Here is a 57,671-nt window from a genome sequence, read left to right as displayed (position 1 = left end):
CTCAAGGATATACAGCAATTTTTGTATGACCACGCCGCCGACTCGGACCAACCCCAAACCTGCGGTTGATCTCTGCCAACGTTATGGCCTAAGACAATGGTAGAGAGCTCCCCTGCAACTGCTCACTAACACATTGAATTAAAAGTTAAAACCCAATTCGAGAAAAATGGGGAACACACCTCAGGGACTCCTATTGGGTAAATTTGGCGAAATGCACTTAGCGCAATCATGCCAACAGAACAACTCTGGGAGAAACCTTATGCGTACTCTTATCTCAATCCTCGTTGCCAATGCCTTGTTTATGTCAGGCCAATCTTTTGCTACACCTAATGATGTGCAACAGGAAAATCAAAAAATTACCGAGTTAAAACAGAAACTTGCCGATATTACCGAGCAATTGGATGATCTCAATAATCGCGTCGACAAAACCGAGCGGCACACATCGTTAGACCGCCTTGAAATTACAGGTGATTTCCGCACTAAAGCTCATTCACTACATTACCGCGATGTTGTCTGGAATCCGGCCATCAAAGTCAATTTTAACGACTTTGGTGCCAAAGCCATGTCCGGCGCTTTCGGTATGCCCAACGATCTCAACTCCCCACTAGGGAAAATGATGCAAGCTAATCCAGACCTTGCTGCAGCCTTCCAAAATGGCATGTTACAAGGTGTTATGCCCTATGTGCTCGCGCCCAAAAGTGTACAGAACATAGATAACGATATTTTTTACACCACTCGCCTGCGGTTAAATCTGAAAGCTAAGGTATGGGATAACGTCAGTTTTGCTGGCCGCCTCAGTATGTATAAAAACTGGGGTGATTCTACCGGAGTTCAAGTATTTGATTCTTGGCGGTCTTTCACTATGGATGGTACCAGTAGCGGCAATACCAGTGGTGACTGGCTGCGGGTTGAACGCGCCTATTTCGATTGGAAAAACATTAATGGATCAGAGTTTTATCTCTCCATAGGTCGTCGCCCTTCCACCTACGGTCCACCCAGTCACTACCGCGAGAATGAAATGCGTGGCGGCACACCTTCAGGACATTTAGTCAACTTCAACTTCGATGGCGCCACCTTAGGCTACAACCTAGGTGAAATCACAGGTATCGAAGGCCAAGTCGTCCGTTTCTGTTACGGCCAAGGCTTTGAATCACAATGGGGAAATGGCGAAATGTTTGGTGATATTGTCACCAAGGATACTCACCTCGGCGGCTTTAATATCGATGCGATCAACGATGGCACTAACTTCCTGCAATTTACCCTGTTTGGTGCCAAAGACGTGAACGACGGCTTTAAAGGCACCATGGCCTTCCCTACCCAACTGGCAGGGATTTTTGCCCCCACCATGTACCAAGATATGCAAAAGTTCGACAACTTTAACTTTGTCACCCGAGTGCAACCTAGCGGCGTAATTGGTGATATGTACCTCGGCGGTATTGGCTTTGCGCGTGAAGAAGCTAACGATATCAAATGGTTTGCCTCACTAGGCTGGACACGCGCCGAGCCTAATGGCAATGCTGGCATGTTTGGCGGCATGTTATCCGATGCCATATTTGAAGCCGAGCTAAACAGCACCGGCACTGAGATTATTATGGTGCCTAAAACCAGTGACGATACCGAAACCAAAGACGGTTATGGTATTTATGTCGGCGTACAAATTCCTGCTCCCTACGGCAAATTGGGTCTGGAATATAACTATGGCTCCGAATATTGGACGCCTTTTACCCAGGCACAGGATGACCCTATTGGTAGTAAGTTAGCTACCCGAGGACATGTAGCAGAAGCCTATTACATCTTTGATATTAACCCCAAAATGTTTATCAAACTTGCTGGCCTCTATTACGACTACGAGTACACAGGCAGCGGTACACCTGTGGGTGCTCCACAAAAAATCGACGATGTGCTAGCTGGCTCTGCTTATTCCATGTTGCCAGTGGTTGATACCGCGTTTGATGTCAACGCCTCACTCACCATCAACTTCTAATCCGTCATTGATAACAACTATCAGCCCTCGGTTACATCGAGGGCGGGAGTACAAAATGAATAAGCTCATCCTCATTGCCTTAGCGGGCATGACATTAAATGCCTACGCCGCTAATCCCCATAAAGAGGCACTTAAAGGCCCGTTTACCACAGGCTCACAGGTGACCACACAATGTTTAGTCTGCCATGAAAATCAAGCGACTGACGTGATGAAAACCTCCCATTGGACTTGGGAGTTAGAACAAAAACTTCCCGATAGGACAGTCGTAAGAGGTAAGAAAAACAGCATTAATAACTTCTGCGTTGCCATTTCCAGCAATGAACCCCGCTGTACCAGTTGTCACGCGGGTTATGGTTGGAAAGACAGTAACTTTGACTTTAAAGATAAAACCAAAGTCGACTGCCTAGTTTGTCACGACACCACAGGAACTTATGTTAAAGATCCCGCTGGCGCAGGTGAACCTATGGCAAAACTCGATCTGACTAAAATAGCTCAAAACGTTGGCGAACCTGTACGGGATAACTGCGGTAGTTGCCACTTCTATGGTGGCGGTGGTGACGCGGTAAAACATGGGGACTTAGACTCATCCATGTCTTATCCAGACAAAGCGACGGATGTGCATATGGATAGCGACGGTAATGACTTTCAATGTCAGAACTGCCACACCACTGAGAAACACATGATCTCAGGTAATGCTATGGGGGTTTCACCCGGTGGTGTAGACCATATTGGCTGTGAAAACTGCCACGAATCAGCGCCGCACGCGAACAAAAAACTCAATACTCATACAGCGGCAGTTGCCTGTCAAACCTGTCATATTCCGTATTTTGCTAAAAACGAACCGACAAAAATGCGCTGGGACTGGTCAACGGCTGGAGATGATAAAAAAGAAGCACTCGACCAATACGGTAAGCATACCTACCAAAAGAAAAAAGGAGATTTTGTTTGGGAAAAAATGGTCAAACCCCAATACGCTTGGTACAACGGCACAGCCAATGCTTATATGGCAGGAGATAAAATGGATCCGAGTACAGTCACTAAATTGACCTATCCCATTGGGGATATAAATGATGCCAAAGCAAAAATCTATCCTTTCAAGGTGCACACGGGTAAACAGATTTACGATAAAAAACTCAATATTTTTATCACACCGAAAACCTATGGCAATGGGGGATTCTGGAGCGAGTTTGATTGGAACTTAGCGGCAAAACTAGGAATGGAAGCGAACACGACTATGCTTGAGAAAGGTATCAAATATAGTGGTGAATATGACTTTGCAGCCACTGAAATGTGGTGGCGGATAAACCATATGGTGTCACCAAAGGAGCAAGCATTAAATTGTAACGACTGCCATAACAAAGGCACAAGACTCGATTGGCAAGCCCTAGGTTATCAAGGTGACCCGATGAAAAATAAACAAGGGCCAAAACACAAACAGCCTTGATTGAATCGTTCACTGATTTGAGCATCACAGATATCTTACTTTTAGTAAGGCATCGAAGTGAACACAACTGATGAACCAAATCGAGTTCCCGGTAATACCCTTTGAGATCTTAGTTTTTACTAAGATCTCTTTTTTTATTATCTTGTTACTCTCACCCAAAAAGACAATTAGACTCAGCCATTCTTCGGCCTTGCCCCAGTTTGTCTCATTGAGTGACTCAATACGGTAGTTTGACTCTGTTTACCCCCCAAATCATCTGATTTTTATGGCATTTATTTTGCGTAGTCATAGCGTGTTCAATTACGGCAATCAGTATGACCTCGGGCAAAATTTCCCAAACAGTATCCAATCCTTCATTCAACCGTTTACTCGGTGAAACCAGTGGCGCTTTTGCCGACTTAGGCACTTTTTTACCTTTAGTGCTAGGGCTAATTGCCCTCAATCAATTTTCGCCCCAAGGGATATTTTTGGGGTTTGGTCTATTCGCTATTCTCAGCGCGCTGTTTTACCGTCGTCCAATTCCGGTACAGCCGATGAAAGTCATCGCTGCACTGGTGATTGCTCAGGGCTTAACCCCAGGCATGTTGCAGGCAAGCGCCATGTTAATGGGCATTATCCTGTTAATTCTCGCCTTTAGCGGCGCCATCACTTGGTTAGCCAAACAGTTATCCCAAGCTGTGAGTGTTGGCATTCAACTCGCCATAGGTCTGCAACTGATGTGGATGGGCACTAAGATGATGAGTGAATTTTGGCTGGTTGGCGTGGGGGCATTTGTACTGTTATTTATCAGTAAATTTTTGCCGCTGCGCTACCTTGCCATGCCCTTAGTCATAGCAGCGGGGATGATTTGGCAAGCAAGTACACAAACTAATTTAGCCACTAACTTTGATATTCAAGCAATGACAGCGCCATTTCAATTAGCGTGGCCGACATCAGTTGAATGGACCTCTGCCGCCCTTTTGTTGGTTTTGCCACAACTGGCATTAACCTTAACCAATGCAGTGATTGCTACATCTGTAATGGCACAGGAGAAATTCCCTGAAGATGCCGCCAAACTCACGCCCAAAAACTTCGCCATTAGCTCAGGTCTTGCCAACTTATTGCTCGCGCCCTTTGGTGCCTCGGCCATGTGCCACGGTGCGGGCGGACTTGCGGTGCAATACCATTTTGGTGCTCGCACTTATCTGGCGCCGTTAATTTTTGGCAGTACGTGCTTAATGATAGCCCTGTGCTGGGGTAGCAATATCGCTTGGCTATTAAGCCTTATTCCTATGGCAATCCTCGGCAGTTTACTGACCACTGCGGGGCTGCAACTGGCGTGGTCGAAACGCTTAATCGATGGTAAGCCCTTCTGTATCTTTGTGATTTTATCAACCGCGGTGACTTGCCTCGCTATCAACGCCGCTGCGGGACTTGCCGTGGGGATAATTCTGGAGCAAGGTCGCCGAACTTGGGCCATGTTGGCCATGCGTTAATCGCTTCCGACTCGCAGTAATAAGGGTTCCCAAAAACAAAAAGCGCGTTATACAACGCGCTTTTTGTTAACCATTCAAACCTCTTCTAACAAAGCTACAGCAGGCTAAAATGTTCTTGCAGGATTGGTCGGTGTGTCCTTTTGCGCCAGCGCCCATTTAGCAATGGCATCTTTACGCATAAAGCCTACGTTAGTGTGACCTTTAGCGTACTGAATAAACTTATCTAAAGCGGTCACAAGTCCAGGAGCACCACCTATACGGTCGTGCACACTGATCGACATCATCCGTCGCTGCGTCGAACCTTCTTGATAGAGCATATCGAACTCATCCTTTAGTTCCTGCAAAAAGGCCGTGGCCGTCATAGCAGTGTTGCCACCAAAACGTCCGATATCATTGTTACGTAAAGTGTAAGGCACAACCGCAAAAGGCTTATTTCCTACTGGGATAATTGAAGGTTCGTCCCGCGATAGGTCATCAATGTGATAAATAAAACCTAAGTCCTGCAAAATATTGAGGGTTTGAGTGCTGTGGCGCATCCAAAAGGCATTAAAACCTAAGGGGCGCTGACCTGTGATCCTTTGCAGCGTCTCAATACTCGCCACATAGGAGGCGCGTTCCTCTGCTGGCGACATGCTGTATTGTGGCGTCCACGTTTGTCCGTGACCCGAAATCTCATGCCCCTCATCTGCAACTTGTTTGGCAAGTTGAGGATGTAGCTCGGCGGCGCGCCCAACCATGTGAGAAGTCACCTTGATATTGTGCTTACGCCACAAGCGCAGCAGCCTTGGAATGCCTTCGTTCATACCGTAATCGTACCAAGTCGGGGTGATGGTATCTGGGTAGCCCTTTTCCATCGGCGGAAACGGCCCTTCGGCATTTTTATCTTGAGCACCTGCTTCAAACTGCATTGAGATTGAAATCACTAACTGCTCACCACTTGGCCAAAATATTTTGTTCATCCCACTGCCACCTGAACTTTTGGAGTCATTTTCTAAGGTATCTAATGATGGTAAACCAATAGCAAGCGCCGTTTGGCTTAGGCCGAACCCAGCAGCGATGGCGCCACCTGCCATTAAAAATCGTCGACGTTGATTCATGATTGAGTCCCTGCAGCTAATTGAGAAAATAGCGTTTGATAATCTTCGAGGTGCCAGTTATCTGTGATGAAACCATCCCGTACTCGATACATGTCAACAGCACGAAAATCGATTTTCTGCCCTTGGCCTTTTTGCTCACCAAAGACACCAGTAAAGCGGCCATTAAAACGCAGACGTACCACTGCACGATCGCCAACTATTAGCAAATGCTCAACTGAAACAGAGAGATCGGGGACCGCTGCCCTAAATGCCTTTGAGGCTTCGAGTGGCCCCGTGATTCCCTGTGCGCGGCCAGCGGGCAGAGTACGGTCGATAAAACCAGTCGCCAATGCGCCGTGGGCAAAACTTGCATCGCCCGTGTGCCAAAAACTGGCATATAACAAAGCGGCGCGGGCGATAGCTTGTGCCTGCGGTGATTGATCAGAAATCGTTTCCATTGCCGCTACTTTTGGCACTAACGCCGCTCGCACTTTAGCACTATCCTGTGTTGTTGCCCCTTGAGCGGCTAACGCATCCATGCTCAGACTTGCTAAGCTAAAACCCACAATAGCGATACCTATAAAGCCTGAAAACCATAGACTTAAGCTGAGCCAAGCGGGTAAGCGTTGAACATACAAAGTGTTAACCCGATCCATTATGCCACCTCATCGTCAGCGGATCGGATGACGGCTCTCAATGCTTCGTTGTGTGTAGGATAATCGGTATAACCCGCCGCACTACCGCCAAACAAGGGCCCTTTGTCGAATGCAGATAAAGGCAATTGATGCATTAAACGGTAAGGCAAATCAGGATTCGCAATAAAAGGTCGACCGAAGGCAACTAAGTCAGCATAACCGTTATCAATCACTTCATTGGCACGCGCCACATCATAGCGACCCGCAACAATAATGCTGCCCTTAAAGACTTTGCGCAGCTCGACTCTAAAGGACTCTGGCACCTGCGGCGCATCATCCCAATCCGCCTCTGAAAGATGTAAATATGCCACGCCCAATGCCGATAAATGCTTAGCCGCTAACAGAATAGTGTCTACAATTTCAGGACACGCCATATCTTTAAACGTCACGTAAGGGGCGAGGCGAACCCCGACTTTATCGGCACCAATTTTCGCACTCACGGCTTGGACAATTTCGAGTAAAAAACGAATGCGATTTTCCTGAGAACCGCCGTAGGCATCAGTTCTGTGGTTTGAATTGGTGCGTAAAAACTGGTCAATCAGATAACCATTGCCGCCGTGAATTTCGATGCCATCAAAACCTGCCGCAACCGCATTCACTCCCGCCTGTGCAAAATCGGCCACAACGCGGTCGATATCGGCTTGCACCATAGCCCTAGGTTCTGGGCAATCCACCATTTGCCCTTCAGGATGCGCTTCATCCACAATCCATACTTTAGTGCCAACGGGCGCAATAGCTGATGGCGCAATCGGGGCATTACCCTGCTGAAAAATCGGGTGCGATACACGGCCAACATGCCAAATTTGATTGAAGATTTTACCACCAGCCTGATGCACTGCCGCTGTGACTTTTTTCCAGCCCTCAATTTGCTCAGCGGTATACACGCCCGGCGTAAATGAATAGCCTTGACTGTCATCGGAGATTTGTGTCGCTTCTGTGATGATTAACCCCGCCGAGGCGCGCTGGGCATAATATTGCGCCATCAGATCATTAGGAATATTACCTGGCTGCCTAGTACGCGCCCGAGTCATAGGGGCCATCACGATGCGATTATTTAATGCCAGTGACGCTAATTTGTAAGACATGAATAGACTCATACACACTCCGAACCAGAAATTAAGATGAAACATCAGTGGTGCAATTGTGCATTAGTTAATCTATATTGATAATCAGGCTATTATTAAAATCATTTTCAAAAATAATTTGATATGTATCATTTAAACGATCTGCAATTAGCGCTGCGTATCGCAGCCTTAGAGAGTCTCTCGGCAGCCAGTAAAGAAATAGGCATGACGCCGGCAGCGGCAAGTGCCGCGCTGCAAAGATTAGAGAAAAAGCTAGGATGTCAGCTATTTGCTCGCTCGACGCGGCGCTTACAGCTCACAGAAGAAGGGCGGATTTTTCTCGATTCGGCGAAACCCGCACTGGCGATTCTCGAAACCGCCAGCGCCAATTTAGCCGAACACAGGGGTGAGCTTAAGGGCGAAGTACGCCTCGCGTTACCTTCGGATATTGGTCGCAGCCAGATCCGTGCTTGGCTCGATGAATTGATGGACAGCGCCCCAGAACTGACAGTGCAGCTGTATTTTGGCGATCATATGACAGACTTAATCGACCAAAATATCCATTTGGCTTTGCGCTATGGCCAGCTTGACGACTCAAACCTTAAAAGGCGTCAGCTCGCCATGACGCCAAGGGTACTGGTCGCCTCACCCGCTTATCTGGCACAACACGGCACACCAAGCACGCTAAATGAACTGAGCCAACACGCAGTACTGATCTTAAATCGCGGCGGTGAGCCGTGGCAGAAATGGAAGTTAAGTCATAACGGCGCCCCCGTTGAAATCGAAGTCAGGGGCCAACGTTTCTGTAACGATGGCGCAGTGATCCGCGACTGGGCACTCTCAGGTCGTGGAATTGCCTATAAGAGTTGGCTCGATGTGGCGCAAGATGTGACCGAAGGCAGACTCCACTTAGTGCTAGCCGATAAAATAGCCCCACCGATCCCACTGCAATTGGTATACCTACAAACCGATTATCCCAGCCATAAGATCCGTCGCACCATAGAGTTTTTAGTAGAAAAGCTCAGCCAGTTCTCCCAAAACTATCCACAGCCCTAAATTGCAAACGTCCAAAGTATCCGAATAGAAAACCACGATAAACAAGTGGTCATATGAAGAAAATAACCACCATCAAGTCGTTGCTAGATGATAGAAAACTAAAAGTAAATATGCCTTATAGGTTTAATGTCGTTGAGATGATGTAGTACCTGTGTCAACCAAAATGTAAGGCCAGAATACTCGAAATCAACGTCACTAATAATGCAAACGTAATGATAAAGCTAAAACGATATCAAGCAATTACCACCAAAGTTGTATAAAAACCACTACCCTGTCAAAACAAATTCCTATAGCATCATTCACACCAATTAACATCGTCGTAGCAGCCAAGTCGAACAACTGATTTATGTCGCGCAAACAACGCTACACATTAATACTCAGACGTTAAGTGAAAGCATTAATTCGAATATGGATAAGAAAGCGAAGAAAATATTATTCTCCACCTACTGGAAAAATGGATGGATAGACTCAAAAGATAGACTTTTATCTGATGGAGATTTTGAGTACGCAAAGTCACAAGGATTGATGTTTGATCCGATTTCGATTTCTCATGATGACTGCATAGATACCATTGCAAAAGTAGTAAAAACAATATCCAGAGCACAAATTGCTAAAGGTTTTTTAAGTAGCCTGACAACTCGCCGCTTAGACTTAAGATCTTCTTTATCATCCTATTCAATTGCCAAAAATATCCCAGAGCATAAATATACACCCGTTATATCCGGCACTTCATATTCCGACGGAAAACCAACTTCACACTCCTACACCTGCGGTGTATGCCGAGACAGCAAATACGGGATAAGGGGCAGTCACAACTATAACAACACAGATATAAACGTATTGAATTTCGAGCGTATCAAATGGGGTGGTGTCCGTCATGGCGATATTTTATATACATATTTTGACTTAAACCAATTTATAAATACGGATATCCCTGACCCAACTGATGAAGACTTAAATTGTTTCAAAGAAATATTAAGCACTATCGAAAGCTCGGAACCTACTGATTATCCCAGTGCCCTTGAAAAAAGATTGGCTAAGGTCGTAAAGTCCAGTAAAGCAGAAAGGCAGGTATTAATAGAAATTTTAGCCAGTATTGGAGTGTTACGACCAAGGAGCTACGATCGCCCTTCTAAAGGCAAAAATGACTGGGTGTTCGCTGAATATTGGCGAGGTGAAGATAAATACTGCCATAAAACTGTCGATGAATATTTTGGTAAATATCTACAGTTATGAATGAAGTGGATCAGAGATCAAGCGAAGGCTTTTCCATCCCAAAACTAACCGCAAATAAGGCGCGGGAATGACTAGCTGTATCACAAAAGGTGCGTAATGCGTTTAGAATTAACTCTCAAGAACATGTTGGATAAAATTGAATCTTTAGATTGGAAGTGGGATGTATATATACCTTCTAATAAAGAAATTAATGACTCGATATTATGTCTTGTACTTGACGATGACACAGAAGAAGATCGTGGTAGTGATGATGAACCAATTTACCCAACATCTATTGGCTATAAAAGCTTCTTAAGTGTGTCAGATTTGCAAAGTATTAAGAGTAATTTGCTGCAACAAAATTCTGAAGCTAGGCTAAATGAATTAATTAGTGCAGCAAAATATTATTATGAAAATGATGCTTTTATTAATATTAACCGCTAACCAATAAAAGCTGTCGGATGCTCCGCTAATGCGCACATTAAGGGTTACTCATAAGTGTATAACCCTATCCCTTGGGAAGCACGACTGTCACCACACAGCCCTGTTGCCAAGGCAGTAAAGCTTGCGTGGATTGCTGACAGTTTTCGATTTGAATGCTGCCGTGATGGCGGGTGACCACATCCTTACAGATGGCTAAGCCAAGCCCTAATCCCGCATCTTTGGTTGAGGCAAAAGATGCCATCAACTCACTCGCCTGCCCCTGTAGCCCTTCGCCATTATCAATAACTAACACTTTGATTTCATTTGGATGATAATAGATATCGATCCATAATTGACGCACACGATTATCGCCGCAGGTTTCTAACGCATCTAAGCTATTTTTTACTAAATTGACCCACATTTGGCTTAAACCAACGCTATCGCCCATCAGTTCAAAGGGCTCACCCTGCACTCGCACATTCACTTGCACATTGGCGCGGTCTAGCTCGCGCCGCAACAGAGCTAAAGCTTCTTTCACCACTGGCACTATATCTAAAGGTTCGGCCTTGGCCTGACGCCGCTTGAGTAAACCGCGAATACGATGCACAACCGCTCCAGCGCGAATCGACTGCGCATTAATTTTACCGAGTACATCATAGAGTTCCGGATTATCTTGCCCAAGCCTTTCCAATTGCAGCATGGCGCCTTCGCTGTATTGGGTAATCGCCGCTATGGGTTGATTGAGTTCGTGCGCAAGACCCGCGCCAATTTCCCCCAGAATTGCCGCACTTTGCAGCCGCTCAAGCTGCAATGCCTTGTCCTTTAATTGGCGCTCAGTGCTGACTAAAAACTCACTTTTCTGGCGAAATTTATATTCAAGCCACAGGTGATAAATGGTGGAAATAATAAAAATTAACAACAGTGCGCCGCCCCACTCTTTATTTTTTGCCATCCATTTATATACGGTTTGATAGAGTGGCGGCGATGCACCTTGCAGTTGCAACTCCTTAAATAACTCAATCACTTTCAACTGACTCACGGGTGCAGTCCAGCCCAAGGTATCGGCGGTAATTGCTGCAATATGATCGGCGGGTAAATCGAATAAGGCACGGGTAATCGCCATCGTCAACTTAGGAGAAACCGTATCCGCCGCAGCGAATGACCAGTTTGGGTATAACTGAGTGCTCACCTCGCAATCATATCCTGCAGGCGTGGCAGGATGGATAACACGATAATCACCCTGATTAACAAGACCCGTTGCGATCATTTCCTCTAAGGTACAAAAAGGCGCTATTGCGGCGTCGGCACTGCCATCTCTGACTTGATAGATAAGCGGTTCTAACGGGAACCCGAGGAAGCGCACTTGCCCAAAAAACTGTTCGGGTAAAAAACCCATTTTATGCAGTAACCCCATTGCCGCTTGATACCCCCCCAAGGCCTGCGGATCACTGGCGACCACATTGCGCCCGCGTAAATCCTGCAAGGTACGGATAGGGCTGTCGGCGCGGACAATAATGGTCGCACCTATGGTAAAAGTACTGCCTTGATGCTTCCGACTCTTCATTGTCGCAAGCCAAGACAGCGGGAAGTTGTTACTTAAATGCAGATATTGCCCAGGGTTAGTGACGATAAACTGCAAATCATGCTCAAGTAACTGACTACGCATGCCATTAAAATCCACAGGCACAACTTCAAAATGACTATTAGGCACTTGCTCACTGAGGTAATCCATCATAGGTTGCCAACGCTGCTTGGCCTGTAACACGCCATGGTTTGCCAGCACTCCGACTCTAAAATGGTTAACTTCTGTCGCTTCGTTGGCATAGGACGGATTAAGCCCAATGATACTCAGCAAGAATCCCATCAATATCGCTTTACACCAAGAGTCAATCGTCATCGCCTCTATTACCCACTCTTATATGCCATTGTCATTAAACGACTTTAGCTCGCAGATAAAAATCAAGCTGTGAAATGCCGCCAAACTCTGGTTTCTCCCCTAAGATAATCGGCTAATTTAGTGATGCACCTCCCAAGACCTAGGCTTAAAATTGAGCTAGACACAGACGCGGCTTAAGCTGATATAGCGATCCACACATGCCCACAAGGAAATCCATGTCTACAAAACTGCCGCTGTATTTAGTCGATGACGATGAAGCGATTCTGGATTCGCTGGGTTTTATGCTCGGACAATTTGGCTACCAAATACAAACCTTCAACAGCGGCCGCGACTTCCTTGAGCACTGTGCATTATTACAGGCGGGCTGCGTGATTTTAGATAGCCGAATGCCGGAAATCACCGGCCAAGAAGTGCAGCAAAAACGCTCGAAACCCACAGTCCGCTTGGCGTCATCTTTCTCACTGGCCACGGCGATTTACCTATGGCGTTAAGCGCCTTTCGTAAGGGGGCCTGCGATTTTTTTCAAAAACCAGTGTCCGGCAAGGCATTAGTACAAGCGATTGAAAAGGCGCAGCGTGAAAGCCAAGCGGCCTTCGAACAGCAAAGTCTGCAGCATAAGTTTGACCAACTGACTGAGCGCGAACAGCAAGTGTTAGCCCATGTGATCCAAGGCATGACTAACAAGCAAATATCGGAGGCGATGTTTTTATCCCTGCGCACGATTGAAGTACACCGCGCAAAAATCATGAAAAAGCTCGAAGTGAACAATATGGCAGAGCTAGTGCAGCACTTAGGCAATCTGAATTCTGTTTTATAAATAATGAACCAATATGCAGTGCGAAATAAATGGCATTCCAATGAGCGTATAAGTTTTAATCAAAGAACTTCTATCGCACTAGTTGATGAGAGTAAAATATTAATTGTACCTAAATTGGCTTAGATCTAATCGGCATTTAACAAAACTGGAATAAGGGAGTTTGATTTGTTACCTTTGTCCTAAATTACTGTAAATTTAACGAAATTACCGATGGACAACCTCATAATAAAACCCGGTTATGTCACTCAATTCCAATGTGTTGGACCAGAATGTGAAGACAGTTGCTGTTACGATTGGCGAATATCATTTGATAAAAAGAGCTATAAAAACACGATTAAACACCCACTGCTCGCTACAACGGCAAAGACTGCATTTATTGAAACAAAGAAAAGTACAAGCGATTGGGCCGACATTAGACTTGATGCGCAAGGTTCATGCCCATTTGTTAACGAACATAAGCTTTGTGACATCCATGCAAAAGCGGGTGAACAGGCCTTAAGTCATACATGTAAAACTTATCCAAGGATCCACAAGGTCATTGGCGGTAATAAATACGAAAGCCTCTATCTATCTTGCCCAGAAGTCGCTCGCTCAGTGTTATTTAATCCTAATGCTTTCCAATTTGATTCCAATATAAGTGGCATAAAACAGCCTTCAACGCCAAGTCCTACGTGGCTAGAAAAAACCCATGAATACAGTCTCGACCTATTATTGAATTTGGGAGGTGGTTGGCAACAAGCACTGCTGGCCATAGGGCTATTAATCAAGGTTAGTGACCAAGTCCGTCAAAATACCTTACCAATAGAAGAACTAGATAAGCGCTTACAACAACTAAAATTGTATGCACAGTCAGGCGCATTGGCAGAGCAATATAAGAACTTACCTTATTCCCCACTGCCGCAGACGCATGCCTTTATTACTGTTCATAATGAGTTGTGTAAAACTCATTCTAGAGGTGTACGCGCAAGATTTACGTCGTTAAATCAGGCTGTTGCTGCACTGTGTAATGAAGAAAATAGTTATCAAATTGATGCGTTGAATCAAGCATGGACTGAGCATGCAGTACCCGCATTGGTTAACTATACGGAACTTTTTGAACGATACATTTTATATTCAATTTACCACTACCATTTCCCCTTACTAGACTCACAGCAATTATCTTGGGAAGCATTCCGTTTACTCGTACTCGATTGTTTTATGATCCGCAGCTATTTATCTGCAATAGCCTTTAAAAATAAAGGACTATCTGAAAGTGATATTGTGATGTGCTTTCAGCTTTATCAAGTCGTTAGGCAGCATAAAATTGAATTTGTACAAAGCATGAGCAAAACATTAGAGGAATGCGGAATAGACAGTGTGCCAGCCGCAATTTGCCTTTTAAAAACAAATATCTAAACGTATAAACAGCATCGCGCTGTAGCAAGAAGAGAACATATAGCGAAGTGAAGCAATATCACAGGTGTGAAGCTTCACTTTGCAATATAGATTTACCCTGTAAGGTGGGCTTGCTGCATAAAAAATTAATCCTACCTGCGACAAGCTGTCGCAGTTTGTGCATTTGGCTTTGTTAAATATCGTATCAGCCCGCACAATCACACCATAGGTTCCTTCCTTTGTGCCCCGCGGGCGCTCAAGAAATCCACTGCTTTTTGAACCTCCACCCGAGGGTAACTATACCCTCGGGGATTTTTTTGCTTCCATCTGCGAATGCCTTCCTCCAAGATAACAACTAAAGTGGAAATGGAACGATCCAATTCTAGTTCCGTCTGCAAAGCAGTTATATACTTTCCAACCGTCTCAAATAATAAGAATCATGGAAGAGCGAATGTTCAAACCTTTAATATTACTCAGCTTTAGCACCTTAGTCTTGGCCAGTATGAGTGGCTGCGTTGGGCCACTTAATTCAAAATGTGATACAAATTCCCCCTACAGCAAACAAGAATGCAATGCAGCCGACGCCGCAGTTTATGTTGCGGCGGTTATATTGGAAGGCCCAGATAAAGGTCAAACGTGTAACGATATGTCGGGCAAAGCAAAACAAGACTGCCTCGCTCAACAACAAGCACTGAAAGAATCATTAGAGAAACACGCTCGAAAATAGCATTAAGGAAGATGAATGAAAGCCTCCGTTTTTATTGCCGCGACCCTCGACGGTTATATCGCAACGCCCGATGGGGATATCGACTTTTTAAATCAGCACCCCGGTACTAATCCCGATGAAGACTTTGGTTATCATGCCTTTATCGACACTATCGATGCGATTGTAATGGGACGAAAAAGCTTTGAAAAAGTCCTCTCCTTCGATTGTGATTGGCCCTATGTAAATATCCCAGTGTTTGTATTAAGTCGCAGCGGTGTAACAGTACCGTCGGCGTTAAGTGAGCACGTGCAAGTGCTAAATGGCGATGCAGCAAGCATTAGCGAGCAACTCAAAACCCGTGGCTTTAAGCATCTCTATATCGATGGCGGCCAAACAATCCAAGGCTTTTTAGCGGCAGGGCTAATTCAGGAACTCACGCTCACTCGCATCCCCACTTTACTGGGTAAAGGTATTCCACTCTTTGGCGACTTAGCTCAAGCGATTCAATTAATGCCCATCCACACACAGCAATACGACAATGGCTATGTACAAACCCGCTACCGCGTCATAGACAAAAGCACTCTATAAGTCGTTGAGATAGGCGATGACATATATGCCGAAGGTGAACCCTGCCATTTTTCGGCTTGCCATCTTACTGTAGAGCCATGTAACAACAATGTTAAACAACTAGATATTATCAATGACTTACTGATTGCAAATCAAAGTTCCGTTAGAATATTGTCCTCTAACAGATAGGTGAGCAATATGAGTCGTTTGCAGTCATCGAAGGGCTTTACATTAATTGAGCTGGTTGTGGTCATTATCATCCTTGGGATCTTGGCCGTCGTCGCAGCACCACGGTTTTTAAACCTAGGCCAAGATGCCCACGATGCCAGAGCCAAAACCGCATTTGCGGCCTTTGCCTCTGGTGTTAAGCTTTATCACAGTTGCTGGCTTGCGGGCGGTCACTCTGGTTATACCCAAGATCTCGCCTGTTATGGTGACGGAAAACTCGACTCGACCACCACAGGATTTCCACTGGGAATAGAGACTGCAACCGCTGATGCCGGTGCTAAATTGCAGGGCGATTATTGTGGTCAGTTATGGCAAGGTCTTTTGGCTAATAATGAATTTGTCATTGCCGATCAATACTCTTGGCGCACAGTTCCCAATGTCGACATTGTTTACTGGTATGGTGCCGTCGACATAAAAGATCCCAATGCTTACTGCATTTTCAACTATGTCTCGGACGATCGCAGCTTCGGCAGTGAAAACTGGGATCTTAAATACTATCCCTTCGATGGCCGCACTATTGTAGGTCGATCCACCCTTTCCCAGTAAGCGCTTATTTTTATTGCTAAAGGAGCGCGAAAGATCGCAAACTCCTTTGGCATTTGCCGCGATTACTTGAATTATTGTCATCCATCCCCATATATATCCCATCATCCACCGCAACTTTTGCTGCGGGCCAGAAGAGGATTCATTGTGACCACTATCGTATCAGTACGCCGTAATAATCAAGTTGTCATCGCCGGCGATGGCCAAGTCTCCCTAGGCAATACCGTTATGAAAGGTAACGCCAAAAAAGTGCGTCGCTTATATCACAACAAGGTACTGGCAGGTTTTGCAGGCGGCACCGCCGATGCTTTCACCCTATTCGAGCGTTTTGAGGCCAAACTTGAAATGCACCAAGGCCATTTATTGCGCTCGGCCGTTGAGCTCGCCAAAGATTGGCGTACCGACCGTATGCTGCGTAAACTCGAAGCCCTATTAGTCGTGGCCGATGCGGAAACCTCGCTTATCATCACAGGTAATGGTGATGTCGTTCAGCCAGAACACGACTTAGTCGCCATTGGTTCAGGCGGCAACTATGCCCAAGCGGCGGCCCTTGCACTATTGCAAAATACTGAGCTGTCAGCCTTAGAAATCGCCGAAAAATCCCTGACTATTGCTGCGGATATCTGCGTATTCACCAATCAATTCAAAACGATTGAAGAACTCAATTACTAAACAGCCCGTGAGGAATATTATGTCTGAAATGACCCCCCGTGAGATTGTCCACGAGCTGGATGCACACATTATTGGCCAACAAAAGGCCAAACGTTCTGTTGCTGTCGCCCTGCGCAACCGCTGGCGCCGGATGCAACTTGACGCGGATTTCCGTCAAGAAGTCACCCCAAAAAATATTCTGATGATTGGCCCAACAGGCGTTGGTAAAACTGAAATTGCCCGCCGTTTAGCCAAGCTGGCGAACGCGCCTTTTATCAAGGTCGAAGCGACTAAATACACAGAAGTGGGTTATGTCGGTAAGGAAGTCGAGCAAATCATCCGCGACTTGACCGATATCGCCATCAAGCTGACCCGTGAACAGCAAATGGGCAAATGTCGCCAACGCGCTGAAGAAAATGCCGAAGAGCGCATTCTCGATGCCCTGTTGCCTAAGCCGAAAAACGACTGGGAAAGCACTGAAACCGATTCCAACTCAAATACCCGTCAAGTCTTCCGCAAAAAGCTACGCGAAGGCCAATTAGACGATAAAGAAATCGATATCGATGTGGCCCAACCGCAAATTGGTGTCGAAATAATGTCGCCTCCAGGCATGGAAGAAATGACCAACCAGCTGCAAAGTCTGTTTAAAAACATGGGCCAAGCACCAGCAAAACGTCGCAAGATGAAGATCAAAGAAGCCTTTAAGCTATTGATCGAAGAAGAAGCAGCCAAACTGGTCAATCAAGAAGATTTAAAAGAACAAGCCATTGAAATGGTTGAGCAACACGGCATAGTGTTCCTCGACGAAATCGACAAAATCTGTAAGCGTGGTGAAACCTCCGGCCCAGACGTTTCCCGTGAAGGCGTACAACGTGACTTACTGCCGCTGATCGAAGGCTGCACAGTCACCACAAAACACGGCATGGTAAAAACCGACCACATACTATTTATCGCCTCTGGCGCATTCCAGATGTCTAAACCGTCGGATTTAATTCCTGAATTACAGGGTCGTTTACCGATCCGTGTCGAGCTAGATGCGCTATCAGCCAATGATTTTAAACGCATTCTAACCGAGCCACACGCCTCGCTCACCGAGCAATATATCGCGCTGATGGGCACAGAAGGCGTGAAAGTTGAATTCAGCGAATCGGGTATCGACAGCATTGCGAAAGCCGCATGGCAAGTGAACGAGCGCACCGAAAACATCGGCGCCCGTCGTTTACACACTGTGATGGAAAGGCTGATGGAAGATATCTCCTACGAGGCATCGGAAAAATCGGGCTCCGCCTTTGTTATCGACGCCGACTATGTCAGTGCCCACTTAGACAACTTAGTCCAAGACGAAGATCTCAGCCGCTTTATCCTCTAGTACTAAACTGTTCACCGCCAAGCCCAAACAACTTGGCGGTAAACGACGACTCAAATGCAAAAGTGTGACTCAAACGAAAAAGCCTGACCAAGGCTCTCGCTTACCCTTTGTATCCTTGGCCGCGAGTGGTTACATTAGTCAGGTGTTATTTTAATGAGTCGTTATCCTATCCTTAGCATTTTCTTGGTAGCCAACCTATGACCACAGCAACGCCCAATGTCACCGATCTTAAACTGAAACGTAAATCACGCATTCTAGAAATCAGTTTCGACAATGGTGAGCAATATCAGCTCAGCTGCGAGATGCTCAGAGTCTACTCGCCCTCGGCCGAAGTGCATGGTCACGGTAATCCAAAGCTGGTCACCCACAAGAAAAACGTCAACATCAGCGCCATAGAACCCGTCGGTAATTACGCAGTGAAAATCGTCTTCGATGACGGCCACGACACAGGCCTATTCTCGTGGAAAGTCCTCTACGATCTCGCCACCCACCAAGTGGATCTATGGGAAAAATACCTCGCCCGCCTACGCGCAGAAAAAGCCTCACGCGAACCGCTGATTGCGATGAATATAAAGTACAACTAGTACGTTAGGTAAAATTGTGGAATGTAAACTCTAGAAACAGAGAATTTAACAATGGGTAGCTTGTGAAGCTGTGAGTTCTCTTACTGACTTGAGTATCAAAGGAAAGACCATGTCGGAAAAAATCCCCTGCCAAGAATGTAACACCTTAATCCTTCCGAGTACCGCCGAGAAAAATGAGGGTTTATGCATGCCCTGCAAAAATGGCATACGTGCAAACCTCGAGCGTGCGAAGGAATACTACCAACAAGAGCGTGAACTCGATAAAACCTGTCCCTTTCGAGCCTTTTGGCGAGTTCTTGTTGTAAGGGTACATAACAAAGATCAAGGTTTTTATACGCTTAGACCAGAGGAACAAAACTACTATGCGGTGAACTGCTTATCTGGCGAAGTCTATAATGGTGGATTTATTCAGTATTTCGACAACTCTTCAGGTGAGCATTACGCCTTTGCTGAACGTGGACTTATCCAAATGGGAGCAAGCCACTCGTTAAACTTACTGCACCAAGCAAAACAGGCCGTGTTTGGCGAAAAGCCAGTACCAATCGACAGAGATCGTCGTTTAGCCGCAACCGATAACCAAGACCTGTACAGCGTACTCGATAAGCTCGATGACGAGTTTTATAAAGATCTAGATGATCTCGATGCCAAGCTTGAAAGCTACGCCCTTGATTACGGACTGGTAAATAAGACTTAACTGGCGATTGTCGGTAATCACTTACAGATAAAAGCTATCCTTGGCAGAAATAAGCATAATTGAGCCTATCTTGCTGACCCCATACCGCACTCCAGCCATTCACATCGCTCATATAAGCGAAATAAATGGACTGCGTTTTAAGACAAACATCTTGAAATGGCGCTTTATTCTTATTAATAAAATGCGCCGACCTAACCAGCACATCGGCACAAACGTCTTCATCCTCCACTAGCCAAATAAAATCATCACGCCATTCATCCAGTACTATCGCTGCCTCTGGGGAATAGAGTCTCAACTTATCTTGAGCGAGTACCATTTGCTCTGGAGTCACAGAACATGAAACCGCCAACTTATCGAATACACCTGAACCGCCAGCCCAAAAAGACAAATCAAATTCCAACCTATCCTCTAGCGGCGTAAAACCCAATAAATTTTCGATAATCATCAAACTTTTAGCTAAATCGGCATCTGGCCTTTGGTAACGCTTTTCAATCCCATCATATTCCCGCATACGAACTAAGCTCCTGCTGCGTTAAGTGACGCATTAAAATTGAGTAACATACTATAAAATAATAACTTTTTGATCAATGTACTCAACGATTAAGACTATTACGCCAGTGACTCGCCGACTTTGATGTAAAAATGAGTTATCCCTAAGCGCTCGATGGCGCCATTTGCAGCATAAGGAAGTGCGAACACCGCGAGCACATGGTCAAGGATAATGAAATGAAAATTATCAGGCCTACCATTTTAAATCAGCAACTTCATCAAGTAAGGCCTGTGATTTAAACCATCCCTCCTAAAAGCGGCCTGTACAGTTATTTTCTTGATTTTCTTGATTTGCTTGTCTTGCTATTAGCTCATTCAAACATCGCACTCTTTTGAAAACTTAGGCATGAAATATCGCATAATCGGCTGCGGTAAATTGCAATTGAATGCTTTAATCGGTTGACCTCATGCGCCTCAACTAACTCTCCTTAAACGGATTTTTGTGTTAATTCATCGCCTTTAAACAACTTATGCCACTGCTCCAGCACTTCTCAGTCAGTCCAACGATTGGCACTGTCGATATCGACCCGCAGCACCACATGTAGATGATTCGACATCACCGCAAAGGCTGCAACATCGATAGCAAAAACGGCTTCAAGTTCAAACAGTAGTGACTCAACCCAACTACAGCGATGGCCATAATTTTTCCCAGAATAGGCATCATCGCCACATAAAAAAGCACGCCGCACAACGCAGCTATAGCAATGGTAACAGGGAGTGTCTTCAAGGCTTATCTGAGTTCTGAGAGGACGCGGCATATAAACCTCCTTGTTTAATGCTTATAGTCGGAGGTTAACTACCACGCCATTTAAGCTGGGTGTCTTGAAAACAGCTTCTTTGTAGGCAACCTGAAAGTGCATTATATTGTTGCTCTAAAATGGATGGCCAGATTTATTATTAGCCCTGCATATGTGATAAAACAGTTAAACCTTCGCTGGAAACAAATCTTAGAAATGGAGTATTGTCAGTGACAACGAGAACGGAATTACTCAATAAATTAAGCGCCTTATCGACCGCCGATCCAGAGCACTGTCCGGTAGTGACATTAAATGAGTACTTTTTAGAAAACGAAGATGAAGAGTCTATCGCACCCAATAATTGGGGTTATGGTCGACCGTCCATCAAAGAAATCTATCGTTGCTTTAAAGAAATCGAACATAGGTCAGATGTGCAAGGTGTTTATGTTGGGATGCACGATGAATGGTCCGAAGCACTTGAGGATGATGAGCTATGGCCTGCAGCTGAGAACATTCATATTCTTACCTGTGCGCTTCTGGCGGAAGTGGAAGAATGGATTGAAGGAATCGCGGCAGATGGAATGGAGACAGGCTGGCCCTATGGCGAACATCAACTATCCCCTAAGCCGTATGCTGGCTATCATGTCTATACAGTATATTGGGATTAGTGGTTAGCTATCTCACTGTTTATGTGAATTTTATTGCATCATACAACCCCAAAACATCGGTCTAGGCCGATGTTTTTATATCTAAGGATACCAATCTCATTTTTGTAATATAAAACGTGCTCCACCAGCCTTATTATATGAATTAGCTCGTGTTATTTAGACTCCCATTGTTAAATTTTAAAAATGGAGTGTTAGTACTCTTTTTAAATACTAACAAACAACACTAAAACTTCAGAAGTTCACCTGCGAAGTTGCTGAAGGGCGTTGAAGAAAATCGCATGAGCGAGGCATGGATGCCGAGTTAGCTTTCGGATTCTTTATTTAATTAATAGGGATGTACCACCGTAAGCGTTAGCGATTTTGAATAAGCACGAAGCCCTGCTTATAAATAAAGAGTTAATGCATGTAACTTCGCTAGGGTGAGTGCTGCGAAACAGCGGTACAAACGAGAGCCAAGGATGACGAACTGGCAGTTAGACATGGACGTTGTTCGGCAAGGGCTCTTGATTGAGAATCAAGGGGTGAAGCCCCCGACTTTGACTTCGCTTTAAAAACTATCAAACCAAGTTTAGATAAACCTCCTTGTCGAAATCACGACAAATACCCTGCTTTGTGATCCTCACTGCAACCCAATTCGTAATGTCCGGCAATATCCCATCGCGAAATGCTTAACCGCGAAAGTCATTCAACGAGTCCACTTAATGCAATTACAGCAATTCCATACAGTCAGGTTAATTTTAGGCGATCAACTCAATGCCCAGCATTCTTGGTTTAACCGTGTTGATGATCAAGTGCTGTATGTGATTGCAGAATTGCACCAAGAAAACACTTATGTAACCCACCATGTGCAAAAAATATGTGCCTTCTTTGCGGCAATGGCGCAATTTGCCAAAGAGCTGCGTGCGCAAGGGCATCAAGTGCTTTATTTGAATCTAGATGACACTCATGATGGCACCCAAGGCTATAGCGATCTACTGACTCTAATTCAACATCAAGTGACACAGGTTGGCGCGATCAAGTTTGAATACCAAAGGCCTGATGAATACCGCCTACTTGAGCAATTAAGTCAGCTTAAACTCAACACAGCCGTGGTGAACTGTGTCGATACTGAGCACTTTATCTTGCCCTTTGACGAAATCGATGCGCAGTTCCCCGTCGGCAAACACATTATGATGGAGCACTTTTATCGCCGCATGCGTAAGCGTTACAACATCTTGATGCAAGACGAAAAGCCACTCGGTGGGCAATGGAACTTTGATGCCAACAACCGTCAGAAGCTTAAAACTCAGGATATAAAAGTCTTGCCAGCGCCATTGATGTTTAGCTTCGATGTAACTGAAATTCTCGCTCGGCTTGAGCGTCATCAAATTCCGACCATGGGTCGCATTGATGCACCATTGCTGTGGCCGATAAACCGTGCGCAAAGCCTCGAATTATTAGCGTATTTTTGTCAGGTTTGCTTGCCTTCCTTTGGCCGTTTTCAAGATGCCATGACAGCGCAACATCCTGCCAAGTGGAGCTTGTACCATAGTCGGCTATCATTCAGCCTTAACAGTAAATTAATCAGCCCGTTAGAAGTCATCAATGCGGCCATCGACAGTTATCAAACGAATGCTGAGATTGATATCGCTCAAGTCGAAGGATTTGTGCGGCAAATATTAGGTTGGCGAGAATATGTTCGCGGCATTTACTGGGCGAATATGCCGCAGTACGCCAGCACTAATGCGCTCGATGCCCATGGGACGCTGCCCGATTATTTTTGGCATGGCAACACTAAAATGAACTGCATGCGACAAGCCTTATCTCAATCATTAGATTTTGCCTACGCCCATCATATTCAGCGCTTAATGGTGATCGGCAATTTCTGTTTATTAACCGAAATCGAGCCAAATCAAGTCGATGAGTGGTATTTAGGCGTGTATGTTGACGCCATCGAATGGGTTGAAATGCCCAACACCCGCGGCATGGCCTTGTTTGCCGACGGCGGCATTGTCGGCACTAAACCCTACGCCGCCAGCGGCTCTTACATTAATAAAATGAGTGACTACTGCAGCGGGTGTCATTACAAGATAAAAGAGCGCAGCGGCGCACTTGCCTGCCCGTTCAATAGCTTTTATTGGCGCTTTATGGACAAACACCGCGCGCGATTGTCACAAAATCCTAGGATCGGCATGCTATACCAGACTTGGGACAAAATGGACGAGTCCGTAAGGAGTGCCATATTAGCCACAGCGGAACACAACCTCGTTCACCTAAACCGTTTGTAGCTGAGTAATGCTAAGCGTGACTCATTGATATAAAGAGTTTGATATAAAGAATTTGATATAGATATTTGGATAGGGAGAGTTTGCTATGAAAGTACTTATCGTCGGCGGGAGTGGGGGTATTGGCAAAGCCATAGTTAAGCAAATTCAAGAGTCATATCCCGACGCCACTGTGCACGCCACCTACTGGCATCATCTTCCCCAAGACAGGCAGGAGAAAATCCAATGGCATGCCTTAGATGTGACCAATGAAGCTGAGATTAGACAGCTAAGTAAACAACTCACTGAATTAGATTGGATTATTAACTGTGTCGGGATTTTACACAACCAAGATAAAGGGCCAGAAAAAAGCCTACAGTCACTGGATATCGACTTTTTCCAGCACAATTTAACGCTCAATACCCTGCCCAGTGTCATGCTGGCTAAACACTTCTGCCATGCCTTAAAACAAAGTAGCTCGGCAAGATTTGCGGTGATATCGGCGAGAGTCGGCAGCATTACCGATAATAGATTGGGTGGCTGGTACAGCTATCGCGCCTCAAAAGCTGCGCTGAATATGTTTCTCAAAACACTGTCGATTGAGTGGCAACGCACCATGAAACACGGCGTGGTGTTGTCTCTGCATCCGGGCACGACAGACACGCCATTATCTCAGCCATTTCAACAGAGTGTCCCCAAAGGCAAATTGTTTACACCTGAGTATGTCGCAAACTGCTTACTGCCCATCATTGCCAATGCTACACCCGCACAAACAGGGCGTTTTTTTGCCTACGATGGCACAGAGTTACCTTGGTGAAATAAGCTGAAGAGCAAGTCAAGCAGCGGCAACTCCGATGGAGTCTTTCTAAATTAATAAATCAAAGCCGAGGGTTTTAACGCCTTGATAGGATGATGCCCCCAACGCACACCCCATCCTTAATCAAGCCTTTTCAAGAACACTGAAAAATAAACAATTGAAATAAATCATTAAATTATTTTAAAACACTCAAGTGCATCACCCTTCCGCTTGGCTAAATCGCTATTACCCAAAAGTCCTAATTCAGATTTAAAAGCGTCTAAATGAACGTTGAAGATAGTTCCTTTGTACGATTGTTAACACTTTTACATTTAAATAACATCTAGAGTCATGCGGTTATTCACGCTTTGCGCAGAATAAAAATCTGAGAATTCCCGCCTGAGCAACAGCTCATTCTATGCGGCCATGGCAGAGGGATGCCGACGACCCTGTAGAAATCACAATAAAAAACGCTCGCCCGAGCCAGTTAAGCTGTATGGCATTCCAACGTTATTTACAAAACGGAAAAAGGATTTCAAGCATGATGCTAAACAAAAAACTGTCGCTACTCTTCATTGCTGTGTCGGCCACTTTAGGCACATCCGCATTTGCTGCCGATGTTGTCGATGTCGGTACTCTTAGAAGCGCGTCTTCAAGCAATAACTTAGTGTCTCAGTTCAGCTTAGACGCAGGTAGCCAACTCAAAGTAGAGAAAAAACTCAACCTAGGTCAAGGCAAGCAAAAACAACGTTTACAACAATATTTCCATGGCGTACCTGTTTATGGTTTCTCTGTTGCGACGTCACAATCGAGCATGGGCTTTTACAGCGACATGTCTGGCCGCGTATTAAAAAATATTGAAAAGTCGGCTGATTTTGTCAAACCTACTTTAACGGCTAACAAAGCGTTAGATATTGCGATCCGTGGCAAGTCTGACAAAGCCGTTGCAGGCCTAAAAGCTGAAAACAAACAAGCAAAATTATGGCTTTACCTCGATGATGCCGCTAAAACTCGCCTCGTTTATGTGACCTCATTTGTAGTATATGGCGATGAGCCAAGCCGCCCATTCACTATGGTTGACGCGCACTCAGGTGAAGTGATTAAGCGTTGGGAAGGGATTAACCATGCTGCAACCGGCACAGGTCCAGGCGGTAACATTAAGACAGGCCAATACGAATACGGTACTGATTTTTCTAGCTTAGACGTTGAAGTGAGCGGTGACACTTGCACCATGAACTCACCTAACGTGAAAACCGTTAACCTAAACGGTGCCACATCAGGCGCCACTGCCTTCTCTTATACTTGTCCGCGCAATACAGTCAAAGAGATCAACGGTGCTTACTCGCCATTAAACGATGCGCACTACTTCGGCAACGTGATCTACAAGATGTATAGCGAGTGGTACAACACTGCACCGTTAACCTTTCAGTTAACGATGCGAGTTCACTACAGCAACAACTACGAAAACGCTTTCTGGGACGGCAGCGCTATGACCTTCGGTGATGGCGCAACTACCTTCCACCCATTAGTGAGCTTAGATGTCTCGGCACACGAAGTGAGCCACGGTTTCACTGAGCAAAACTCAGGGCTGGTTTACGCAGATCAATCTGGCGGCATGAACGAAGCCTTCTCAGATATGGCGGGTGAAGCCGCTGAATTTTACATGCACGGCACAAACGACTGGTTAGTCGGCGCCGATATCTTTAAAGGCAGTGGTGCACTGCGCTACATGGCAGATCCAACCTTAGACGGTATCTCAATCGGTCATATCGACGATTACTATGATGGCATCGATGTGCACCACAGTTCAGGTGTATTCAATAAAGCTTTCTACACTTTAGCTAACTTACCGGGTTGGGATACACGCAAAGCATTCCAAACATTTGTAGTCGCTAACCAATTATATTGGACGGCGGACAGCTTATTCTGGCAAGGCGCCTGTGGTGTTAAATCGGCCGCAACTGACTTAGGCTTAAGTGCTGACGATGTGGTTACTGCGTTTGCCGCCGTGGGTATCACACCTTGTGAAACGCCACCACCACCGCCACCACCAGAAGCAACTGAGCTCGCCAACGGTGTTGCTGTGACAGGTTTAGCGGGTGCGTCAGGTAGCAAAAAATACTACAAACTCGATGTCGCTAGCGGTGCAACTAACCTGAGCTTCAATATGTCAGGCGGCACAGGTGATGCGGACATGTATGTTAAATTTGGTCAAGCGCCGACCTCTAGCAGCTATGACTGTCGTCCATACAAGTCAGGTAATGCCGAAAGCTGTGCTATTGATCCTGCTCAAACAGGGACTTATTGGGTGATGGTCAGCGGCTATAGCAGCTACACAGGTGTGAGCCTAGTGGGTGCTTATGATGGCGATGACACACCAAACCAAGCTCCAACCGCAGGCTTTACTGCAAGCTTTGCTAACGGTAACGGCAGCTTCACAAGCACCAGTACTGACAGCGATGGCGACCTGACGTCATGGAACTGGGATTTTGGTGATGGTACAAATGCCGCAGGTGCGAGTGTCAATCATCAGTATGCCCAGTCAGGCAGCTACACAGTCACACTGACTGTAACTGACAACGATGGCGCAACAGCAAGCACTTCGGCAGAATTTGCGGTTGAAGTCCCTGAAGTCGCATTAGAAATGGCAGTAAAAAATGCGAACAAATCTCGTCGCGGTAGCATACGTGTTGCACTCGAATGGGATGGTCACAACGCTGATGAGTACACTATCTTCCGTAACGGTGTTGCGGTGGGTACTTCAAGCAGTTCATCGTTTATTGACCGCTTCACCGACCTAGCTGGCACTAGCTTCAGCTATAAAGTGTGTGAAACTAACGGCCCTTGCTCAAACGAAGAAACCGTTAATTTTTAATCGCATAATCTAATCGTGCAATGGCGCTAGCGTAAAATCCTAGCGCTAATTCATCGATTCACTTCTCGTTTTCTTGTTAATGCCACTCAGCCCTTTTGAGTGGCATTTTTTATGGTCAAACGGCTCAGCCTCAGTACCTCATAAGGTTTGCCTTAAGCTGTTGCCTGTTGCTCCTTGCCCCTTGCCCACACGTGGATGAATCGTTACTTCAAATGTCCACTTTCACCCACTGGTTTCTTCAGCAATTTACGTTGCAACGTCCGGCGATGCATTCCCAATTGGCGAGCCGTGGCGGACACATTGCCTTGGTTAGCATTGAGCACTTGCTGAATATGCTCCCACTCCAAACGCTTAGGATTCAGTGGCGAATCGTCGACTTCATCTTCTTGAAGAGTATGGGAATGCCCATCCATTTCCAGTGCGGCGAGCAAGGTTTGGGTATCCACAGGTTTAGCTAAATAATTATCGGCGCCGAGGCGAATCGCTTCCACCGCTGTAGCGATACTGGCGTAACCTGTGAGTAACACCATAGTCACCTTGGGCAGCAGATGACGCAGCGGCACAATTAACCCTAGGCCATTGGCTTCGGCAAGCTTCATATCTAAAAGAATATGGCTAGGACGAAACTCCCGCGCCACCAGCAGAGCATCACTGGCATCATGGGTTAGGCGGCACTCAAAGCCGTGGCGCGTGAGCCGTCGGCCTAAAATACTCGCCAGAGAAAGGTCATCCTCGACGATTAACAAACGTTTCATGAACTTACCTCGTCACTAGCCTTAGTCTTGTGCGATACAGACGGCGCCGGCGCCCTTAATATAGTGAAACGAATTTGTGCCACAGTGCCACCTTGGGGATGATTTGCCAAAATCAACTCAGCGCCTAAACGCTCTAAACTGGCATGACTGAGTAGCAAAGCGACACCTAAACCCTTGGGACTTTCTATGAGTAAGGTGCCCAACTGTGGCAATAAATCGGGCGCGATACCGGTGCCATAATCGCGGATCTGCAAGTAGATCTGCTCTTCGTTTGGCGCTATATCTAAACTGATATCCACCTGCGGCGCACCTATGGTTTCGGCGCTAGCGCGGGCAGCATTTTCAATCAAGGCCATGAGAGCTGGCGTTAAACTCATATCAGTCAGAATACTTTGCTCTGCCAGTTGTTCTGGCATACAAGTGATCAACCAATTCAGTTCAGTTTGCGGCATTAACAACAAGGTTTTTTGCTTTAAACTGTCCACCAGCTCAATGATCTTTAGTGGGCGCTGGCGGCGATCGCGGATCGACTCTGTCGCTAATCTCAGCTCGGCAAGCGTATGCTCACAGCGACCTAACGCAGTTTCCATCTCGAAAATCGTTATCGAAGTATCGCTCATGTCTTCTTTTACTTCATCGAGTAATAACCTCAGACTCGAGAGCGGCGTGGCCAGTTGATGTGCCATCTGCGCCGATACTGTACCTAGGGCTAAGAGTTGCTCCTGACGCAATTGCCCTTCGCGCATATAGGCTAACTGCGCATCTTGGCGGCGCATACGCTTAGTAATTAACGCCACGCTGGTTGTCATCACCAATGCTGAAATCACAAAGTTGAACCACATGCCTAAATAGTGGGAACTCATGTCCATACCGTGGTGCTGCATGGGGGATTCGGGCACAGTAAAGATCATCAGGCTGTAGGCAAAGGTTGAAATTGCCGTCAGTGCCCAAGGCGCCCAGATTGGCAAAGTCACAGCCGCAAGTGCAATCGGCAACAGTAATAACGAGATAAACGCATTGGTCGCGCCGCCGGAAAAGTGCAACCAAGATATCCAAAATAGCGTGTCTAAGCTGAGCGCAATAAAGAGGCCGCGCTCCTTAGCAAATAAGGGTTTACGTAGCGCCAATGTGAGTGAAAGGTATAACACCTCCAGCACTAACACATGCACTAACGGCTCCATTTGCAGGCTAAGACCAAAAGTATCGGCGGCAAACGTGGTTAAGCCTATTTGCAGCAACAAACCTAAGGTTCGCAGTAATGCGACTTGGTCGGCAGCCTGTAGACTGGTCCCTAAGATCTTAGCCATGGCGATTCCTACAGAGTGAGTCCGAACGTGGCAAGTGCACCACTCGATTGTGTTAATGCTTGGCGCACGCCAGTGGCAAAATTAATTTCAGAACAAATCCCCAGCGCAGCTAAACGCGCACAACTCAAGCTACAGTCTCTTGGCCGCTTGGCATTATCCGTCGGCGTAGACTCCGGCGTTAAGTGCGCTGTGCTGAGTTGTAAAATCTCTCCTAAGGTCAACAACATCTGATACTTAGTCATAGTCTCGGCAGCGCTAAAATGATAAATCCCCTGCACGGTAGAATGTTCAATATGCTGTGCAATCATCTTGTCTATGGCTTGGGCAATATCGGTGGTCGAGGTTGGACTGCGTATCGCCCAATGATCAACACCCTGAGCGCGACGCTCAATCAATTGGTTAACCAGCACTAGCACAGCAGATTCACTCAGCTTTTCTACTTGGCCGTAAAGGATTGGCAAGCGTAGCACAGCAAAATCAGCGCTAGTGTCTAGCACGATTTCTTCGCCCTTTAGCTTAGATTCACCATAAAAATTAACCGGATGAGTGACTGCATCTTCAGCGTACTTAGGTTGAGTGCCATCGAACACATAGTCAGTGGAAATATAGATAAGCCAAGCGTTATTGGCCTTAGCTGCCATAGCTAAGGCTTGGCTCGCGGTTAAGTTAAGCGCCAATGCTGCCTGCGGATTTTGCTCGGAAACATCGGGGCGACGCTCGGCGGCGCAGTGCACTATCACTTGCGGTTGCTCGCGGGCGATAAATGACTCGACATCCAAAGGGGCGGTAAGATCGAGTTTATGCACTCGTTCACTTGCGCGGCTAAAACCCGTGGCGATAACCTCATGTCCTGTTAATTCAAGCTGTTTTACAACTGCTCGGCCGAGTAGCCCAGTAGCCCCCGTGACCATAATCTTAGCCATATCGCCCCATTCAGTTTCAACGCATATTTATGGCTAACAATTCTAAAAGCTTTTCATATTCAACGCACTTGTTTACTCTTCTAAACCAAACTTACTTAGGGTTAACTCATGCAAGATTAACCCAAATACCCATAGGCAGAATTTGAGTACGACACTTCCTCTGATATTAGCTGGCCCCATGCTGCGCCACTGCGGTGCCTCACACTTTACCCTGTGGTTTGTAAGTCGTGAGCCATTAACTGAACTTAAGCTGCGTCTTGGTGAGCAAGAGTACCTGTTGCAGGATGCCGATTTACACTATGTGCCACTCGGGCAACATGCCCATCAATATCTAATAATACTGTCGCGCCCAGAGTTGCTCGCGCCCAATATCGTCACACCTTACCAAGTGTCTGCCGCTCAGCATGGTGATATTTTTGCCACGATAAGCCAGCTGAACTATGGCGATGCGTCGACGCCAAGTGTACGTTTCACGCCTGAATTAACCCAAGTCTTCCACGGTTCCTGCCGCAATCCGCATCACCACAGTGACGATGCACTGGTCGCCGCCGATACCCATTTAGCCAAGATAATCAACAGGGGTGCGGAGGATGATCGCCCTGCACTTATCATAATGAGTGGTGATCAGGTCTATATTGATGATGTTGCGGGACCTATGCTAAGCGCCATAGGGCAAGTCATCGATTTGCTTGGTCTTAAACATGAGCAATTTGAAGGCGCGAGCATCACCACTAGTGAAGACATTCATTATCAGCCCGCATATTTGTATCAACGGCATAAAAACCTGTTACCTCATACCCAATATCCGGCCAAAACCGCGCTGTGGCGTTGGTATCGCAATCACCCCATTTTTACCTCCTCCATCGCCGTAAATCATTTGGTGAGCCTAAATGAAATCATCGCCCTGTATTTACTCACTTGGTCACCTGAACTGTGGGAATTAGTGAATATCTCAAAGGATGTCGACGGCTTATCACCCGACAATACCGCCCGCTGGCAAAATGAGTGGCAACACTTGCTTGGCTTTAAAGCTGGGCTGGGGCAAGTCAGGCGCTTTATGGCGCACATTCCCGTTTATATGATGTTTGATGACCACGACGTCACCGATGATTGGAACCTGACGGCTAAATGGGAACAAGCGGCCTACGAACACGCATTTTCGAAACGCATTATTGGCAATGCCTTAATCGGCTACACCTTATTCCAAGGACTTGGCAACGCGCCTGATAAATTTGCCGCCGATATCCGCCCGCTGCTCGATGCGTTTTTTGCGCGACAAGAAAGCGAAAGTCAGGATCTGCTCATCGACGAATTACTTAAATTTGAGCAGTGGCATTACACCTTAGAGTCCTCGCCCAAACTGGTCGTGCTCGACACGCGTACCCGCCGCTGGCGCAGTGAATCTAATCTCGCAAAACCTTCCGGCTTGATGGATTGGGAGGCGTTAATGGATTTGCAGCAAGAGTTACTCGGCCAGTCGAAGGTCATTATCGTCTCACCTGCGCCCATGTTTGGGGTCAAGTTGATTGAAGCTGTGCAGCGCACAGCCACTCTGATCGGCGGTTCCCTGTTAGTCGACGCCGAAAACTGGATGGCCCACCCGGGCGCCGCCAATGCACTACTGAGTATTTTTATGCACCGTAAAACCCCAGAGGAGTTTGTGATCCTCTCCGGCGATGTGCATTACTCCTTTAGTTACGACATCAGTATTCGTTTTAGACGCAGTAGCCCTAACATCTACCAAATCACCTGCAGCGGTATTAAAAATCACTTCCCCGAGAAGCTGTTACCGATTTTCGATAAACTCAATGGCTGGTTTTATGGCCACTTTTCACCACTTAACTTGCTGACAAAACGTAAACGTATGTTGCTGCGCGGCAGGCGACCAAATGGTGAGCCGAGTAAACGTCTAGTGAATAAAAGCGGAATAGGTATGTTGGAATTAGCTGATGATGGTGCACCAACAAAAATTGCGGTTTTACATGGCGATATGAGCGAAACCCTGTTCGAACCACCCAAACAGGAATAACAGATTAAACGGGTTTATTATGTTTAACCGTTTCAGGCTGAGTGGCACCAGAGCCTGAATCCATCAAAGGCGTATTTTTGGATAGCGCCTCATCGGTTTTGGCAGGTTTTGGCTGAACCTGATTGAAAATCCGTGCTTCTGGCTGCGACTTATTCGACGGTTTTTCATGCGCCATTTGATCCCAAATGATCTTAGGGCTTTGATCCCGCTCGGCATCGGCTTCTGCTGTCGATGTGCCAGACGAACTTGGTTTCTTCGGTTCAATCACCGCACTCGCCTTACGGATCTCGGCGGCAATATCATTCAGATAAGGCTGCTTAGTCCAGTCACCAAAATACATGGCCCCCACTAATACTGCAGCGCAAAGCAAGATAGAGAAGATCGCAGATTTGGTCATAATGGACTTCCTTTAAACAATCGTAATATGGCTCCCTATGGCAGAGACTCAGATACTGCAGATTGTATTCATACCATCACAGGGCCAAGCACACAATTGCACCCGATTATTTCCTTTAAACAGACTGGAAATAATGCTTTCCGCTGACTAAAACTCAAAACCTTGGCATTGCACGTCGTGATGGATCCCGCTCACTGGGTCAATAAAACGTAACCGCTGCGCCATCAACTTAAGAGGCGTCGCAAAGTTATCCGGCCCTTTAGGTAATAAGCTTGGATAAAATCTGTCGTTTAACAATGGCATACCTAAGCTTTGCATATGCACCCGCAACTGGTGAGTTTTGCCGGTAATCGGGCTCAAGTGGAACAAACCAAGATCGCCTTTTATGGCCACTAGGCTAATTTCGGAATGGGTATTTGCCTCGCCTTCCACGATTTTCATGGTAAAACTCGGGTCGCTCGGCTGCATGCGGTTTGTTACCGTCCAGTGCAATGGCAAAGTTAAGCAGCCCTGTTGATATTGTTCTATAATCTCAGGAGTCAACTTGGCAATCGCTTGATAGTCTTTACGAATCGCATCGTCAATAAAGAGTTGATGATAGAGCGCACGGGTTTCAGGCGCGACCGTCATCAGGATCACTCCAGCGGTTTCACGATCAAGCCTATGAGCGGGCGCGATAGTATCAATGCCAGTACGCAATCTTAGTCTATGCACCAGACATTCGTTCACATAGTTGCCGCTTGGCGTCACAGGCAAAAAGTGCGGCTTGTAGGCCAAAATAACATTGTCATCTTGGAATAGGATCTGTTCTTCGAAGGGAATTTTCGCTTCCACCGGCACTTCACGGTAGTAATACACCCGTGCTGCAGGGCGATATTCAGTGTCCAATGCGATCAAACTGCCATCCCGCCAATGCACTTTTCCGTCGAGGATCCGCTGACGCCATACATCTTCACCTATACGGGCAAAATGTTGTGCGAGAAAGGCAAACACTGTGGGTTTATCTGTGACATTCACAGGAAGCACTATGTAAGAAGGTTGGGCGGCGCGGGCAGATGCTGTCATATCACAAAAAAAGCGGCTATATAAAGCCGCTATTCTAGCCTTTTTGTGGTTTTTCAGTCCACATGGGACTTGATGAGTTGCAGCACGAAGTCCAAGGTTTTATGGCAATCTGGCTGATTCACTAACACTAATTTATCTTTGTTATACATAGGCAAAACCTCGAGCCAGCGTTGGCTCACCCAAGCGGCGTCTTCCAAATGCACTTGAGAATAGAGCTCAAACAGATCGGGATTCACTTCATAAAATTGCTCTAATGCGGCGCTTATCAACTCAAATTCACCTTTAATCGGCTCTTCTTGCCAGTTACGGCAAGGTAAAGTACGCGCCATCCACAGCTTATCTTTGGCCTGCGCCGCTGAGAGGATGCTGACGCGTTGACGCCCTTCGAGCACTATGCTGAGTGAATCATCTTCTAGCTGATTAAAATCGATAATGTCACATTGAGTGGCAGTGGGATAACAGGGCGGACTACCACTGGGTCTAATGGTGGCAAAGGCGAGCACATACTTTCCCTTGAATACATCGGCCACCATGCGCAGATGACCGGGGTCAACCACGCGAACCTCCACCCGTCCCTGTGGCAGTAACAAGGCATCGCGCATGAGTAACGCCATTTCTCGTGTTTGCATAGCAACCTCCTGCCCCAAATAGAAGGAAACGAACTCAATGCATTCGTATTTCCTATTATTGTAGAGTGTAGCAGGTGAAAGAATTTCCTTCCTAAAGCCGCTGAGCGCACAAAGAAATTTGCGACCCCGCTATTTTGAATCAGGGCATTTCGACCACGTCATGTCAAACCCAGTTTTCGAGACCAAATCACTTCAACCTAGAAGTGCTCTAGCCGATCCAGCACATTTCCCCTCGCAACAACCGAGGCAAACTCCTCTGCAAGACGTTCACTCAAAGCCACAGACGTACGCCAATATTGCATCCGCTGCGCCGTGTCCAGTTGCTTAAAATCTTCACGGTCGGGGATTTTGCCAAAGGGCAATGAAGCGACAAATTCGGCCGATGGCGCCAACACTAGCGCATTGTGATAATTAGCGCGACCTTGGCGCCACTTCAAGGATTTATCGAACCATCCAGGGCTGATGGTCGGATAAAAATGCGGATACAACGTCAGCCCCTTAGCACGGGATAAAGGCAAATCAAAATGATAGTCGGTAATGCCGCCATCGTAATACTGCCCATCGGCAACGCCTTCAATTTGGGACACAGGGGCCAGCAACAAAGGAATCGACCCCGTTGCTAACATCACAGCATCGACATTAGCCTCAGTTAATTCGACCTGCTGACTGGGTAAATCGTTGAGTTGCAAAAATGGAGATGCTGCAGCTTGTTGGCTAAAGACCACACGCTCAAAATGCCAACCTAAACTTCGGCGGCTCAATAAGTTGGTCGCCGCCGCCATCGCCAGTCCGGCAGCGAGAGGTAACTTAGCCGTTAAACGGTTTAAATGTTTGCCGCGGCACACCACTAAATGACTGTGGATATGAGCGTTATTGACGATCTCACTAGCACCACTGGCGCCTAAAATCCCCTGCACTACGCCTTTAACTTGCGCACTGACTTCCTGCGGTGTTGGCATATTGTCGTAACGCTGACCAATATAAAAATCCTCTAAGCGACCATAGGCAGCAAGGGGATCTTGCTGCGCCAAACACGCTAAACGCCAAGCCCCAGAGGAAGCGCCTAATATATATAAAGGCGTTTGCCTGTCTTTGAAAAATTCAGCAAACAAATACTTATCTAGCCCTGCGATACCAAGCCACTTAGGTCCACCAGAGGCGGCAAGCAACTGGGTAAAATGCTCAGCTTTAAGGCCTTGTTCTACCAAGGTGTTAAATGCAGTTGGTCCTGCAAGAAATCGTAACGCTGACAATTCTATGTACCTTAAAACCAATGCCATTAGAGCAAAATAAAATAGTAAACCACGAAGGTATACGTCAATAAACAATTCATATCATCGACTTAACTCAGTCGTATTGTGCATGCGGCAACTTGTCTTATGCCGTATGAAGCCTCAAAAGCACGCAGACCGATAGTGAGGTTTTCATCAATATATTCAACTGCATTTTAAATATTATTTAGAACACTAGGCTCTGAGTTAGCACATTTACGTCTTAATGTAACAATTGTTACAGTGATAACCTTCTCGGCATCAGATTGTTATTTTATCTTGAATCTGCACACCTAAGTTCGAGTGTTGGGTTACAAACATCATTGAGAGGTTTTTATGCGTCTAGCCGTTATCGCATTGGCAGTGTCATCCACACTGGTTATTCCAGCAATCCAAGCCGAAGAGCAGCAAACCGGCTTCGAAAAAATCGAGATCATAGGCTCACGCATAGCACTACGCACGGCAACTGACAGTGTTGCGCCGGTCGATATCATTACTGCCGAACAACTCGAATCAACAGGTATGACCGAAACCGCTAAAGCGCTGCAATTTGCGGCGCCAAGCTATAGCTTCCCATTCTCCTCGGTGACTGACGGTTCAGATGCGGTGCGCCCCGCGAGCTTACGCGGCCTGTCGCCAGACCACACCTTAGTACTCGTAAATGGCAAGCGTCGCCATGGTTCTGCCCTAGTACATTTAAGTGGCACCATGGGAAAAGGCTCGTCTAACGTCGATTTAAACGCGATTCCAATGACAGCGATAAAACGCATTGAAATTCTCCGAGATGGAGCCTCAGCGCAATACGGTTCGGATGCAATTGCGGGCGTGATTAACGTGGTACTCAAGGACAGCGATCAAGGGGGTAGCGTCTCGGCGCAAGCCGGACAAACCTACCAAGGTGACGGTGAGCAATGGCGTGTAGGCGTTAACCATGGGATCAGTTTAAGCAATGATGGCTTTGTGAATCTCGCCCTCGAAGCGCATCACAAAGACAGCACAAACCGCGCAGGGTTAGATCCACGGCAGCAATACCCTAAGTTAGCAGATGGCTCAGCAGATCCGCGCGAAGCGACATTTAACCGTAAGAGCCACCACGTTGGTGATGCCGAATATGATAATGTCGGTTTATTTATCAATGCGGCTCAGCCTACATCTACCGACGGAAAACTGTATGCCTTTGGTGGTATTAGCCAACGTGAAACTAAATCGGGTGCTTTTTACCGTTTAGCTCTCGATGCCCGTAACTTACCCGAAGTGTATCCCGACGGTTTTTTACCGCAAATTAACCCCAAAATTATCGATTCATCTCTTACCCTAGGCTATGAATTCAACCTGAGTGACTGGGATATTGATACCTCAGTGGGATATGGTAAAAATTCATTTAACTATAATATCGTCAATACCTTAAATGCTTCCTTAGGTCCTGAAACTCCTACCGAGTTCGACGCAGGAACGCTATCGACCCGTGAAACCAATATCAATTTGGATATTTCCCGTTATTTTGCCTTTATAAACGATTCTGAAATTCTGTTTGCGACGGGGATTTCATGGCGTCAAAACGGTTATGAAATTGAAGCCGGAGAAGAAGATTCGTATATCAATGGTGGCTATAATGGCAAAGCGGCGGGTAGCCAAGGCTTCACCGGTTTTACCCCTGAGTCTGAGGTTGATGAAACGCGCGATAACACAGGCATTTATGCCGAACTTGAAAACCAATTAACCAACGAGTTTTACTGGGCGGCAGCGCTACGCTACGAAAACTACTCTGACTTTGGCGGCAACACGAGCTGGAAACTCGCGGGTCGTTACGATTTTACCGACAACTTAGCCCTGCGTGGCACTATCAATACAGGCTTTAGAGCGCCGAGCGTACAACAGCTGTACTTCAGCAATATCTCGACGTTATTTAATCCCGATCCAGTGACGGGGCAACTGGTTCCTATTGAATCAGGTACTTTCAACACCTTATCTCCAGTAACAAAGGCACTTGGGATTAACGAGCTAGAACCTGAAATATCTCAATCATTTAGTCTCGGTCTTGTTTATACCAATAACGCTGGTCTAGCGGTAACGCTCGACACTTACCAAATAGAGATTGATGACCGCATCATTTTATCTGGCGCTCTAAGACCCGCTGATAGCCCCGCGGTTGCGACCGCACTTGCTGGTACCAATGCTGATTCAGCACGCTTCTTCGTCAATGCCGTCGATAGCCGCACTCGCGGGGTCGATCTCGTTGTTAGCCAAGATATTGATATTGGCACTTGGAGCGATTTACGGGCGAATTTAGCCTATGCCTATAATAAAACCGAGATCCAAGACATCAATCTGCCGTCTATTTTAGGCGGATTAGAAAAGAAACTCTTTGATGGTATAGAAAGAACCCGCATGACGTCTGCTACGCCGCATAACACGGGCAGTATTGGGCTAACCCATGAGTTAGGGGATTTTAAAACCAATATCCGCTTAAACTACTTTGGTGACTATAGTGAAGGTTATTCAACGGGTGATGTGAACTATAGCGATCAGTGGGTGATGGATCTGTCGATAAGATACGCCGCCACTGATGCGCTAAGCTTTACCGCTGGGGTGCAAAACTTGTTTGATGTGTATCCAGAAAAACGACCAGATAACAATAACTTCAATGGTATCTTCGTATACCCATTAACCAATACCCCCTTTGGCTTTAATGGTGGCTACTACTTCTTAGAAGCCAAATACACTTACTAAACTCGTTTTAGCTAAGTTTAATAATACTTGATGTAGAAACAGGTCATTCAATGGCCTGTTTTTTATGCCGACATGTTTAGACCTGCTTCCAATCGACAAAGCTTATGTCCTAACTGTGGTGATCGGATTATAATCTTTACCATTCGCCCATTTCACTTCCACCATGTCGAGTAGCCGATGATCGTCGATACCTTAAAAAACCGCCAAATTTATCAATCCTTAAGCCCTCGGCTTGCGACTGCATTAGAACATCTAGCGACGACCGACTTTAGTCAGCTACCAGTAGGCAATTATCCCCTCGATGGCGACAATGTTTTTGTGATAGTGAATGACTATCAAACCAAGCATAAGTCGACAGAACCCTTTGAAGTTCATCAAAAATATATCGATGTGCAATATGTTTTCAGCGGTGAAGAAGAGTTTGGTTACTTGCCACTAGCGGAGCAAACACCCTCGAAACCCTATTTTGACAAACACGATTACGCCGAGTTTGATTACGAGGCAAACCAAGCCAATGCCTCTTATATCAAACTCAAAGCAGGCATGTTTGCGTTATTTTTCCCCGGTGACATGCATATGCCCGGCACAGGCGATATCGCCACGGCGGTGCGTAAAGTCGTGATAAAAGTGAAGATCTAAACCTTAAGCCATCTTTGCCGAACCTGAGCGTTCGATTTTTAGAGAAATAGCAACTGAAGAGCGCAGTGATATGCGCTTTGGCTATTTCCGATTAAAGCCAAATATTGCTAAAATTGTCACAAATTTAAAGGAGAGTCCCTGAAATGCCCATTTACGTTGTCGGTCACAAGATCCCCGATTCAGATTCAATCTGCGGTGCTATCGCGTTAGCCTATTTAAAAAACCAAATCGGTGAAGAAGCCATTGCCGCACGTTTAGGTGAATTGTCACCCGAAACTGCTTTTATTTTGGAACGTTTCGGCTTCGAAGCTCCAGAATACAAAACCAGCTACGCTGGTGAGCAAGTGTATATCGTTGACCATTCAGAACTGACTCAAGCACCGGATGATATCGCCCAAGCGACTATCGTAGGGATTGTCGATCACCACAAGCTAGGCGATCTCACCACAGATACCCCGTTAGAATGCTGGATCCGCCCAGTAGGTTGCAGCAACACAGTGATCAAGATGATGTTCGACTTTTACCAAGTCGCTATCCCTAAAAATATCGCTGGCATCATGATGTGCGCCATTCTGAGCGATACCGTGATTTTCAAATCACCGACTTGCACCACTGCAGACATTCGCTGCGTTGAAGCATTAGCTGAGATCGCCGGCGTTGAAGATTTCAAAGAACTGGGCATGGAAATGTTCAAAGTGAAATCCGCCGTACAAGGCACACCAGCACGCGACTTAGTAATGCGTGACTTTAAAGACTTCAACATGAACGGTAACTTGGTCGGTATCGGCCAGTTAGAAGTGATCGACCTGTCAGTATTTGACGATATCAAGGCCGAGCTAGAAGCCGATATCAAAGTGCTCAAAGTGGAAGGTAACCGCCACAGCGTTTTATTGCTGCTGACTGACATCATGAAAGAAGGTTCAGAGTTGTTGATTGTGTCTGACGATGCGCAGCTGACCCAACGTGCCTACGGTAAAGATACCGTCGATGGCAAAGTGTGGTTAGACGGCGTATTAAGCCGTAAGAAACAAGTAGTACCACAGCTACAAGCTGCATTCGCCTAGACATTATATCGTCGCCGAATCGCAACAGTAATAGCGTACTAAGGCCGAACTCAGTTCGGCCTTTTATATTTTTAAGGCAAAATTGATATCACCTGTGCCTTAGCCTTACTAATCACTGCAAACGAAAACTGGCATGAAACTTTGCTCATAAATCTATCCAGCCAGAGAAATTGGCGAGTATGATGGGCTAATTGTCCCACTGATTCGATCACTTTCATCCATGCCTGAAGCGCTACAACATATCATCACCGAACTCACCCCTTGGCTGCAGCAATATGGTTATGTTCTGCTATTTGTCGCGATTGCAGTCGAGGGTTTTGGCATTCCGGCGCCTGGGCAATCTTTATTAATTGTCGCCAGTTTATTAGCCGCTACAGGGCAAATGTCACTGTCATTGGTATTAATCGTCGCAGCTTGCGCTGCACTCTGCGGTAACAGCTTGGGATATTTTATCGGTTGGCGCTTTGGTGATGTATTGCTTAAGAAGGGCTGGATAAAACCGCAATTGGAAGACAAAATCCATGGCGTCATTGGCCAATATGGCATTGCCGCTTTAGTGCTGAGTCGTTTTGTTGAGGGATTAAAACAATTTATGTTTATCGGCTGCGGTCTCGCTAAAATGCCACTAAAACAATTTGTGATTGGTAATGCCATCGCCACCAGCATTTGGGTGACGCTCTTTGGATTAGGCCCAGTGTTAATCCGCGATGAAATCGCTCCCATGCTGGCGTTTTACCACCAGCATAAGTACCCCACATGGGCCATGGTCAGTCTGATACTCGCCGCACTAATCACTTTTACTTGGCGCAGGTGGCAAACCAAAAATCCGCAGTAACAACTTTGGAGTCTATTCTTCCGATTCCTTTTGGATTATCTCTATCACCTTATGAGCCTTAACAAAATGATCTAATTGATGAGTGTGTATCCACCAAGTCGCCGCTTCCATAAGCAACTCTGGATCATCATTTTTGTTCGCAAAGAAGGCGTAAAATGAGAGGCCGACATTATCGCCTTTAGTCTCAATTTTTTTATGACAAACAGTGATGATTTTTGCTCTTAACTCAGCTCTCATATTGACTCATAAAGTTTATTCACCAGCTTATTATCTATTTTCAATGATATACAACACTAGATATATATGCCTATTGCTTTCTAAGCTCGGCCAATTTTGGTTTCAAGAAAATGCCCTGAGGGCTCTGCATAGCAAGTAACATCACTAGCTAAATTCGACATGCTTCTCAGCGATACCGATCACTTTATGCCTTCAGTTTCAATCTTAGGCTGAGACTCTGCGCCGTCATTTGGATTTGATTCCGGCGCTTTAATTGGTGCGGGTGGCACCTCAGTCGCAGCAGGCTTATCTTGTTCCTGTGATACGTTTGGCTCCTGCAATGGTGCATTAACCTTAGGTGTCGGTGAGCTTTGCTCTTCAGGTAAAGGCTCGACAATAATCACTGGCTCTTGTGGCACAGGCGTTTCACCTTCGGTAGATGTTGCAGCTTCTGACTCTGGCGCTAAGGTGCCGAGATCTTGGTTTGCAGGGCTTTCCACCGCATGTTTAGGTAATTGATTTCGATATAAATCAATCATACGCATCACCTCAGACAAGGCTTTACCATGCTCTGGAGTGAGAATGCCATTGTGCCCAGAGACTATTTCGTCCGACACGGCCAGTACCCATACGGCTTGCATATTGGCATCGGGGCAGGTTTGCACGGTACGACGAGCCTGCAGGCGAGCACGAATTTTCCAGCCTGATTGAGGCAGCGTCATCATACAGCCAGGGATTTGATCGTGCGCCATCAAGGCCGAGGGCATCTTCATTGGCGTGGTGCAATTGCCACCAGAGCATTTGTCAATATCGTGGGTAATCGCCCAAGAGTTCCCGACAGCGCGCTCGCCGTCCTTGATGTAATTGAAGGCTTCTTTCACTGCAAAATCCCCCTTCGATTGCAACACCACCATACTCGGTTTTTGTCTATCTAAGCTCACCAACGTATCTAATGGCTGATACTCTTTAGCAGGTACGGCGGGATTTAACAGTAAGAATAAATTAGGATTATCCTGCTGATTATCAATGGCGGCTTTGATGCGATCTTTACTCGCATGCAAAACAACAGCACCGCCAAGACTATGGCCAATCACAGTGTACCGCAGCAGTTTATGCTGTGTTACTAAGCTATCAAGCTTATCCAGCAACTGTGATAGACCTAACTGCCCGATACGTTTAGCAACCTGTTTACGCTGTAAAATAGTGGGAAAATCTAAGGGTTCAATCCAACTTTTTGCATCATCTGAGCCATCGATCCAAAAAGGATCGTATTTATCGCCCCGCCAGCCAATATACAAACCCAACAAGTTGCGCTGGGTATCGGACGCGGCCATTTGCTGATAAAACTGCTCAAAAGCAATAAAGTTTTCATCCTTAGGCTCAGCGCTATGATGCCAGCCATGGACAAAAATCAATAATTCAGGGATCTGTGCAGGCTCTGGATGTAAAATTCGCGTCTCTAAACCTTGCCATTGCCTTTCGTCGTGGGGCTGACCTTTATCATTAAACTCAATCACATGAAAATTTTGCTTAGCGATATCAGGGCCGGGGATGTGGTAAGCCTGATCTGGAATAAAAGGAAGTAGGACACAAAGTAATAACAACATTAAAAACAGTAACTTGTACTGAGTAAACTTTTTCAGGCTCATTTATAACAACATAATTAACGGCCAGGCTAGGCCAAAATAGACGTGCTGAAAGGGACTAACAGCAAAATTGACGAAATTATACGCTAACGCCATTAACCCAGCTAGTGCCTAAGTTGCTTTTCATCTAAACAGCAATGCTGTTTAACGCCAAGTATCGGGAAGCGTGACTTGGCTCCATAACTCTTGGCACAGCGGCTGACTATTGTGCCAGTCGCCACCGTTAATCCATTTAACCAGCGTATCCCCCACCTTTGGATATGCAATTGGATTAGGCGATGCCGTTTTAAGCCAGCGCTTAACTATGTTCACATCGAGACTCATCATGCTATCTGCAGCCGCTAAAAGTTGTAACGCCGCCACATTCGATAACTGCTCAAACTGGCCAATCAGTGGTTTGACTAAGAGTTTTTTACCTAAGGTTAATGCCTCGCTGGCAAGCTCAAAGCCCGCATTGCCTATCACACCACCGCAGCTGGCAAGATGTTGCTTAAACCCCTCACGATTAAAACCGTGCCATTTAATGTGCTCAGCAACTTGGCCTTTAGGTTGTTGGCTGTGATATACCAAAAACTGATAATCACTAAAGTGAGACAGAAAGTGAGCAATCATATCCGCATCTTCAAAAGGCAAATAAACTAAAATCTGATGCGTGTGTTCGAATGGGCTGGCATCCACTTCGACAAAAGGCGGCAAAATAGGGAAGCCAAAATGATGCCAATGACACCCCAGCGCCACATCCACTGGAGCAAAATAATTGAGCAGCATCTCATTAAACCAAGTGCTACCGAGTTTTGGCACCGGATGAGTTAACGCCGCCTGATGGCTAATCCCAATGGATGGCACGCCTTGGCGCCGCGCAGCCCAAGCCGACACAGGTTCAAAGTCGTTGAGTACTAAATCGTAGCAACTGAGATCTAAGGCTTTAATATCTTTAAATAACGACAAGGACAAATTTTGCCGGACAGTTTGTGGCACATTCACGCGCCCGAAGTGCGTCGCAAACGTCATTCCCGCTTGAACGCGATAATCACCAAAGCACTCCATATCGAAAAACTGATCAGGCTTGCGCCCCGAAAATAGAAAGTCAACTTCAATATCTTGTTTCATCAATGCTTTAGCCATGACGCGTGCACGACTTAAGTGGCCATTCCCTGTGCCTTGAACTCCGTAGAGTATTCGCATTATGTATCCTTAAACTGATGAGTGAAGGAGAATTCCCACTAATGAAATGATTAACAGGCGCATATTTGAATTAAATCACTGGATGAACCAGCAATACCGACCCAATCCCCAATGAGGCTCCCGCCAGAATATCTAAGGGATAATGCACGCCAAGTGCAATACGTGAGCCCCCTATGCTAAAAGCCCATAAATACGCCACAGGAGCCGCCGCTGGATAGATTTGCGCCACGCTCGTTGCCATCACAAAAGCCGCAGCTGTATGACCAGACGGTAAGCTGAAGCGATCCGATGGTTCAAAACCACTCTCAAATCCCACTAATGCATGGCATGGCCGTGTGCGACGAATACTATTTTTCAATAGTAAATACAGAGGTAACTCAACCAAAAAACTCGCTAACATCAAATTAAATAGAGCCTGTCCTTGAGCGTGCGTCAGCATCAAACCCACGGACAAATATAAATACACATGCCCATCGCCACTCGCTGACACCCGCTTTGCATGGGCATATAAACCATGGTGCTGGGTGAAGCTCACGATATAGCAAAACATTCGCTTATCTAAGTCTGCAACGTAACTCAACATAAAACAGGCTCCTTGCTGGCATACCAGCGAGTTTTACTGCGATGTTAATCTGTGCATTCTCTCGACGACGCTTAGAGTGCTTAGTCTGCAACCAACCGACTCACCAAGGCTCTATTCACGATTGAATTCGTTATTGACTGCTCACGGCTAATTTACTGTTTGCTAATAGTCAAACCTAAATCACATTAGCTAAAGCACTATTAGATAGCTTGAGACTAAGAAAGACCTGTGACGGCTAAGTGACATCTGCTCGAAGGTTTTATGACAAGAAGCATGGCTGAGGTTTTGATCTAGAAGGATTCTAGGGACGTTATGCTGGGGCTAAGGGATTTATTTAGGAATAGCGATAGGACTGAGACAGGATATTGTGTTGCTCTAAACGTTAATCTCAAGAGCAACACAATCCAATAAAACTTAGGCTGCGGCGGGAGTATTTGCCTTAGCACGGTAAATTTTTGTCAAATGGTAAATATTAATACAAGCAACAAACGCATTCATGCCGGCCACAGGCCAAGCAGAAATAAACACCCCATAAACCACAAACAGAGTGCATCCTACAAAATTCAACCATCGCAACCAAATGATATTCTTCATCATTAGAGAGATCGCCACCATTATAGAGGCAAAATAACCAATAATTTCAATCGTATTTACAGCTTCCATAGGCACCTCTCGAAGGCCCTCTACCGTCCATAAGCGTAACGGGGGGTCCATGCCCCTAAAGCAAATTAAGTTAAGTAAGTTAATTTAAACTTGGGATATAATACCAAAGCGCGCAACAGAGTTGTAATAAAAAACCGTTATTTAATGACCGATATCAAGTTTTACCGAATAAATTCTATAGTGTGACGAAAATTTACTACAGATGTGTTAACAGCCAAGTGGCAACAATACCGTGATTGATAACACTTTTCTTTTCAATAATCCCTTTTATACTGGCGTAAACTCGCTAAACTGTACGCAACGCGGATCAATAGGAGTGTAAATATGGAATACAACACCTCAGAACTATGTGACATGTACTTAGATGTCGTAGATGTAGTCGAGCCCATGTTCAGTAACTACGGTGGTTGTAGCTCTTTTGGCGGTTCTATTAGCACCATCAAATGCTTTGAAGACAACGGCCTAATTACCGAAGTCCTACAAGAGGATGGCCAAGGTAAAGTCTTACTCATTGATGGCGGTGGCTCATTACGCCGTGCGCTGATCGATGGTGCTATCGCTGAACTTGCGGTCAGCAACAACTGGGAAGGCATTATCGTTTACGGTTCTGTACGCGATGTGGATGCATTGGAAGAGTTAGACATTGGTATTCAAGCCCTTGCCTCTATTCCAGTGGGTGCTGATGGCAATTCAGTGGGCGAAGTGGAAATTCCAGTCAATTTTGGCGGTGTGACTTTCTTACCCGGTGATCACATTTATGCTGATAACACAGGTGTAATTTTATCACCTGAACCACTCGACATTGAGTAATCTCACTGTTTACTCAAGAAAGCCAGCTAAGCTGGCTTTTTTATTCACTATTTTCAGCGTTTCCCCATTGAATCCTCGCCCTACTCTGGCCACAATAGCTCGACTCTGGCCGAATAAGAATATCAATCTATGCCTGAATTTATTCCTTTTACCCATACCGATATCGCCTCACTCGTCAGCCCAAGAACTGGCGAAACTAAGCTAGGCCAATGCGTCCATCTGGCCAATCACGAACACACGTTAGAGGCAATACTCGCCACTGCAAAAGCCCACGGGGCAAGCTTTGCCATTATCGGCGTTGGTGAAGATATAGGCCCACGTGCCAATTTAGGCCGCGGCGGTGCAACCGATGCGTTCACAACCAGTATGCGCCAATGGCTCAATTTACAATCGAATCGTTTTCTTTCTGGCGCCGAATGCCTAGTGTTAGGCCAAGTGAACACCGCCGATCTGCAGCAACAAACTACGAGCAATACAACAGCTAACAGTGACGTCACCTTAGATGAATTACGTGATGCGGTGGAGCAACTCGATGAGCGCGTGATCCGCATCGTCAGTGCGATTTTAAAAGCGGGTTTAGAACCCATACTCATCGGCGGCGGCCACAACAATGCCTATGGTTTGTTGATGGCAACCTACGGCCACTACCAACGCCAAGTCGCCGCGGTGAATCTTGACCCTCATTCGGATTTTCGTCTGCTCGAAGGTCGTCACAGCGGCAATGGTTTTAGTTACGCTGCCGATCGCGGCGCCTTAGGTTGCTATCATGTACTGGGTTTACACGAGTTAAAAAACAGCGAAGCCAACCTAAGCCAACTCAGCGAATTTGGGGGCTCTTGGCATAGCTTGCAACAAATTTGGGTTCGCCGTGAAATCAGCCTTGGCCAAGCTTTACTTGAAATCGCCGCCAAACTAAATGACACAGGTTTACCCGTAGGATTAGAACTTGACGTAGATGCTATCGCTAAAATGCCCAGTAGCGCTTCAACCGCTGCAGGTGTGCCATTGCTCGATGCGGCGCATTATGTCAGCTATATCGCCCGCCACTGCCCATGCGCTTATTTGCATTTAGCCGAGGCTGCACCAAGTTGCCACGAAGCGGGAATTGAAGCCGGATTCAGGGATGTAGGCCAAAGCCTAAGCGAGCTTATCTACGCTTATGTGCAGGCTCGCATGCAATTTTTGGCACAATGAATATAACCAGTTGCCCCCAACTGGGCGCTAAGCTATTCACCAAATCCTGATATTGTGGTCTAATGCCTGTCCATTTTACGTGGTCGCTAAGCACTTAATCCTACGACTGTTCAGGAGTGCCTCAAGCTAAGGCATTGCAGTTAGTTTACTAGCTCGATCACAGAGTGATAGATCAAAGATTCAGCAAATGCAGGCGATGGCTTACACTCGCAACTAATACATTGCAAAACAATAGGAACACATTGATGTCTGAGGGCGAATCTAAAAGTACCCACTTTGGTTACAAAACTGTAGAGGCCGATAAAAAGGCTGAACTCGTTGCCGGCGTGTTTCATTCTGTTGCCGCTAAGTACGACATAATGAACGATGTGATGTCCTTCGGCATTCACCGTTTTTGGAAACGTTACACCATTGAAGTCTCTGGCGCCCGCCCTGGCATGAAAGTGCTCGATTTGGCCGGCGGTACAGGTGACTTAACCGCAAAATTCTCTCACTTAGTGGGCGATAAAGGTGAAGTGGTTTTAGCTGACATTAACGATTCCATGTTAAAAGTCGGGCGCACTAAGTTGCGCGACAAGGGCATAGTCAACAATGTCAGTTATGTGCAAGCCAACGCCGAAGCACTGCCGTTTCCCGATAACCACTTCGACATTATTACCATCGCCTTTGGTCTGCGTAACGTGACCGATAAAGATGCGGCGCTGCGTTCGATGAACCGCGTGCTTAAGCCTGGTGGCAAGTTATTAGTGCTAGAGTTTTCTAAGCCTCAGCATGAAATCATGCGCAAAGTGTATGATTTATATAGCTTCAAAGTCTTACCTAAGATGGGTGAACTCATCACTAAAGATGCCGACAGCTACGAGTATCTGGCTGAATCGATTCGTATGCATCCAGATCAAGACACATTAAAGCAAATGATGGTAGATGCAGGCTTCGAGCAAGTCGACTACACCAACATGACCGACGGCATTGTCGCATTGCACCGTGGTTATAAATTCTAATGATGCCGCAAGAAGTTGTGCTGCTTGCCTGCGCCGCAATTGAAACGGGTCTGAAAAAACTTCAGGCCCAAGTGGGCGACGATTATTCACGCCAGCGCCAGTTGCATGGCAAAGTGTTTCGTATCCAATTATCGCAGCTCAGCTGGCCATTCTATTTAGTGTTTACCAAAGAGATCCAAGTACTGAGCCGCTATGAAGGCGATGTTGATGTCAGTCTACATGCCGATGCGACGACGCTTTACCGCGTGTCCGAAGGCGCAAACCTAACTGAACTAATCAAGCAAGATAAACTCAAGCTTGAGGGCGATCTCAATTTATTACAAAGCTTTAGCCAATATCTACGCGGTATAGAGTTTGACTTTGCCGAGCCAATATCCCGTTATTTAGGTGATGGTCCCACTCACAAACTCATCTGTTCTAGCCATCAGGCAAAAGACTTTGCACTCGAAGTGTTGCGTAAAACCCGCTCCCACTTAGGGCAACTCGCAGTTGAAGAGTATCGCCTCGCACCGCACCCAATTGAGTTAATGCACTTTCGCGATCAAATGGATGATTTAGTTGCCGACACTCGCGCCATTGAACAACGGATTGCACAATTAAGAGACCAAATTAAGCCATGACCTTTGCCAGTATCCGCCGCGGTTACCACGTCATCAAGACCTTACTTCAGTACGGGTTAGATGACGTATTGCCGCCAAAGATGACACCTTGGTACTTTAAGCTCGCCCGTAACAGCCTATTCTGGATCCGCAATAAGCATAAAAATAAGCCCGGTGGCGAACGCTTAAAACTGGCGATGCAGGAACTCGGCCCCGTTTATATCAAGCTTGGGCAAATGCTCTCAACCCGCCGCGATTTACTCAGCGATGAATGGGCCAGTGAATTGGCCATGCTACAGGACAAGGTGCCGCCCTTTGATGGTGCACTTGCCCGCCAAGCGATTGAAGCTGAGCTAAAAGCGCCGATTGAATCGCTATTCGATGACTTTAATGAAACGCCACTGGCCTCAGCCTCTATTTCTCAGGTGCATACCGCGACCCTCAAATCTAACGGCAAAGACGTCGTACTTAAGGTGCTACGCCCGAATGTAGAAGCCAAGATTCAAGCCGATCTGCAGTTGATGTCGCAAACGGCCAAACTGATTGAATACCTCCTCGGTGAAGGTAACCGCCTGCGCCCTGCTGAAGTGATCGAAGATTACCGCGTGACCATTTTAGGCGAGTTAAACCTTAAGCTCGAAGCCTTAAACGCAGTCAAGCTACGCAACAACTTCCTCAACTCAGATGCGCTCTATGTGCCTTATGTGTATGAAGAGTTTTGCTATCCACGCCTGATGGTGATGGAACGTATTTACGGTATTTCTGTCTCGGATATTGCCGCCCTTAAAGCGCAAGGTACCAACTTTAAGTTATTGGCCGAGCGGGGTGTTGAACTATTTTTTACCCAAGTATTCCGCGATAACTTTTTCCACGCCGACATGCATCCGGGCAATATCTTTATTTCCCGCGATCATCCTGAGAACCCATACTACATTGGGCTCGACTGCGGCATCATGGGCACACTCAGCGAAGTCGATAAGCGCTATCTCGCCGAAAATTTCCTCGCCTTCTTTAATCGCGATTATCACAGAATCGCCCAGCTCTATATTGAGTCTGGCTGGGTATCGGAAAAAACCGATCTACAAGCTTTCGAACAGGCCATCAAAGTGGTGTGTGAACCTATGTTCAACAAGCCGCTCGACGAGATCTCCTTTGGTCATGTGTTGCTGGAATTATTCCGCACTGCGCGCCACTTCGATATCGTGGTGCAACCGCAATTGGTATTGTTGGAAAAAACCTTACTCTACATCGAAGGCTTAGGCCGTCAGCTATATCCGCAGTTGGATTTATGGCAAACCGCCAAACCCTTTTTAGAGCAGTGGATGGCCGACCAAGTCGGTCCTAAAGCTATGTTTAAAAAGGTATCCACAAAACTGCCATATTGGGCTGATAAACTACCTGAATTCCCTGAACTAATTTACGATAATCTTAAGTTAGGCAGGAAATTGCTGAGTTCTCAGCAACAAATGCTAGATAAGTATTTGAAATATCAGCAGCAGGCACACAAGAGTAACTACTTGCTTATCACTTCTGCCGTTTTATTGATCTGTGGCACGTTATTGATTAATAGAGACGCTACACTATGGACCCCTTATGTTTGTCTAATTTCAGGCATGATATTGTGGTTTGTAGGATGGCGATCTAGGCCAAAGAATCGCAAATTTTAGCTAGCACTAATTAATCAGAGGTTCATAATAGAACCGATATCAATTAAGAGGATACCTTCATGGGTGGTATTAGTATTTGGCAACTGCTTATCGTTGCGTTAATCGTTGTCTTGTTGTTTGGAACTAAGAAATTACGCTCTTTGGGTGGTGATTTAGGTGGTGCGGTTAAAGGCTTCAAAAACGCCATGTCTTCAGAAGAAGACAAGAAGGCATTAGAAGACACCGAAGCGGCTAAAACAGCGCAAACAACTCAACAGGCGACTGAAAAGAAACCTGAGTCTAACAAAGAACAGGCGTAACTCTTTATGTTTGACGGTATCGGCTTTATGGAGCTGCTGCTGATCGGTGTTTTGGGGCTAGTGGTTCTTGGCCCCGAACGTCTACCGGTTGCGGTGCGTTCGGTAACGAGTTGGATCCGTGCGATGAAACGCATGGCGAACTCGGTAAAAGAAGAACTTGAGCAGGAGCTGAAGATCGAGCAGTTGCATGCCGATCTTAAAAAAGCCGAGAGCAAAGGTTTATCTAACCTCTCACCTGAACTCAAAGAGTCTATTGAGCAACTAAAGCAAGCGGCACAGTCAGTGAACCGCCCTTATCAGGTTCAGGATCCGTCAAAAGACACCCCTGCGCCTGAGAATCAAATTCACACACCAGCTCAAGTGAATCCAGTTCAAGCTAGCCAAACTAATCCAACAGCCACTGTAGAGGCGAGTCCAACATCGGCCTCTCCCGCTACTTCAAGTGAGCCATCTCAGGGCGTGGATACCAGTTCTAACCCGAAAGCCAACGGATAATTCATGTCGCAACAGCAGCCACTTATCAGCCATTTGCTTGAACTTAGGTCCAAGCTGCTAAAATCCATTGCCAGTGTGTTATTAGTGTTCATTTGTAGTGTGTACTGGGCAAATGATATCTATCACTACATGGCAATACCTTTAATGCAGTCTTTACCTCTTGGTGGCAGCATGATTGCGACGGATGTCGCTGCACCATTTTTTGCACCTTTCAAGCTAACCCTCGTTTTATCATTTTTTGTGGCAGTGCCCTACGTGTTATTTCAAATTTGGTCCTTCGTGGCACCGGGTTTATATAAACATGAAAAACGCTTAGTGATGCCACTGCTATTCAGCAGTACCTTATTGTTTTATCTTGGCATTGCATTTGCTTATTATCTTGTATTCCCTGTTGTTTTTGGTTTTTTTGCTAACAATGCGCCAGAGGGAGTTCAAGTAGCGACAGACATTACCAGTTACCTTAACTTTATTCTGAAGCTGTTCTTTGCTTTTGGTCTATCCTTTGAAATCCCCATTGCCGTTGTTTTACTCTGTTGGTCAGGTGTCACTACACCTGAAGATCTCAAGCAAAAACGTCCTTACATCATAGTGGGCGCCTTTGTCGTCGGCATGCTATTAACCCCACCGGATGTGATTTCCCAGACTATGCTTGCTGTACCAATGCTGTTATTGTTCGAAGGCGGTTTATTAGCGGCTCGTTTCTACAGCAAACCAGATGACGAGTCAGACGAAGATACTGAACAAACAAACGACTAACGTCCTCGAAGGCGTTAGGGGAATAATATAATAAGGAACATTCTCATGCGCTTAACTCTTATCACGGCAGCGATCATGCTTGTATCTGTCCAAGCAAATGCCAGCATTGAACAGCAGTTAACCCAATGTGCAGCAACCGCCGATAAACTCGACCGCTTGATTTGCTATGACAAGCTAGCAGAAAGCGTAAAAGGCATGACACCTGACACCATTAACACTCAAGCGATACCGGCTACAGTAGCAACAGTTGCAGCCCCTACGACTGCAGCTGCGATAGTGGCAACCGCCCCCCAAGCACCAGCGGCAAAAATTGCCGATGACTTTGGGATGGAAGCCAAGCGTGCTCAAGAAAATACTGTCGATAAGATTTATTTAGAGATTCAATCTATAGCTGAAGATGCTTACGGAGCTATTAAAGTGACTTTCACTAACGGTCAAGTATGGAAACAAACTGATGGCCGTAAGTACAGTGTTAAGCAAGGTGAAACTGTCTATATTGAAAAAGCAGCTTTAGGTTCTTTTTTAATGGGTACCGATGATCGCAATGCCAAGGTTCGGGTAAAACGCCTAAAATAATGCCCTCATACATAGATATCGCTGTCAATTTACTTGGCAGCGCACTCGAACAAGATACTGTATCGATAATACAAGCGGCGGCGGACCAAGGGGTTTCGCCGTTAATTGTTATTGGCAGCGATTTAACTGAAAGTGCGGCAGCTATTGCTGTATGCGAGCAATATCCTAACCAACTTTATTGCACTGCTGGTGTGCATCCCCACCATGCCAGTGGTTGGCATGATGGCTCAAACGCTCGACAAGCTGAACTCTGTCACGCACCGCAAGTGGTTGCCGTTGGCGAATGTGGTTTAGACTACAATCGTGATTTCTCCCCGAGACCTATCCAGCGCCAAGCTTTTATTGCCCAACTCGCCTTAGCCGTTGAACTTCAAATGCCCGTACTGATGCACGAGCGCGATGCCCACGAAGACTTTATCGCAATCCTGCGTGAATATCGACCTCAGCTTAATGGTGCGCTTTTACATTGTTTCACAGGCACTCACGCACAGATGGAAGCCTATATTGACCTCGATTTACACTTAGGCATAACAGGTTGGGTCTGTGATGAAAGACGCGGCCAAGAACTAGCGCAACTCGTCCCCTTTATTCCGCAGAATCGCATTTTAATCGAGACAGATAGCCCTTACCTACTCCCCCGTAGTATGCGACCTAAGCCTAAATCGAGCAAAAACAAGCCCGAATACCTTCCTTATATCGCAAATTATATTGCAAACCTACGCGGAGAGGATGCGGATGAGTTTGCAAAACGTTGCTACCAAAATAGCTTAGCGTTTTTTAATTTGGATCGAATCCATGCTTAACAAAAACATGCCACTCATATTCTTGATGTGGCTATGGATATGCCCAACACAGGCCTTGGCAACCCTATTGAGCATTGACGAGTCAACCACGACGCCTTTAAACCTTACGCCTTGGTTAATAGTCAGCCACCCTACACCAGCAAAAGAACTGGCCGAAATACAAGCTTTGCCAAAAACTGATTGGCATAACTTTACCAATAAAGACATTCAAAAACTCAGCGGCCATGATTTTTGGCTCAGTTTCAGCTTAACCAGCCCTGACGAAACACTTTCGCGCATTTTAGCGCTAGATAACCCTTTGTTAGACAAGGTAACTATCTACCATTTAGTCAATAATAAACTCATGAATACTGTGCTGATGGGTGATATATTCCCCTATGAGGATCGACCATTCTTGAGCAATATTTTCCTATATCCTTTCAAGATCAACACAGATGACTCCCATACTTTCTATCTGCATATTCAAACTGAAGGTAGTGCTGCAGTACCATTAAACCTATGGTCTTCTAATGACTTAGCTCAAATTGCCGAATCTACCGCCGTTGAGCATGGATTCCAACTTGGTGTACTTGCCGCAATTGGCATTTTTAGCCTTTTTATCGCCATAGCATCGGGCTCATTCAGCTACAGCTATTACTCTGGCTATGTCCTTAGCATGACCTTACTCGTTGCCACGATTAACGGTTTTGCCTTCCGATTCCTCTGGCCAGACTGGCCGCTATTGCAGCAAGTTATGGTGCCGTTTTTACTGCCAATCGTTATGGCATTTGCGTTAATGTTTACTGAAAAAATATTACAGCTCAAATATTTAAACCGCCGTATGTTACTCACTTGTCGCTATAGTGCTGTGTATATCCTCTGTGTTGGACTCGCCACACCATTTATCCAATATGGAACGGCGCTCTATATCGAGATCATTTCCGTTGCAGTACTCAGCCTAGTCCTCATGGTCTTTGCCATTACTCAGGCTATCAATGGCCATAAACTGGCACGTATGTACACTATTGGCTGGGTGAGTATGCTGACAGGCGCCTGCATCAGTAGCTTGCTTTATCTCAGCGTGATTGACCTCAATTTAAAACCGCAAACGCCTGTGATGCTTGGGCTGACTTTTGAAATTATCTTCATGTCTCTGGTGCTCGCCATCCGCTATAACGATGAGCGCAAAGCTAAACTACGTATCCAGCAAGAAGCCTTGAAACAAGCACAGAAAATTCGTAGTGCGCGGGAAGAAGCCCTAAAAGCGGAAGCCGAGAGCAATGAGAAACTCGAACAAATGGTGCAAGAGCGGACTTTAGAACTGGAAATCACCCTCAGAGAATTGCATGAAGTAAACCAAAAACTCACTGAACAAAGCACTATCGACAGTTTAACTGGGGTCAAAAACCGCAGTGCCTTTGATAAACGTTTAATCGCTGAAAGCCGGATCAGTCGCAGGCAAGAAACTCCCATAGCACTGTTAATGCTTGATATAGATCGCTTCAAGCTGATCAACGACAGATTCGGTCATCTTGCAGGCGATCAAGCATTACGTACAATAGCTCAAACATTACAGCAGCATTTAAAACGGCCAACGGATCTAGTGTCACGTTTTGGGGGGGAGGAATTTGCTATCATCCTTCCTAATACAACTGCAGAAGGTGCACTCCAAGTTGCTGAAACAATAAGAGACGCTGTTGCCTCTATTCATTTTGAATGGGAAGGTGAAGCGATACCTTTGACTATCAGTATCGGAGTCAGTGCCGATATAGTGACCCACGATCAACACAGTACTAAATTACTAGAACAAGCAGATAAAGCCCTCTACCAAGCAAAAAACGGTGGGCGTAATCAAGTCAGCTTGTATTTGTCGGATCAAGCAAGACCAGTACCTAATTAGGAGTCAAATGTGAATATCATTACCAGTGCCTTCCCTCAGCGTAGAATGCGCCGCATGCGTAAACATGATTTTAGCCGTCGCCTCATGGCCGAAAATCATCTAACGGTCAATGACTTGATTTACCCAATGTTTATTCTAGAAGGCACTAATCGCAGTGAAAAAATAGCCTCTATGCCCGGTGTTGAACGCTACTCGATAGACTTGCTACTGAAAGAAGCTGAAGAACTGGTTGAGTTAGGTATCCCATTAATCGCACTTTTCCCTGTGACACCTGCAGAGAAAAAAACATTAATGGCAGCAGAAGCCTATAACGCAGATGCCCTAGTGCAACGTGCAGTGCGCGAGCTCAAAAAAGCCTTTCCACAGCTAGGCATCATGACTGACGTGGCACTAGATCCTTTCACCACTCACGGTCAAGACGGCATCATAGACGAAACGGGTTATATCCTTAACGATATCACCACCGAGATTTTAGTGAAGCAAGCACTGTCACACGCCGATGCTGGAGCTGACATCATTGCACCATCGGACATGATGGATGGCCGTATTGGCGCGATTCGCCAAGCATTAGAAGCGGCAGGGCACGTCAACACCCAAATCATGGCTTACTCGGCAAAATACTCTTCAAACTACTACGGTCCATTCCGTGATGCCGTAGGCTCAGCGGGTAACCTCAAAGGTGGCAATAAGCATAGCTATCAAATGGATCCAGCGAACAGTGACGAAGCTTTGCATGAAGTCGCACTCGATATCCAAGAAGGAGCCGATATGGTGATGGTTAAGCCAGGTATGCCGTATTTAGATATAGTGCATCGCGTTAAAACTGAACTTGCAGTGCCAACATTCGCCTATCAAGTCAGTGGTGAATACGCCATGCATATGGCAGCAATCCAGAATGGATGGTTAGCCGAAAAGGCCATCGTCATGGAGTCCCTACTCTGCTTTAAACGCGCAGGCGCAGACGGTATTTTAACTTACTTTGCTAAACGTGCTGCCCAGTGGCTTAAAGAAGCTTAAGCAACCTAATGCGAAAGTACCACCTCAAAGCAGCCTTCTGGCTGCTTTTTTTATCGATTAATAGTGAAAAATCTGGAAGCAAAGCTTGTGTATTGAGGGGAAGAAAAGACTAGCCAACAAAGCTAATAGCAATACTTACAGTAGGCAGCATTGCTATTAGTGCAAATAATGTTACAGATTACAAAAGCAAAAAAGCCAGCTTATTCAGCTGGCTTGGTTACATCTCAATGAGATAATTAGGCGCTTGGCGATGACCTACTCTCACATGGGGAGACCCCACACTACCATTGGCGCGTTTGCGTTTCACTTCTGAGTTCGGGATGGGATCAGGTGGTTCCACAAGGCTATTGTCACCAAGCAAATTCTTTATTCTAGGATTAAACACTAGATTGTAATGGTGCTGATACCCAGAATCGAACTGGGGACCTCATCCTTACCAAGGATGCGCTCTACCGACTGAGCCATATCAGCAATTCTATACTAATCAATTAAGATTATTTAAATTAGGCGCTTGGCGATGACCTACTCTCACATGGGGAGACCCCACACTACCATCGGCGCGTTTGCGTTTCACTTCTGAGTTCGGGATGGGATCAGGTGGTTCCACAAGGCTATTGTCACCAAGCAAATTCTGTTTATTACCGTGTCCATCTCTGGCTCACGTTAATAATAATTCGGAAAGCTGATTTTCTGTTGAGTCTTTAACTTTATCAAGTATCTGTATTCTGTCTAAGGCTTTTCGTACGACCTCCATGGAAGGAGGAAGTGCTAGAAAATGTCTGGAACATTTTCAGTAAAACCCATCTGGGTTGTATGGTTAAGCCTCTCGAGTCATTAGTACATGTTAGCTCAACGCCTCACAACGCTTACACACCATGCCTATCAACGTCCTAGTCTCGAACGGCTCT

General features: G+C 46.1%; 53 protein-coding genes, 1 tRNA gene, 3 rRNA genes and 2 pseudogenes (1 of these 59 running past the window's edge). 37 read left to right on the top strand and 22 right to left on the bottom strand.

Annotation, left to right across the window (positions count from 1 at the left end):
* From L5M17_RS13095 to L5M17_RS13080, 4 genes are all read left to right on the top strand, one after another.
* Positions 1-69, top strand: the 3' end of a protein-coding gene (locus L5M17_RS13095; protein WP_173247219.1) for a c-type cytochrome. The gene continues 261 nt to the left of window position 1, outside the view; only the last 69 of its 330 coding nucleotides appear in the window; its start codon lies off the left edge, out of view; the stop codon is at positions 67-69.
* Positions 70-259: 190 nt separating this feature from the next.
* A complete protein-coding gene (locus tag L5M17_RS13090; RefSeq protein ID WP_263148006.1) occupies positions 260-1,984 on the top strand; it encodes a DUF3373 domain-containing protein in 1,725 nt (574 codons plus the stop codon).
* A gap of 55 nt (positions 1,985-2,039) precedes the next feature.
* Complete coding sequence (locus L5M17_RS13085; RefSeq protein WP_212600504.1) at positions 2,040-3,428, top strand: tetrathionate reductase family octaheme c-type cytochrome; 1,389 nt, start codon at positions 2,040-2,042, stop codon at positions 3,426-3,428.
* Positions 3,429-3,742: 314 nt separating this feature from the next.
* Entirely contained in the window at positions 3,743-4,903 is a 1,161-nt protein-coding gene (locus tag L5M17_RS13080; RefSeq protein ID WP_263148003.1) for a putative sulfate/molybdate transporter, read from the top strand.
* Between the two features lie 104 nt (positions 4,904-5,007).
* Here the strand turns inward: L5M17_RS13080 and L5M17_RS13075 are convergent, their stop codons facing one another.
* From L5M17_RS13075 to L5M17_RS13065, 3 genes are read right to left on the bottom strand one after another with little or no spacing between them, the layout of a single operon-like run.
* Positions 5,008-6,000 (bottom strand): polysaccharide deacetylase family protein, encoded by a 993-nt coding sequence (locus tag L5M17_RS13075; RefSeq protein ID WP_263148000.1) that lies wholly within the window; start codon positions 5,998-6,000, stop codon positions 5,008-5,010.
* Entirely contained in the window at positions 5,997-6,635 is a 639-nt protein-coding gene (locus L5M17_RS13070) for an ester cyclase (protein WP_113940104.1), read from the bottom strand. Before L5M17_RS13070 ends, L5M17_RS13075 begins: the two co-directional genes overlap by 4 nt.
* Complete coding sequence (locus L5M17_RS13065) at positions 6,635-7,771, bottom strand: alkene reductase (protein WP_263147997.1); 1,137 nt, start codon at positions 7,769-7,771, stop codon at positions 6,635-6,637. The genes L5M17_RS13070 and L5M17_RS13065 overlap by 1 nt, the downstream gene beginning before the upstream one ends.
* A 111-nt stretch (positions 7,772-7,882) precedes the next feature.
* Between L5M17_RS13065 and L5M17_RS13060 the strand changes: the two genes are divergently transcribed.
* The 3 genes from L5M17_RS13060 (at position 7,883) to L5M17_RS13050 (ending at position 10,453) form a co-directional block, all read left to right on the top strand.
* Positions 7,883-8,794 carry a LysR family transcriptional regulator gene (locus L5M17_RS13060; protein WP_263147995.1) on the top strand — a complete coding sequence of 304 codons (912 nt, stop codon included), beginning with the start codon at positions 7,883-7,885 and terminating at the stop codon, positions 8,792-8,794.
* Between the two features lie 408 nt (positions 8,795-9,202).
* Positions 9,203-10,030: a hypothetical protein gene (locus L5M17_RS13055; protein ID WP_263147992.1), complete on the top strand. Its 828-nt coding sequence runs from the start codon at positions 9,203-9,205 to the stop codon at positions 10,028-10,030.
* Between the two features lie 96 nt (positions 10,031-10,126).
* On the top strand, positions 10,127-10,453 hold the full coding sequence (locus L5M17_RS13050; RefSeq protein ID WP_263147989.1) for a hypothetical protein: 327 nt from the start codon (positions 10,127-10,129) through the stop codon (positions 10,451-10,453).
* Between the two features lie 64 nt (positions 10,454-10,517).
* On the opposite strand, the gene L5M17_RS13045 is transcribed toward L5M17_RS13050, so the two are convergent.
* Complete coding sequence (locus L5M17_RS13045; protein WP_263147986.1) at positions 10,518-12,329, bottom strand: PhnD/SsuA/transferrin family substrate-binding protein; 1,812 nt, start codon at positions 12,327-12,329, stop codon at positions 10,518-10,520.
* Between the two features lie 215 nt (positions 12,330-12,544).
* Here L5M17_RS13045 and L5M17_RS13040 point away from each other — a divergent pair.
* From L5M17_RS13040 to L5M17_RS13000, 9 genes and pseudogenes are all read left to right on the top strand, one after another.
* Positions 12,545-13,146: pseudogene (locus L5M17_RS13040) on the top strand (response regulator transcription factor).
* A gap of 210 nt (positions 13,147-13,356) precedes the next feature.
* Positions 13,357-14,541 carry a flagellin lysine-N-methylase gene (fliB, locus tag L5M17_RS13035; RefSeq protein ID WP_263147984.1) on the top strand — a complete coding sequence of 395 codons (1,185 nt, stop codon included), beginning with the start codon at positions 13,357-13,359 and terminating at the stop codon, positions 14,539-14,541.
* Between the two features lie 430 nt (positions 14,542-14,971).
* Positions 14,972-15,247 carry a hypothetical protein gene (locus L5M17_RS13030; RefSeq protein WP_263147983.1) on the top strand — a complete coding sequence of 92 codons (276 nt, stop codon included), beginning with the start codon at positions 14,972-14,974 and terminating at the stop codon, positions 15,245-15,247.
* A gap of 15 nt (positions 15,248-15,262) precedes the next feature.
* Positions 15,263-15,814, top strand: a complete 552-nt coding sequence (locus L5M17_RS13025) for a dihydrofolate reductase family protein (RefSeq protein ID WP_263147980.1) — start codon at positions 15,263-15,265, stop codon at positions 15,812-15,814.
* Between the two features lie 177 nt (positions 15,815-15,991).
* On the top strand, positions 15,992-16,567 hold the full coding sequence (locus L5M17_RS13020; RefSeq protein WP_012088092.1) for a type II secretion system protein: 576 nt from the start codon (positions 15,992-15,994) through the stop codon (positions 16,565-16,567).
* A gap of 144 nt (positions 16,568-16,711) precedes the next feature.
* A complete protein-coding gene (gene hslV / locus L5M17_RS13015) occupies positions 16,712-17,236 on the top strand; it encodes an ATP-dependent protease subunit HslV (protein WP_006083300.1) in 525 nt (174 codons plus the stop codon).
* A gap of 19 nt (positions 17,237-17,255) precedes the next feature.
* Positions 17,256-18,584 carry an HslU--HslV peptidase ATPase subunit gene (hslU, locus tag L5M17_RS13010; RefSeq protein ID WP_105251238.1) on the top strand — a complete coding sequence of 443 codons (1,329 nt, stop codon included), beginning with the start codon at positions 17,256-17,258 and terminating at the stop codon, positions 18,582-18,584.
* A gap of 197 nt (positions 18,585-18,781) precedes the next feature.
* Positions 18,782-19,168 carry a gamma-butyrobetaine hydroxylase-like domain-containing protein gene (locus L5M17_RS13005; protein ID WP_063883307.1) on the top strand — a complete coding sequence of 129 codons (387 nt, stop codon included), beginning with the start codon at positions 18,782-18,784 and terminating at the stop codon, positions 19,166-19,168.
* 109 nt (positions 19,169-19,277) lie between these two features.
* Entirely contained in the window at positions 19,278-19,862 is a 585-nt protein-coding gene (locus tag L5M17_RS13000) for a DMP19 family protein (RefSeq protein ID WP_263147976.1), read from the top strand.
* A gap of 34 nt (positions 19,863-19,896) precedes the next feature.
* Here the strand turns inward: L5M17_RS13000 and L5M17_RS12995 are convergent, their stop codons facing one another.
* Entirely contained in the window at positions 19,897-20,373 is a 477-nt protein-coding gene (locus tag L5M17_RS12995; protein WP_263147975.1) for a hypothetical protein, read from the bottom strand.
* 291 nt (positions 20,374-20,664) lie between these two features.
* Positions 20,665-21,169 (bottom strand): annotated as a pseudogene (locus L5M17_RS12990) (transposase); the annotation flags it as partial.
* A gap of 209 nt (positions 21,170-21,378) precedes the next feature.
* Between L5M17_RS12990 and L5M17_RS12985 the strand changes: the two are divergent.
* The 4 genes from L5M17_RS12985 to L5M17_RS12970 all read left to right on the top strand — a co-directional run bounded on the left by L5M17_RS12985 (position 21,379) and on the right by L5M17_RS12970 (position 27,730).
* Positions 21,379-21,816: a hypothetical protein gene (locus tag L5M17_RS12985; protein WP_263142588.1), complete on the top strand. Its 438-nt coding sequence runs from the start codon at positions 21,379-21,381 to the stop codon at positions 21,814-21,816.
* Between the two features lie 701 nt (positions 21,817-22,517).
* Positions 22,518-24,083, top strand: a complete 1,566-nt coding sequence (locus tag L5M17_RS12980) for a cryptochrome/photolyase family protein (RefSeq protein ID WP_263147973.1) — start codon at positions 22,518-22,520, stop codon at positions 24,081-24,083.
* A gap of 85 nt (positions 24,084-24,168) precedes the next feature.
* On the top strand, positions 24,169-24,876 hold the full coding sequence (locus L5M17_RS12975; protein WP_263147971.1) for an SDR family oxidoreductase: 708 nt from the start codon (positions 24,169-24,171) through the stop codon (positions 24,874-24,876).
* A gap of 520 nt (positions 24,877-25,396) precedes the next feature.
* Entirely contained in the window at positions 25,397-27,730 is a 2,334-nt protein-coding gene (locus tag L5M17_RS12970) for a M4 family metallopeptidase (protein ID WP_263147968.1), read from the top strand.
* Between the two features lie 203 nt (positions 27,731-27,933).
* Here L5M17_RS12970 and L5M17_RS12965 read toward each other — a convergent pair whose 3' ends face one another.
* From L5M17_RS12965 to L5M17_RS12955, 3 genes are read right to left on the bottom strand one after another with little or no spacing between them, the layout of a single operon-like run.
* A complete protein-coding gene (locus L5M17_RS12965) occupies positions 27,934-28,485 on the bottom strand; it encodes a response regulator transcription factor (protein WP_105251231.1) in 552 nt (183 codons plus the stop codon).
* Entirely contained in the window at positions 28,482-29,792 is a 1,311-nt protein-coding gene (locus L5M17_RS12960) for a sensor histidine kinase (protein ID WP_263147965.1), read from the bottom strand. The genes L5M17_RS12965 and L5M17_RS12960 overlap by 4 nt, the downstream gene beginning before the upstream one ends.
* 8 nt (positions 29,793-29,800) lie before the next feature.
* Positions 29,801-30,715 (bottom strand): dTDP-4-dehydrorhamnose reductase family protein, encoded by a 915-nt coding sequence (locus L5M17_RS12955; RefSeq protein ID WP_263147962.1) that lies wholly within the window; start codon positions 30,713-30,715, stop codon positions 29,801-29,803.
* 178 nt (positions 30,716-30,893) lie between these two features.
* Between L5M17_RS12955 and L5M17_RS12950 the strand changes: the two genes are divergently transcribed.
* Positions 30,894-32,744 (top strand): alkaline phosphatase D family protein, encoded by a 1,851-nt coding sequence (locus L5M17_RS12950; RefSeq protein WP_263148080.1) that lies wholly within the window; start codon positions 30,894-30,896, stop codon positions 32,742-32,744.
* 4 nt (positions 32,745-32,748) lie between these two features.
* Here the strand turns inward: L5M17_RS12950 and L5M17_RS12945 are convergent, their stop codons facing one another.
* The 4 genes from L5M17_RS12945 to L5M17_RS12930 form a co-directional block, all read right to left on the bottom strand.
* Positions 32,749-33,141, bottom strand: a complete 393-nt coding sequence (locus L5M17_RS12945) for a hypothetical protein (protein WP_263147959.1) — start codon at positions 33,139-33,141, stop codon at positions 32,749-32,751.
* 147 nt (positions 33,142-33,288) lie between these two features.
* Positions 33,289-34,206 (bottom strand): pseudouridine synthase, encoded by a 918-nt coding sequence (locus tag L5M17_RS12940; protein ID WP_263147955.1) that lies wholly within the window; start codon positions 34,204-34,206, stop codon positions 33,289-33,291.
* A 53-nt stretch (positions 34,207-34,259) separates the two neighbouring features.
* On the bottom strand, positions 34,260-34,835 hold the full coding sequence (locus L5M17_RS12935; RefSeq protein WP_105251225.1) for an LON peptidase substrate-binding domain-containing protein: 576 nt from the start codon (positions 34,833-34,835) through the stop codon (positions 34,260-34,262).
* Between the two features lie 197 nt (positions 34,836-35,032).
* Positions 35,033-36,088, bottom strand: coding sequence for a patatin-like phospholipase family protein (locus L5M17_RS12930; RefSeq protein WP_263147953.1), 1,056 nt, complete (start codon positions 36,086-36,088; stop codon positions 35,033-35,035).
* A 354-nt stretch (positions 36,089-36,442) separates the two neighbouring features.
* On the opposite strand from L5M17_RS12930, the gene L5M17_RS12925 reads away from it, so the two are divergent.
* From L5M17_RS12925 to L5M17_RS12910, 4 genes are all read left to right on the top strand, one after another.
* Entirely contained in the window at positions 36,443-38,836 is a 2,394-nt protein-coding gene (locus L5M17_RS12925; protein WP_263147950.1) for a TonB-dependent receptor plug domain-containing protein, read from the top strand.
* Between the two features lie 177 nt (positions 38,837-39,013).
* A complete protein-coding gene (locus tag L5M17_RS12920; RefSeq protein ID WP_263147948.1) occupies positions 39,014-39,475 on the top strand; it encodes a YhcH/YjgK/YiaL family protein in 462 nt (153 codons plus the stop codon).
* A gap of 143 nt (positions 39,476-39,618) precedes the next feature.
* Positions 39,619-40,539 carry a manganese-dependent inorganic pyrophosphatase gene (locus tag L5M17_RS12915; protein ID WP_263147946.1) on the top strand — a complete coding sequence of 307 codons (921 nt, stop codon included), beginning with the start codon at positions 39,619-39,621 and terminating at the stop codon, positions 40,537-40,539.
* 220 nt (positions 40,540-40,759) lie between these two features.
* Entirely contained in the window at positions 40,760-41,374 is a 615-nt protein-coding gene (locus L5M17_RS12910) for a DedA family protein (RefSeq protein WP_263147944.1), read from the top strand.
* 12 nt (positions 41,375-41,386) lie between these two features.
* On the opposite strand, the gene L5M17_RS12905 is transcribed toward L5M17_RS12910, so the two are convergent.
* From L5M17_RS12905 to L5M17_RS12885, 5 genes are all read right to left on the bottom strand, one after another.
* Positions 41,387-41,611 carry a DUF6500 family protein gene (locus L5M17_RS12905; RefSeq protein WP_263147942.1) on the bottom strand — a complete coding sequence of 75 codons (225 nt, stop codon included), beginning with the start codon at positions 41,609-41,611 and terminating at the stop codon, positions 41,387-41,389.
* Positions 41,612-41,790: 179 nt separating this feature from the next.
* Positions 41,791-43,239, bottom strand: coding sequence for a thioesterase (locus L5M17_RS12900; protein WP_263147939.1), 1,449 nt, complete (start codon positions 43,237-43,239; stop codon positions 41,791-41,793).
* 141 nt (positions 43,240-43,380) lie between these two features.
* The gene (locus tag L5M17_RS12895) at positions 43,381-44,421 is read right to left on the bottom strand and encodes an MJ1255/VC2487 family glycosyltransferase (RefSeq protein ID WP_263147937.1); all 1,041 of its coding nucleotides are present in this window, start codon (positions 44,419-44,421) and stop codon (positions 43,381-43,383) included.
* Positions 44,422-44,491: 70 nt separating this feature from the next.
* Positions 44,492-45,004: a phosphatase PAP2 family protein gene (locus tag L5M17_RS12890; RefSeq protein WP_263147934.1), complete on the bottom strand. Its 513-nt coding sequence runs from the start codon at positions 45,002-45,004 to the stop codon at positions 44,492-44,494.
* 414 nt (positions 45,005-45,418) lie between these two features.
* Complete coding sequence (locus tag L5M17_RS12885) at positions 45,419-45,667, bottom strand: YgjV family protein (protein WP_113940145.1); 249 nt, start codon at positions 45,665-45,667, stop codon at positions 45,419-45,421.
* Positions 45,668-45,991: 324 nt separating this feature from the next.
* Between L5M17_RS12885 and rraA the strand changes: the two genes are divergently transcribed.
* The 12 genes from rraA (at position 45,992) to hemB (ending at position 56,763) form a co-directional block, all read left to right on the top strand.
* Entirely contained in the window at positions 45,992-46,477 is a 486-nt protein-coding gene (gene rraA / locus L5M17_RS12880; RefSeq protein WP_105251214.1) for a ribonuclease E activity regulator RraA, read from the top strand.
* Between the two features lie 129 nt (positions 46,478-46,606).
* Positions 46,607-47,671, top strand: coding sequence for a formimidoylglutamase (locus L5M17_RS12875; protein WP_263147931.1), 1,065 nt, complete (start codon positions 46,607-46,609; stop codon positions 47,669-47,671).
* A gap of 245 nt (positions 47,672-47,916) precedes the next feature.
* Entirely contained in the window at positions 47,917-48,672 is a 756-nt protein-coding gene (gene ubiE, locus L5M17_RS12870) for a bifunctional demethylmenaquinone methyltransferase/2-methoxy-6-polyprenyl-1,4-benzoquinol methylase UbiE (protein WP_006083326.1), read from the top strand.
* Complete coding sequence (locus L5M17_RS12865; RefSeq protein WP_263147928.1) at positions 48,672-49,292, top strand: SCP2 domain-containing protein; 621 nt, start codon at positions 48,672-48,674, stop codon at positions 49,290-49,292. The genes ubiE and L5M17_RS12865 overlap by 1 nt, the downstream gene beginning before the upstream one ends.
* A complete protein-coding gene (gene ubiB, locus L5M17_RS12860) occupies positions 49,289-50,938 on the top strand; it encodes a ubiquinone biosynthesis regulatory protein kinase UbiB (RefSeq protein ID WP_131523492.1) in 1,650 nt (549 codons plus the stop codon). The genes L5M17_RS12865 and ubiB overlap by 4 nt, the downstream gene beginning before the upstream one ends.
* Positions 50,939-50,997: 59 nt before the next feature.
* A complete protein-coding gene (gene tatA, locus L5M17_RS12855) occupies positions 50,998-51,237 on the top strand; it encodes a Sec-independent protein translocase subunit TatA (protein WP_006083329.1) in 240 nt (79 codons plus the stop codon).
* A gap of 6 nt (positions 51,238-51,243) precedes the next feature.
* Entirely contained in the window at positions 51,244-51,732 is a 489-nt protein-coding gene (tatB, locus tag L5M17_RS12850) for a Sec-independent protein translocase protein TatB (protein ID WP_263147924.1), read from the top strand.
* A 3-nt stretch (positions 51,733-51,735) separates the two neighbouring features.
* Positions 51,736-52,488 (top strand): twin-arginine translocase subunit TatC, encoded by a 753-nt coding sequence (gene tatC / locus L5M17_RS12845; protein ID WP_113940134.1) that lies wholly within the window; start codon positions 51,736-51,738, stop codon positions 52,486-52,488.
* A gap of 45 nt (positions 52,489-52,533) precedes the next feature.
* Entirely contained in the window at positions 52,534-53,064 is a 531-nt protein-coding gene (locus L5M17_RS12840) for a hypothetical protein (RefSeq protein WP_263147922.1), read from the top strand.
* A complete protein-coding gene (locus L5M17_RS12835; RefSeq protein ID WP_263142611.1) occupies positions 53,064-53,867 on the top strand; it encodes a TatD family hydrolase in 804 nt (267 codons plus the stop codon). The genes L5M17_RS12840 and L5M17_RS12835 overlap by 1 nt, the downstream gene beginning before the upstream one ends.
* Entirely contained in the window at positions 53,860-55,746 is a 1,887-nt protein-coding gene (locus tag L5M17_RS12830; protein ID WP_263147919.1) for a diguanylate cyclase, read from the top strand. Before L5M17_RS12835 ends, L5M17_RS12830 begins: the two co-directional genes overlap by 8 nt.
* A 9-nt stretch (positions 55,747-55,755) precedes the next feature.
* Positions 55,756-56,763 (top strand): porphobilinogen synthase, encoded by a 1,008-nt coding sequence (hemB, locus tag L5M17_RS12825; RefSeq protein WP_263147917.1) that lies wholly within the window; start codon positions 55,756-55,758, stop codon positions 56,761-56,763.
* Positions 56,764-57,005: 242 nt separating this feature from the next.
* Here the strand turns inward: hemB and rrf (L5M17_RS12820) are convergent.
* The 4 genes from rrf (L5M17_RS12820) to L5M17_RS12805 form a co-directional block, all read right to left on the bottom strand.
* Positions 57,006-57,121: ribosomal RNA gene (gene rrf, locus L5M17_RS12820) — 5S ribosomal RNA — on the bottom strand.
* Between the two features lie 37 nt (positions 57,122-57,158).
* Positions 57,159-57,234, bottom strand: a tRNA-Thr gene (locus L5M17_RS12815).
* Between the two features lie 38 nt (positions 57,235-57,272).
* A 5S ribosomal RNA gene (gene rrf / locus L5M17_RS12810) occupies positions 57,273-57,388 on the bottom strand.
* Positions 57,389-57,576: 188 nt separating this feature from the next.
* Positions 57,577-57,671 (bottom strand): 23S ribosomal RNA (locus tag L5M17_RS12805); the annotation flags it as partial.

Origin of the sequence: Shewanella sp. SW24 (genome assembly GCF_025653395.1) — a bacterium.
Taxonomy (GTDB): domain Bacteria; phylum Pseudomonadota; class Gammaproteobacteria; order Enterobacterales; family Shewanellaceae; genus Shewanella; species Shewanella oncorhynchi.
Note: the sequence above shows the minus strand (reverse complement) of the source record. Positions and strands in the feature narration are given on the sequence as shown.

What these genes read in the sequence shown, in the direction of transcription:
- L5M17_RS13090 (WP_263148006.1), top strand. Translation starts at nt 260, where the DNA reads ATGCGTACTCTTATCTCAATCCTCGTTGCCAATGCCTTGTTTATGTCA.
- L5M17_RS13085 (WP_212600504.1), top strand. Translation starts at nt 2,040, where the DNA reads ATGAATAAGCTCATCCTCATTGCCTTAGCGGGCATGACATTAAATGCC.
- L5M17_RS13080 (WP_263148003.1), top strand. Translation starts at nt 3,743, where the DNA reads ATGACCTCGGGCAAAATTTCCCAAACAGTATCCAATCCTTCATTCAAC.
- L5M17_RS13075 (WP_263148000.1), bottom strand. Translation starts at nt 6,000, where the DNA reads ATGAATCAACGTCGACGATTTTTAATGGCAGGTGGCGCCATCGCTGCT.
- L5M17_RS13070 (WP_113940104.1), bottom strand. Translation starts at nt 6,635, where the DNA reads ATGGATCGGGTTAACACTTTGTATGTTCAACGCTTACCCGCTTGGCTC.
- L5M17_RS13065 (WP_263147997.1), bottom strand. Translation starts at nt 7,771, where the DNA reads ATGAGTCTATTCATGTCTTACAAATTAGCGTCACTGGCATTAAATAAT.
- L5M17_RS13060 (WP_263147995.1), top strand. Translation starts at nt 7,883, where the DNA reads ATGTATCATTTAAACGATCTGCAATTAGCGCTGCGTATCGCAGCCTTA.
- L5M17_RS13055 (WP_263147992.1), top strand. Translation starts at nt 9,203, where the DNA reads ATGGATAAGAAAGCGAAGAAAATATTATTCTCCACCTACTGGAAAAAT.
- L5M17_RS13050 (WP_263147989.1), top strand. Translation starts at nt 10,127, where the DNA reads ATGCGTTTAGAATTAACTCTCAAGAACATGTTGGATAAAATTGAATCT.
- L5M17_RS13045 (WP_263147986.1), bottom strand. Translation starts at nt 12,329, where the DNA reads ATGACGATTGACTCTTGGTGTAAAGCGATATTGATGGGATTCTTGCTG.
- fliB (WP_263147984.1), top strand. Translation starts at nt 13,357, where the DNA reads ATGGACAACCTCATAATAAAACCCGGTTATGTCACTCAATTCCAATGT.
- L5M17_RS13030 (WP_263147983.1), top strand. Translation starts at nt 14,972, where the DNA reads ATGTTCAAACCTTTAATATTACTCAGCTTTAGCACCTTAGTCTTGGCC.
- L5M17_RS13025 (WP_263147980.1), top strand. Translation starts at nt 15,263, where the DNA reads ATGAAAGCCTCCGTTTTTATTGCCGCGACCCTCGACGGTTATATCGCA.
- L5M17_RS13020 (WP_012088092.1), top strand. Translation starts at nt 15,992, where the DNA reads ATGAGTCGTTTGCAGTCATCGAAGGGCTTTACATTAATTGAGCTGGTT.
- hslU (WP_105251238.1), top strand. Translation starts at nt 17,256, where the DNA reads ATGTCTGAAATGACCCCCCGTGAGATTGTCCACGAGCTGGATGCACAC.
- L5M17_RS13005 (WP_063883307.1), top strand. Translation starts at nt 18,782, where the DNA reads ATGACCACAGCAACGCCCAATGTCACCGATCTTAAACTGAAACGTAAA.
- L5M17_RS13000 (WP_263147976.1), top strand. Translation starts at nt 19,278, where the DNA reads ATGTCGGAAAAAATCCCCTGCCAAGAATGTAACACCTTAATCCTTCCG.
- L5M17_RS12995 (WP_263147975.1), bottom strand. Translation starts at nt 20,373, where the DNA reads ATGCGGGAATATGATGGGATTGAAAAGCGTTACCAAAGGCCAGATGCC.
- L5M17_RS12980 (WP_263147973.1), top strand. Translation starts at nt 22,518, where the DNA reads ATGCAATTACAGCAATTCCATACAGTCAGGTTAATTTTAGGCGATCAA.
- L5M17_RS12975 (WP_263147971.1), top strand. Translation starts at nt 24,169, where the DNA reads ATGAAAGTACTTATCGTCGGCGGGAGTGGGGGTATTGGCAAAGCCATA.
- L5M17_RS12970 (WP_263147968.1), top strand. Translation starts at nt 25,397, where the DNA reads ATGATGCTAAACAAAAAACTGTCGCTACTCTTCATTGCTGTGTCGGCC.
- L5M17_RS12965 (WP_105251231.1), bottom strand. Translation starts at nt 28,485, where the DNA reads ATGAAACGTTTGTTAATCGTCGAGGATGACCTTTCTCTGGCGAGTATT.
- L5M17_RS12960 (WP_263147965.1), bottom strand. Translation starts at nt 29,792, where the DNA reads ATGGCTAAGATCTTAGGGACCAGTCTACAGGCTGCCGACCAAGTCGCA.
- L5M17_RS12955 (WP_263147962.1), bottom strand. Translation starts at nt 30,715, where the DNA reads ATGGCTAAGATTATGGTCACGGGGGCTACTGGGCTACTCGGCCGAGCA.
- L5M17_RS12950 (WP_263148080.1), top strand. Translation starts at nt 30,894, where the DNA reads ATGCTGCGCCACTGCGGTGCCTCACACTTTACCCTGTGGTTTGTAAGT.
- L5M17_RS12945 (WP_263147959.1), bottom strand. Translation starts at nt 33,141, where the DNA reads ATGACCAAATCTGCGATCTTCTCTATCTTGCTTTGCGCTGCAGTATTA.
- L5M17_RS12940 (WP_263147955.1), bottom strand. Translation starts at nt 34,206, where the DNA reads ATGACAGCATCTGCCCGCGCCGCCCAACCTTCTTACATAGTGCTTCCT.
- L5M17_RS12935 (WP_105251225.1), bottom strand. Translation starts at nt 34,835, where the DNA reads ATGCAAACACGAGAAATGGCGTTACTCATGCGCGATGCCTTGTTACTG.
- L5M17_RS12925 (WP_263147950.1), top strand. Translation starts at nt 36,443, where the DNA reads ATGCGTCTAGCCGTTATCGCATTGGCAGTGTCATCCACACTGGTTATT.
- L5M17_RS12920 (WP_263147948.1), top strand. Translation starts at nt 39,014, where the DNA reads ATGATCGTCGATACCTTAAAAAACCGCCAAATTTATCAATCCTTAAGC.
- L5M17_RS12915 (WP_263147946.1), top strand. Translation starts at nt 39,619, where the DNA reads ATGCCCATTTACGTTGTCGGTCACAAGATCCCCGATTCAGATTCAATC.
- L5M17_RS12910 (WP_263147944.1), top strand. Translation starts at nt 40,760, where the DNA reads ATGCCTGAAGCGCTACAACATATCATCACCGAACTCACCCCTTGGCTG.
- L5M17_RS12905 (WP_263147942.1), bottom strand. Translation starts at nt 41,611, where the DNA reads ATGAGAGCTGAGTTAAGAGCAAAAATCATCACTGTTTGTCATAAAAAA.
- L5M17_RS12900 (WP_263147939.1), bottom strand. Translation starts at nt 43,239, where the DNA reads ATGAGCCTGAAAAAGTTTACTCAGTACAAGTTACTGTTTTTAATGTTG.
- L5M17_RS12895 (WP_263147937.1), bottom strand. Translation starts at nt 44,421, where the DNA reads ATGCGAATACTCTACGGAGTTCAAGGCACAGGGAATGGCCACTTAAGT.
- L5M17_RS12890 (WP_263147934.1), bottom strand. Translation starts at nt 45,004, where the DNA reads ATGTTGAGTTACGTTGCAGACTTAGATAAGCGAATGTTTTGCTATATC.
- L5M17_RS12885 (WP_113940145.1), bottom strand. Translation starts at nt 45,667, where the DNA reads ATGGAAGCTGTAAATACGATTGAAATTATTGGTTATTTTGCCTCTATA.
- rraA (WP_105251214.1), top strand. Translation starts at nt 45,992, where the DNA reads ATGGAATACAACACCTCAGAACTATGTGACATGTACTTAGATGTCGTA.
- L5M17_RS12875 (WP_263147931.1), top strand. Translation starts at nt 46,607, where the DNA reads ATGCCTGAATTTATTCCTTTTACCCATACCGATATCGCCTCACTCGTC.
- ubiE (WP_006083326.1), top strand. Translation starts at nt 47,917, where the DNA reads ATGTCTGAGGGCGAATCTAAAAGTACCCACTTTGGTTACAAAACTGTA.
- L5M17_RS12865 (WP_263147928.1), top strand. Translation starts at nt 48,672, where the DNA reads ATGATGCCGCAAGAAGTTGTGCTGCTTGCCTGCGCCGCAATTGAAACG.
- ubiB (WP_131523492.1), top strand. Translation starts at nt 49,289, where the DNA reads ATGACCTTTGCCAGTATCCGCCGCGGTTACCACGTCATCAAGACCTTA.
- tatA (WP_006083329.1), top strand. Translation starts at nt 50,998, where the DNA reads ATGGGTGGTATTAGTATTTGGCAACTGCTTATCGTTGCGTTAATCGTT.
- tatB (WP_263147924.1), top strand. Translation starts at nt 51,244, where the DNA reads ATGTTTGACGGTATCGGCTTTATGGAGCTGCTGCTGATCGGTGTTTTG.
- tatC (WP_113940134.1), top strand. Translation starts at nt 51,736, where the DNA reads ATGTCGCAACAGCAGCCACTTATCAGCCATTTGCTTGAACTTAGGTCC.
- L5M17_RS12840 (WP_263147922.1), top strand. Translation starts at nt 52,534, where the DNA reads ATGCGCTTAACTCTTATCACGGCAGCGATCATGCTTGTATCTGTCCAA.
- L5M17_RS12835 (WP_263142611.1), top strand. Translation starts at nt 53,064, where the DNA reads ATGCCCTCATACATAGATATCGCTGTCAATTTACTTGGCAGCGCACTC.
- L5M17_RS12830 (WP_263147919.1), top strand. Translation starts at nt 53,860, where the DNA reads ATGCTTAACAAAAACATGCCACTCATATTCTTGATGTGGCTATGGATA.